Raw genomic sequence first — 55,401 nt, forward strand, 5'->3', positions numbered from 1 at the left:
CAATAAAAAGCCGGCACGAGGCCGGCTTTCAATCCTTTTTGCGGCGCTTTCAGGCGGCGCTGCGTACGCTCGAAATCGTGCCGATGAGATCGTTGACGATACGCTCGATCTGCGCCCGGTCGTCGCCTTCCGCCATGACGCGGATCAGCGGCTCGGTGCCGGAGGGACGGATGACGAGGCGGCCATTCTTGGAAAGCTCGGCTTCCGCATCGGCAATCGCCTTGACCACCTGCAGATCCTCCAGCGGCTTGCCGCCGGTAATGCGGACATTGCGCAGAAGCTGCGGCACTGGCTCGAAGCGGCGGCAGATTTCGCTGACCGTTTTGCCGGTACGCTTGACTGCCGCCAGAATCTGCAGGGCGGCAACGAGACCGTCGCCTGTTGTGCCGTAATCCGAAAGCACGATATGGCCGGACTGCTCGCCGCCGACATTGTAATTGTGCTGGCGCATATGTTCGACGACGTAACGGTCGCCGACCTTCGTGCGGGCAAGTCCGAGGCCCTTATCCTCAAGGAAGCGCTCGAGGCCGAGATTGGACATGACAGTCGCAACGATGCCGTTGCCGCGCAGCTGCTGGCTCTCTGCCCAGCTTTCGGCGATGACGGCCATCAGCTGATCGCCATCGACGATCGAGCCGTTTTCATCGACAATGATGACGCGGTCCGCATCGCCATCGAGCGCAATGCCGATATCGGCGCGCACCTCGTCGACCTTCTTCTGCAGGGCGACCGGGCTGGTAGAGCCGCAATTCAGGTTGATGTTCGTGCCGTTCGGATCGTTGCCGATCGTCACCACGTCGGCGCCGAGCTCCCACAGAACGGCAGGCGCCACCTTGTAGGCCGCACCGTTGGCGCAGTCGACCGCGACGCGCAGGCCCTGCAAGGTCACGTCGCGCGGCAAGGTGCGTTTGACGTGCTCGAGATAGCGGTAGATATCGCCATCGACGCGCTTGGCTCGGCCGATTTCCTCAGCCTTGGCAAGCTGTCCCGATAGATCCTTGTCCAGCAGGTCCTCGATTTGCGCTTCGATGTCATCGGAGAGCTTGTAACCATCAGGACCGAAAAGTTTGATACCGTTATCTTGGAACGGATTGTGCGAGGCCGAAATCATCACGCCGATATCGCATCGCAGCGAACGCGTCAGCATGGCAACCGCAGGTGTCGGAATAGGACCGAGCAGGAACACGTCCAGTCCCGCCGCGGTAAAGCCGGCCACGAGGGCATTCTCCAGCATGTATCCCGACAGGCGCGTGTCCTTGCCGATCACCACACGATGACGGTGGGCGCCGTTACGGAAGATCGTTCCTGCAGCTATGCCGACCCGCATCGCGAGATCCGGCGTCATGGGGAAGATATTGGCTTGGCCTCGGATGCCGTCCGTCCCAAAATAGCGTCTTTTCATATGCACTCCTGCGCTTTCCGCGCGCCGTAGAAGCTTAGGCATTCCTCAAGCAAGAATCCGGCTTCAAAGATTGGTGCTGCGCCCGAAACCTTGATTCAGACTTGTCTTTAGTCAGCGGAATGCCACAAAACCGCGTATCCGGCACGTAAATTACCAAGAAAACTGATTATATCCTGTTACTAATATTAAAAGGGCCGGATTCCCTGTGGAAATCCGGCCCTTTAGGCAAATTCCTGTTCAATTTCAGTGAGGCTGCGGCTCCAGCCCACCCTCCGGTTCATCACCCTTGGAAGCAGGGCGCGCACCGGCCTTCGGCACGGCCGAGCCGCGGCTCGGAGGCGAATCATCGCCAAGATCGCGCGCAGGCTTTTCGCCACGGATCAGAGCCTTGATCTCTTCGCCGGTCAGCGTCTCGTATTCGAGCAGCCCTTCGGCGAGAGCGACGAACTCGTCATGCTTTTCCGTCAGGATCGTGCGAGCCTGCGTATAGGCTTCGTCGATCAGGCGGCGCACTTCGTTGTCGATCTTCTGCGCGGTCGCTTCGGAGACGTTCTTCGACTGCGAAACAGAATGACCGAGGAAGACCTCCTGCTGGTTCTCGCCATAGGCAACCTGGCCGAGCTCGTCGGAGAAGCCCCATTGGGTGACCATCGCACGGGCAAGCTTGGTCGCCTGCTCGATGTCGGAGGAAGCACCGGAAGTGATGTTTTCCTTCCCGAAGGTCAATTCTTCGGCAACGCGGCCGCCCATCATGATGCAGAGGCGCGAAATCATCCACTTGTAGCTCATCGAGTAGCGGTCGCCCTCGGGAAGCTGCATGACCATGCCGAGCGCACGGCCACGCGGAATGATCGTTGCCTTGTGCAGCGGATCGGCGACGGCGACGTTCAGCGCCGTGATGGCGTGACCGGCCTCGTGATAGGCGGTGAGCTTCTTTTCCGCTTCGGTCATCGCCGAAGAGCGGCGCTCCGCACCCATCATGATCTTGTCCTTGGCGTCTTCGAATTCCTGCATGGTCACGACACGCTTGTTGCGGCGGGCGGCCATGAGGGCAGCTTCGTTGACGAGGTTCATCAGGTCCGCACCGGAGAAACCGGGCGTACCGCGAGCCAGAACCTTGAGATCGACATTCGGTGCCAGCGGAACGTTGCGGGCATGAACCTTCAGGATGCGTTCGCGGCCGACGATGTCAGGGTTCGGAACGACGACCTGGCGGTCGAAACGGCCCGGACGCAGCAGCGCCGGATCGAGAACGTCAGGACGGTTGGTCGCGGCGATCAGGATGATACCTTCATTGGCTTCGAAACCGTCCATCTCGACGAGGAGTTGGTTCAGCGTCTGTTCGCGTTCATCGTTACCGCCGCCGAGACCGGCGCCACGATGGCGACCGACCGCGTCGATTTCGTCGATGAAAATGATGCAGGGTGCATTCTTCTTCGCCTGCTCGAACATGTCGCGGACGCGGCTTGCACCGACACCGACGAACATTTCAACAAAGTCCGAACCGGAAATGGTGAAGAACGGCACGTTGGCTTCGCCGGCAACCGAGCGGGCGAGCAGCGTCTTACCGGTACCCGGAGGGCCGACAAGCAGCACGCCGCGCGGGATCTTGCCGCCGAGGCGCTGGAACTTCTGCGGGTCGCGCAGGAACTCGACGATCTCTTCCAGGTCCTGCTTGGCTTCGTCAACGCCGGCAACGTCATCGAAGGTCACGCGGCCATGCGCCTCGGTCAGAAGCTTGGCCTTGGACTTGCCGAAGCCCATCGCGCCGCGCGAACCGCCCTGCATCTGCCGCATGAAGAACAGCCAGACGCCGAGGATCAAGAGCATCGGCAGCAACGTTCCGAGATAGCTCAGGAAGCCGGAGGAACCATCGGTTTCCGGGCGCGCAGTGACAGCGACATTCTTGGATTGCAGGCGCTCCAGCAGATTGTCGTCGATCACAGGCGAATAGGTCTGGAAGGTATTGTTATTCTCCAGATATGTTCCGGTCAGCCTGTTACCGGTGACCACGACATCCTTCACGCGGCCCGCATCGACCTCACGCAGGAACTGCGAATAAGGAACTTCACGCGAACCCGTCTGCGCCGGAGCCGTCTGGAACATACTGAAGAGGGCGATCAGCAGAAGCGCTATGATCGCCCACAAGGCGAAATTACGTAAGTTAGGGTTCATTGAACTCCCCAGCACTGGACAGTCGCCTCATGGCGGCCGTCATATTTGGTCTCTAACATAGGGTTGCGCCAGGCCATTGCCAAGGCGATCCACTCTGTCAGATCGTTTTTCCGTCAATACTTCTTAAAGGCGGCTCCGCATAGGGCGCCCTTGAGAAAACTGCCGAAAGCCTCTCGGCAAAGGTGAAATCAAATCGTGTCAAAAAGCGGTCGAAGGCTGCAAAATGGGGCGTCAAATCGACGGATCGGGCGAATTCCGGCAATAAAAGCCCTTGCCCTGCGGATATGGCCGGCCCAGAAGCCGCAGCCCGTTTCCACGCCGCCTTGGGAAGACCCTGACTCCAATCCCCCTTGTCCTGCCTGTCATGGGAATCCGGCGAGCCTAAGTCGGGCGCGGAAGACCCTTTACGCATTGTTGCCTCATTCGCCAAGCCGGCGCGTGTCGTAATTTCTACGGTCTCTGACGACCTGTTTCTCGCTTCAAATCTTCCATCCCAAACGCCGGCTTCTCCCGACCGAAGCACCAGAGGCAGGATTCCGCGGCTCTCACGTGCCAGATAGAGCCCGTCACGCCGAAAATCGAATACCACACGGCCGACAGTCATTCGCCCCGACTTGCCACCTGTGGCGAATGCAAGAAGCCGCTCCATCTGTTTCCTTCCCGGCACAAACGACTGCCCGCCAAAAACCGCCGTCAGACGGCCAAGCGCATAATCAAGAACTCTGCGATCCTGCTTCAACCCACCGGGCATCACCTGCCCGAGTAAACCGCCATGAAGCCTGAAATGGCGATGCAGCCATTCGGCTCCATCAGAAGAAAGAGCCAGCCGCTCTTCCCAAGCACGACAGATATCCGTCTCGGCAGCGCCCTCAACGGAAAGCTGCCGGCGCGTCCGCACACGCTCGTATTTCACATCTTCGTTGCTGGGATCGTCGATCCACGCCACGCTTCGCGCGGTCAGGAAGCGACGGATATCTGCCCGGGTGGAAAAAAGGAGCGGCCGCAGGATCCAGAAATGCCGGTCGAACAGCACCGCATCCGCGATACCGGTCGAAATCTGCTCCGTCCGCATTCCACGCATGTGCAGCGTTTCGCGCTGATCGTCCAGCGTATGTCCTGTCACCATGAGATCAGCATCGAAGGCTTCCGCCGCCTCGGCAAGAAGACCGTAGCGTGCCTCGCGTGCAGCCGCCAAGATACCGGTGTTCGGCTTTTCCCCCTGCCAGACCATCGTCCGGTGCGCGATGCCCATTGATGCGCAGAGAGTTGCGACCCGGCCGGCCTCATCCGCAGATTCGCGGCGCAGCGCATGGTCGACCGTCGCAGCACAAAGGGAAATGGAAAGATGGGATGCGGCCTTCAGCGCTTCATGGAGCAGCAGGAGCAGGCCACTGGAATCGCTTCCGCCTGAGATCGCGACAAGAATGCGCACGGGTGTCTTCAGCGAAGCGAGGAAACGGTCGATTGCCGCCTCGGGAGAAATCGGATCTTCCGGAAACAAACCGGAAGACCCTAGCAGGCGAGACGCTTCTGTTCGCTCGCGACCTTGTTTATGACGGCACGGGAGGCTTTCGGATACCGCTTGCTGACCTCGCGCAGGGTGGCGCAGGCAGTATCGGTATTGTCCAGTGCGGCAAGCGACATGCCGAGCTTCAGCAGCATCTCGGGCGCCTTTTCGGATGTGCCGTATTTTTGATGGGCATTCAGGAAAGTCTTGGCCGATTCGTTGAACTTGCCCTGCGAATAAAGCGCTTCGCCAAGCCAGAAATTGGCATCTGGAGCACGCGAGCTGTTCGGATAACGGGAGATGTACTGCGTGAATTCCTGCTCTGCCGTAGCGTAGTCGCCGGAAAGCACATGGCCATAGGCCGCCTTGTACTGGTCGGACTCGCTGCCGAGCGAAGCGGTCTGCTGCGGCGCGGCCGCATCCGGCAGCGGTGCGGAACCGACCGTCGCATTCTGGTTCATGGAATTGCCGACAGGATTGCCGTTCTGGTCGAAATCCATGGAGCCCAGCTCGCGCGGCGGCTGGCCGAGGCCTTCATTGGCCGGCACGCCGGTGGAGGGAGCCGTTTCGGCTCCCCGCGGGGCTTGAATGACCTTCGCGATATCATCGCCACCGCCTGATGCCGGTGGAGCGACGTCCGCTTCACTCTTCTTCACCGGCGTCTTGGCAGCACCGCCGGCTCCTGCGCCGCCTCCGGTTTTTTCGAGCTGCTGGAAGCGGAATTCATTGTCTTCCTGCTGCTTGCGGATTGTCTCCTGCATCTGGAGAAGCTGATAGCTCATCTCCTCGATACGGCCGTTCAATTGCCGCATCTGGTCTTCCATCTGCTGGATGCGGATTTCCGCGTCGCTGCCCTGCACCTTGACAACAGGCGCTGCCGTCTGGCTTTGTTGCGCGGATTGGCCGCCGATGTGCAAGCCGAAGAACGAAGCGGAATATGCCGCTCGCTCGCTCCCGGTCACGGCCGCAAGGCACAGCATGCCTGCCACGACTAGTTTCTTCATTTGTATCGTCCTGTCCCAGTGATTCTTCGCGCCCCGATGGCACGACAGGAGATTTTTCCAATTGCTCTCAAAAAGCAACGGAGTCTGGCCAAAGTGTGGTCAAAAAGAAAGGCGGCCCGCAAGGAGCCGCCTCGTCAAATTCCGGCTTTTGCCGTGAATTACATGCCTGCGCCGCCGAGAACGGTGACGGCACGGCGGTTCTGCGACCAGCAGGAAATGTCGTCGCAGACGGCGACCGGACGTTCCTTGCCGTAGGAGATCGTCTTCATGCGCTGGGCCGGAACGCCGCGCGAAGCGAGATAATCCTTGGCGGCTGCAGCGCGGCGAGCGCCGAGAGCGAGGTTATATTCGCGCGTGCCGCGCTCGTCGGCATGGCCTTCGACCGTGATCTGGTAGTTCGGGTAGCGACCGAGCCACTGAGCCTGACGGTCGAGCGTCTGGGCAGCATCGGCGCGGATCGAAGTGGAGTCGGTATCAAAGAAGATGCGGTCGCCGACATTGACCGTGAAGTCCTGGGTGGAGCCAGGTGTTGCCGCACCTGCACCGAGGCCGAGCTCGCCGGCACTGTTCGGCACGTTCTTCTTGGCGCAGCTTGCGAGAGCAAGGCCGGCGACAAGCGCGATCATGACGGGGTTACGGGCGAAATTCTGCATGCGGCTCATTGCCGGGGTGTGAATTCGGCTCATGGCCGGGTCTCCTTGCGACTTCAATCAGGGTTTCCGGACAGTAACCGCACTCGGTTAACCGGCCATCAAAGATTATGGTTAACGATTCGTTGATTTGTCCCTGCATCGCCCATTTTCAGGACTTTGCGGCGACATGAAGGCGATATTCTTCCCCTCCACTACTCCAGAAGCGGCGACCAGGCCGGGTCCGAGCCGTAGGCAGGCGTCTTGATGGCCTGTTCATTGTAGCCAGTCAGGTCGATCGAATAGAGCTGCGGACCGCCCGCACCTGCTGCCTGGCGAAAGAACATGATGACGCGGCCATTCGGCGCCCAGGTCGGGCCTTCATTGTGGAAACCGGTCGTCAAAATGCGTTCGCCAGAACCATCCGGCTTCATGACGCCGATCGAGAATTTGCCGCCCGACTGCTTGGTGAAAGCGATCAGATCGCCACGCGGCGACCAGACCGGCGTGGAGTAACGGCCATCGCCGAAGGAAATACGGGTCTGGCCCGAACCGTCGGCATTCATGACATAGATCTGCGACTGTCCGCCGCGGTCACTTTCGAAGGCGATGCGATTGCCGTCAGGAGAATAGGAGGGTGACGTATCGATCGCAGCCGTGGATGTCAGACGGGTCGTCGTGCGCGAACGCAGGTCCATCGTGTAGATGTTCGAGTTGCCTTCCTGCTGCAGGCTCATGATGACCTTCTGGCCATCAGGAGAAAAGCGCGGCGAGAAAGTCATGCCCGGGAAGTTGCCGACAACTTCGCGCTGTCCGGTTTCGAGCTGCAGCAGATAGACGCGCGGCTGCTGGTTGGCGAAGGACATGTAGGTGACTTCCTGCCGGTTCGGCGAGAAGCGCGGCGTCAACACGAGGTCGCTGCCGTCGGTCAGCATGCGCACGTTGAAGCCGTCCTGGTCCATAATCGCCAGTTGGCGCTTGCGCTGCTGCTTGGGGCCGGATTCGGAAACGAAGACGACACGGGTGTCGAAATAGCCCTCCTCGCCGGTGATCTGCTTGTAGATCGCGTCAGCGATGATATGGGCGACGCGCCGCCAATTCTCAGGCTGCGTGTAGAACTGCTGGCCGGTCATCTGCTGGCCGGCGAAAGTATCCCAGAGACGGAATTCGGCGCGAAGGCGACCATCCGCTTCCTGGGTGACACGACCGGTGACCAGCGCTTGCGCATTGATGACTTTCCAATCTTCGAAGCGCGGCGAGGCATCGGGGTTGGAGATCTTTTCGATGAAGGCCGTCTTATTGACCGGCGCAAACAGACCGGAGCGCTGAAGATCCGCCGCGATGACCTGAGAAACCTGCGCACCCATGTTGCCCTGCAGGAAGTCCGTCACCGCAATGGGCAGCGGCTGAACGTTACCCTTGTTGATGTTGATCTCAACAAGGGCGTTGGCTGGCGTCGCAAAGGCGGCCGCAGTCATCAGACCGGCAGCGACCATGATGGCGCGGAAGAAGGAACACTTTGTCATACCAAACAGCCTTTCAGCATCTATGGAGTCGGATCGCCGGGTTCGAAGCGCAGGACGACTTCTTTCCAGGATTCGTATTTGTCTTTCGGAAGCATCGTGAAGGGCGACGCAACCACCACGGCACGAAGCGCTGCAGCAGAGAACCCCTTGCGGGCCGCCTCCGTGCCGCCGGTCGCGGCGACCGCTGGCGAACCAACGATAGCGCCGGTCCTGTCGAGGTTCATGTGAACGGTGATCAGGACTTTCCCACCCTGAAGCAGATCCGGGGGAATGTTGAAATGAGCCGCAACGGCTTCGCGAATGGCCACTGCGGGCTCATCGGAAGTTGCCGCCCTGGCCGGTTGCGCCGGCCCGGCAAGCGCAAAGCCGAGCGCCGCGGCGAGCATGGCGGCGGCTGCAAGGTGCTTGTTGCCGTGGGACAGGTTTGCCAGCATCAGATTCCAAAATCGCTCGCGTCGAAGTTGAGAACCATCTCGTTCCAACCGTTGTCCCCCTCATACTTGTCTGCGGGCAGATTCTTGAGAGGAGACGATTTCATGACAGCACGATACACGCTGCTCTTGAGAGCCTGGCGTGTTGCATCGGGGCCTCCTGTGGCAATGACCTCTGGATCGCCAACGACATTTCCGGCCTGATCAAGCTGGAAACGAACCTGAAGATGAACGTCGCCCGCGCCCGCCAACCCCGAAACAACCGACCAATTACCGGAGATTTGACCGCGTACTGCGTCGACCTCGCTCTGGCTAAGTTTGGCACCGCCATTGCTCTTCTTCGCGCCTAGCGACGCTTCCTGTGTCGAACGCTTGGCGCCGCCGGCGGAAGGATCGGTCTTGTTCAACAGAGCGGAGATCTCGTCCGCATTGAAGTCGCTCTTCATCGAGGAGGCAGATTTCGCCACTTCCTGCTTTTTGTCGGCTTTCTTCTTGTCCGTCGGCTTCTCGGCCGTCTTCGGCTGCTCCTGAGGCTTCTCAGGCGGCTTTTCGGCAGCCTTCGGTTCCGGCGGCTTTGCCTGCGGCTTGACGACCGGCGTCGGAACGTTATCCGGCAAGGCCTCGGTATCCGGCTTCGGCGGTTCGGCAGGCTTGGCCTGTTCTTCCGGCGGCTTTTCCTCGGGCTTCGGTGGCGTCACGTCCACCGGCTTGGTCTGCGGAATGGAAGCGACTTCCTTCGGCTGCTCGACGTCGGTTTCTTCCTTGTTGACTTCCTTGACGTCGTTCGGCTTCGGATCGATCTGCGGCTGCGGCTTGTCGCTGGAATTGGCAGCGGCCGCATCGGTGTTGGTCGGCTTGGCGTTCGGCAGAGGCGGCGTCTTCAGGTCGACTTTGTTGTCGCCGGCATTTTCGGCCGGCTGCGGGATCGGCGGCCGTGTCGTCGGTACAGGCGCAGACGTCTCCTTCTTCGGAGCCTTCTTGTCGCCCTGCTGCATCTGCGTGATGGATTCCACCGGCACGAGGTCGACCGGCATCGCCTCGAAATCCTCCACCTTGAAGGATTCCGGCGCGCCGAGCGACACCAGCGCCCAGGTAAGCACCAGCCCGTGCAGAACCGCAGATGTGACGACGCTGGTCTTCATCTTGAGCGTTACTGGTCCTTCTTCTGCTGCGTCACGAGGCCGATATTCTTGAAGCCTGCGCCCTGGATGCGGGCCATGACGTCAGCAATCACGCCATAAGGCGCCGTCGCATCACCGCGCACGAAGATGCGCTCGTTGTAGCCAGTAGTGGCGATCGCCTCCAGCTTTGCAGCAATTTCTTCGGCCGGGATCGGCGTTTCCTGCAGATAGACTTCGCCGCTGTTCTTGACCGAGATCGTGATCGGCTGCGTCTCAGAATTCAGTGCCTTGGCCTGCGTTTCCGGCAGATCGATCGGAACGCCGACCGTCATCATCGGGGCCGCCACCATGAAAATGATGAGAAGCACCAGCATGACGTCGACGAGCGGCGTCACGTTGATTTCGGAGATCACACCCTTGTTGCGGCTACCACGGCGGCGGCGTCCGCCGCCCCCTCCGCTATTGCCGCCTACAGCCATACCCATGATCGTCTACTCCGTTACTGCGCAGCCTGGCGCGGCTGCAGCTTCTCGTCGATCTGGCGCGAAAGGATGGCTGAGAATTCATCCGCAAAGCCTTCCATGCGACCCGAGAGCTTGCCCGCGTCGGCGGAGAACTTGTTGTAGGCGATAACCGCCGGGATAGCGGCGACGAGGCCGATGGCGGTCGCAAGAAGCGCTTCCGCGATACCGGGTGCGACGACCGCGAGGTTGGTCGACTTCGAACCGGCGATCGCCTGGAACGAGGTCATGATACCGACAACCGTACCGAAGAGGCCGATGAACGGACCGGCCGAGCCGATCGTCGCCAGCGACCCGAGGCGGGCAGAGAGAAATTCGGATTCGCGGGCGAGCGTCACGTCCATGGCGCGATCGATACGCATCTGCAGGCCGATCGGCGAACGTGCGCCGCGCTCGAAGGACTTCTTCCATTCGCGCATCGCCGCGACGAAGATCGCCGCAAGACCGGTGTTGTTGCGCTCGGAAAGCGTCCGGTAGAGTTCTTCCAGCGACTGGCCAGACCAGAAGACCTGTTCGAACTTGTCGAACTGGCGACGGGCGCGGCCATAGGCCAGATATTTGTCAATGACGATAGCCCAGGTCCACACCGAAGCGGCGATAAGGCCGAGCATGACCAGCTTGACGACGATGCCGGCCTGCATGAAAAGCGACCAGAGGCTGACGTCGGTCGTGGCTGCTGCCAATCCTACTTGTTCCATAGATCCAAAATCCCCGAATCCAAACGCCCGGCGCTTGACCGGGCGGCACGAAGTGATCACGCAAGAATGTCTGGCGGCCGCCGCCCAAAGCCCTGGTCAAGCTTCCAAGCTCTTCTTCCGCCTTCTTGCCGTCAAATTTGGTCAAAGGAAGGCGTGCGTCGCACAAACTCCGACTCCGCAAGTAAGACACCATTATGGTTAATAGATCGTTAGTGCCAGACTATGACAGCGGGAATGTCGCGGGAGATTTTGTTCCTGGATAACTTGACCGGAACATTGTCCGGTTGCTGAACACAGCGCTCATCTTGCAGCGCAGCAATTCCTTCACATAAAATTCAAGTTTTTACAAGCCCTCGATTCCAGCAGTTTGACGCAGGAAACGCAGGCATATCCCGGCTGTTTTCAGCTTTCGGGAATGAGCATTTGCCTTGCCAGTGCCTCCGGCAGCCGGCGCGGCCTACCCTTGGCATTGATCACGGCGATGATCACCTTGGCAGCGATCAGCAGCGTATCGTCGCGGCGGATTTCCTGGTTGAGCACCATCTTCGCGCCGCCGGCCTTTTCGGTGTGTGTGATCACGGTCAAAATGTCGTCCATGCGGGCCGGGCTTTTGAAGTCGATCTCCATGCGATGAACGACGAAGACGAGTCCTTCCTCGTCCGCATTCACGAGCTCTCGCTGCTCCACACCGAGACAGCGCAGGTAGTCGGTGCGGCCCCGTTCGAGGAAATGCAGATAGCGTGCGTGATAGACCAGACCGGAGAAATCCGTATCTTCATAATAGACCCGCTGGACGAGTCGATGCCCCACGTCGGTGAGCTCGCCGGAAATAGAAAAACCGTGTTCCGCCATAATTTTCTCCAAACTTTCCGGCCCTCTTTGACGCAACACTTCTCGACAGGCAAGCATTGAACAATTGTCATATTTCCTAATTATCCCGATGGAAAACAACCGATGAGGAGCCAGTGGCATGAAGATTGCGGTGATGGGTGGAGACGGTTTCATCGGTTGGCCAACCTCGCTGCATCTCTCCGATGCCGGGCATGACATCCACATCCTCGACAATCTCTCCCGCCGCTGGATCGACACCGAGCTCGGTGTCCAGTCGCTGACGCCGATGGACTCCATTCAGGAGCGCACCCGCATCTGGCATGCCGAGACCGGCCGCCGCATTCATTTCAATCTGATCGACCTCGCTCGGGACTACGAGCTCCTGAAGAAGTGGCTCGCGGAAAACCGGCCGGATGCGATCATCCATTTCGCCGAGCAGCGCGCTGCGCCCTACTCGATGAAGAGCGACCGGCACAAGAATTACACTGTTAACAACAATGTTAGCGCCACGCATAATCTCCTGAATGCTTTGGTCGAGTTGCAGCTCGATGCGCATCTGGTCCACCTCGGCACCATGGGCGTCTATGGCTATTCGACGGTCGGCGCCGCCATCCCGGAAGGTTATCTGCCTGTCGGCATCGAGACGATGGATGGCGAAACTGCCTCCCAGGAGATTCTCTATCCATCCAATCCCGGCTCGATCTACCACATGACCAAGTGCCTGGATCAGCTGCTCTTCCAGTTCTATGCCAAGAATGACAGCCTTAGGATCACTGATCTGCATCAAGGCATCGTGTGGGGCACGCATACTGAACAGACGCGCCGCCATCCACAGCTCATCAACCGCTTCGATTATGACGGCGACTACGGCACGGTGCTGAACCGGTTCCTCATTCAGGCCGCCATCGGCTATCCGCTGACCGTCCACGGCACCGGTGGCCAGACGCGCGCCTTTATCCATATCCAGGATTCCGTCCGCTGCATCGAACTGGCACTCAAGAATCCCCCCCCGCGCGGCTCACGCGTCGAGATCTTCAACCAGATGACGGAGACCCATCGCGTGCGCGATCTCGCCGAGATGATCGCCAAGATGGCTGGTTCCGAAGTCGTCTGGCTGCCCAATCCGCGCAAGGAAGCTGCCGAAAACGATCTGGTCGTCAGGAACGACAAGTTCCTCAGCCTCGGCCTCGATCCGATTACCCTGAAGGCAGGCCTGCTCGACGAAATCGTCGAAGTCGCCAAGAAATTCGCTTACCGTGTCGACCGCTCTCGCGTCCCGGCCGTCTCCGCCTGGACGAAGGATATCGCCGCGACAATTAATCACGACCCGGAAGGCAAGCGGCTGAAGTCCGTATCATGAGTGGTGCTTTCTTCTCGAAGCAACGGCCTTGCCGGAGCGAGGCCGTTCAGGAAAGTACCCCGCATCCATGACCCCTGCCCCGCACTTCGCCTACGTCACTCTCGTCACCAACGCCGATTACGCCATGGGCGCGACGGCACTGGCAAACTCGCTGCGTCGCACCGGCACGGACGCCTCCATCGTCATTCTGCATACCGGCGGAGTCGACGCGGCCACCCTCGCCCCGCTGAACGCTCTCGGCTGCCGGCTGATCGAAGTCGAGCATCTGCCGTTGTCGGATGCTTTCAACGAGCGGCATGCGCGCGGCAATCTCCACTCCGCAGCACCTTTCACCAAAGGCCGCAAGCCGACCTTTCATTCGCCGCTCGACAATTTCTGCAAGCTCCGCCTCTGGCAGCTTGTCGAATATGAGCGCTGCGTTTTCATCGATGCCGATGCGATCGTCTTGAAGAATGTCGACAAGCTCTTCGCCTACCCGGAATTCTCCGCGGCGCCGAATGTCTATGAAAGCCTTGCCGACTTCCACCGCATGAACTCCGGCGTCTTCGTTGCCCGCCCTTCGCAAGAGACCTTCCGGCAGATGCTTGCAGTTCTGGATCAGCCCGACATCTTCTGGCGGCGCACAGACCAGACCTTCCTCGAGACGTTCTTCCCCAATTGGCATGGTCTGCCGGTCTATTTCAACATGCTGCAATATGTCTGGTTCACGATGCCGGCCCTGTGGGATTGGAAGAGCATTTCTATCCTGCACTATCAGTATGAAAAACCTTGGGAAAAAGATCATCCCAAGGCAGCGAGGCTACAACCTTTGATCGATTTGTGGCATTGTTTTCATATTGGCGGCCACGTGCCGGAGATTGCATCTCTGGCCAATCCGGATGAGGCGGCATGAAAGTACTGGTATCAGGCGGAACGGGTATCGTCGGACGTTATATCGTCGAAGAGCTGCTTTCTGCCGGATATCAGGTGATTATCGGCGGACGGCGGGCGCCGCTCCCCCAGTCCTTCTCTCGTCCGGTCGATTTCGCCCCGCTTTCGCTCGATCCGGACGAGGACGATATCGGCGCCTTCGATGATGCCTATTTTTTCGTGCACGCCGCCTTCAGTCACATCGAAGGAAAATACCGCGGCGGCGAAGGCGATGATCCAAAGGCGTTTCACCGCCTGAATCTCGATGGTACAGTGAAACTCTTCGAGGAGGCAAAGCGCGCAGGCACCCGCCGTTGCATCTTCATGTCCAGCCGTGCCGCTTACGGCGAGCCTGCACCAGGCACCGAGCTTTTCGAAACCATGCCCGCCACGCCGGAAACCCTTTACGGACAGGTCAAGCTTGATGCGGAGCGGGCGCTCGCCCATCTTTCCGGCCCAGGCTTTGCAGGAGCAAGCCTGCGGGCAACAGGCGTTTACGGTGACCGGTCCCCAAACAAATGGGATCGACTGATCGACGACTATCTGAGCGGCCAGCCTGTTTCCCCACGTGCGGGAACCGAGGTGCATGGACGCGATCTCGGCCGTGTCGTGCGGCTGATGCTGGAAACGGAAAGTGCCCGAATCTCCGGCGAGGTCTTCAACGTTTCGGATATCGCCGTCGATACGAGGGATATCCTTTCGCCGATCCGCCATCACGTCGACTGTCCCTTCCCGCTGCCCGAAGCAGCGGACAAGGCAGAGCTTTGCACCATGAACACGAGTAAGATCCGCGCGCTCGGCTGGAAGCCCGGTGGCATGCCCCTTTTCGAACAAACGATGCAGCGATTGGCTGGGAAACAAGGGGTTCCGCGCCCCAGTTCCACGCAAGTCTGATCTGGCAGAGTGCGCCCCAAATGTAATCGGGGGTATATTATGCAGCTCGCAACCGTTTCGGCGTCCACCCTTCTGCGCGGCACTCAGCCGGCACAATCCGGCGTTTCGTCCACGAGCAACGAGCCCGATACCGGCGTATTGAAGATCCAGCGGCAGTCGCTGGCGCTGGAACAGGTGCGTAATTCGCTGGCAAGCTCCGCCGACGATGCGAAGAGCCGCGCCCAGCGCAAGCTCGAAGAAGCCAAGCAGGAGCTTCAGGCGCTGAAGACGGCGGGCTTCCCGCCTGAAGTGATTGCGCGTCTCGCCGCCGAACTCGCACGTAAGGTTGGCGCCGCGGCCTCCGAATTTGCCTCGGCCGTTGCAACCGGCGGCTCTTCCGATGCAAGTGCTGCGACCAGCACAGCAGCCATATCAGCTTCCACCGCCGCGACGACCGATGCCACCACCAATGCAACGGCCGACGTTGTCGCAAGCGATGCAACGGCTTCAACCGAGGCAACGCAGGGTGCCGAAACGACAACGGAAGCAGTGGAAGACGGCACGGACACGGCGGAAACAGACGGTGCGGCTCATGCCCGCAAGGCCTATCAGGAAATCGTCGAAGACGGTCCGAAGTCGTCGGCAATTTCCGCCGATGACCGCAAGACGATGGAAGAGTTCAAGTCCGTCGTCCGCGAGCTGAAGCAGATCCTCGAAAAGGCCATGCGCGATCTGCGCGAGAAGAACCGCGACGCCGCCGCCGAAGGTGCAATCGGAACAGCACAATCAGCCGTGACCGGCCTGTCGGCTGCCGTGCCGACGGCGACCATTCCCTCGAGCATCGTCGTCTAAGCCTTAGGCGCGGCCGTCTGCGGCAGAAAATGGATCGTTGCCTGGTTGACGAGCAGCACAAGGCAGGCGGCAAAGACAGTCGCAAATAGCCTATCCAGCAGCGCGGAAGCCGGCAGGGCATGATCGGCGGTTCCCGTGGCCATCATCATCAGCGGCGTCATCACCATCGAATAGGCGAGATAATTCCTGGCTCTCAGAAAGGGCCTGCTACCGCCGAGCACGGCGACAACAAGCACATCTGCCCAGGCTGGCAAGGTAAGAAACGACAGCAATCCCGCACAAAAGACACCGAAGAGAACGCCGATCACTCTTTGCGTCGTCTTGAGTGGCAAGCGTTCCGGCCGCCGCTCGATCAGCAGCACCAGCGCCAGCGCAGCCCAGTGAACATCGTGATCGGGAAAGAACAGGTGGATGAGCGAGACCGCGCCCAGGCAGGAAACCAGTCGGACTGGATATTGCCAGCCAGCTGGCTCCGTCAGGGAGCGCCACAGCCTGTTGAATTTCTGTCCGGCGCTCGGCTTGCGTTCATCCTCGACCGGCTCTGCCGCATGACGGCGGATATGTGCAACGACCACAGCCATCACCATGTGGAGAACGACAGCGAAAAGTGCGCCGCCGATGACAATGGCAAAGATGAGCAGCGGATCTGCCGTGGTGGTAGAGACGATGCCGCCGACCATGACGAGATAGAAGACAAAGCGCATGGAGGCGGCGACAACAGCGCGATCGAAACCGCCGACGATACCGGCAATGCCGGCAATCACCAACAGGCCCATCTGCCAAGCACCGCCAAGCCGCCCGAGTGCGCAGGCAAGCCCCGTCGCAAACACTAGGACCAGCAATGCGGCCCCTGCGCTCGCAGCTTGCGTCCTCAGTCTGCCATGCGCTACCGTCCCGCTCATCGCCATGCCGCCGATCAGGCCAAGCCCCGTATGATGGCCCCTCGCCGCAAGCAGCGCCGGAACGGCCATGGCAAGCGCCGATACGGCGATTTCGATCGCCGTCACTTCCTTTTCAGTCGACCAGCGAAAGGCTCCGGCTACGTGATTGAGTGTCTTTTCCATCAATCGTTTCTCAGACCCGGAATTGGGCATCCAAGAAATAATACGCACTGCGTACGATATGTCCAGTAATCACGACGCACCTGCGACACGCATCTTGCGCTCCGTCCTGCTGCTCGGCCGCCGCTTGCGGGCTGCGCGCCCCGAAGGTCCGCACAGCCTGTCGACCATTGCGATCCTCGCCACGCTTCATCGCTTGGGGCCGATGCCCGCCTGGCGGCTGGCCCTGGAAGAACATCTGCAGCCGCAATCGGTCACCCGTATCATCGCGGCCCTTGAGCGCGACGAGCTGATCAGCCGCATGCGTAGCGAGACCGACCGCCGCGAGATCGAACTGTCGATCACTCCTCACGGCCGCACGGTGTTGTCCGAGGACATAGGCGCTCGCCGCGCCTGGTTGGAAAAAACGATGGACGACCACCTGACACCGGAAGAGCGCAGGACATTGATGGAAGCGTCGGAAATCATGCTGAAACTCGCCTATGCCCATATCGAGAACGAGGCGCAATCAGGCGAGGAATAGACCCTTTTCACCTGTTGCAATCAGCCGCAAGCGGTTATGTTCGCCGGACAACGATATGGAATTGAGATGACGCCCAAGGAATTGAAGGCTCAATTGCGCGCTGAGCGTCTGGCACTCAGGGATGCGATCCCGACGGATCTGCGCGCAGCCAAAAGCCTCGACATGGCAGCCCATGCCGGCGATGCGATTGTTTTTACACCCGGCACGATCATCTCCGGTTTTCTGCCGATCCGTTCGGAAGCCGATCTGCAGCCGCTGATGGCACGGTGGCGCGGACGCGGCGCCCGCCTTTGCGTGCCCGCAATCATCGACAAGCAGACCATCGTCTTCCGCGAACTCGTCCACGGCACGGCAATGATCGGCACCGGCTTCGGAACGGTCGGCCCAGGCGAAGACGCTGCTATCCTCGACCCCGAAATCATGCTGGTGCCGCTGTCGGCCTTCGATTCCCGCGGCCACCGCATCGGCTACGGCGCCGGCCATTATGACCGTGCAATCGGCCGTCTCCGGCAAAAAGGCTTGTCGCCGAAGCTGATCGGCATTGCATTTGACTGCCAGGAAGTGGCAGAGGTACCGGCTGAGCCGCATGACATAAGCCTGGATGCCATCCTGACGGAAAGCGGCCTGCGCCATTTTACCTCACGGATTGGATAGGGAATGCGACTGCTATTTCTGGGTGACATGGTCGGCAAGACGGGACGCACGGCGGTCTGGGACCGCCTGCCCGGTCTGGTTTCCGACTTGAAGCTCGACTTCGTCATCGTCAATGGCGAAAACGCCGCCGGCGGCTTCGGCATCACCGAAGACATCTTTCTGGAAACGATCAATGCCGGCGCCGATGTGGTGACGACAGGCAATCACGTCTGGGACCAGAAGGATGCCGTCGCTTTCGCAGGCCGCCATGACCAGTTTCTGCGTCCGGCAAATTATCCGCAGGGAACGCCCGGCCGCGGCTCCGGTCTTTTCTATGCGCGCAACGGCGCGCGTGTGCTCGTCGCCAACATCATGGGCCGCGTCTTCATGCATCCCGAGCTCGACGACCCCTTCAAGGCGGCTGAGACGATCCTTGCCGCCTGCCCGCTGAAGGAGCAGGCCGATGCCATCATCTTCGATTTCCATGCGGAAGCGACGAGCGAAAAGCAGTGCTTCGGCCATTTCGTCGATGGCCGCGCCAGCTTCGTCGTCGGCACCCACACTCATGTGCCGACCGCCGATGCGCAGATCCTGAATGGCGGCACCGCCTATATGTCGGATGCCGGCATGTGCGGCGATTACGATTCCTCGCTCGGCATGGACAAGGAAGAACCGCTGAACCGCTTCATCTCCAAGATGCCGAAGGGCCGTATGGAAGCCGCTACTGGTCCCGCCACCATCTGCGGCGTCGGCGTGGAAATTTCGGATGCGACGGGTCTGGCCGAAAAGATCGCCCCGCTGCGCCTTGGCCCGCGGCTTGCCGAAACGATCCCGGAGTTCTGGCGCTAGGCCACTGCAACACGCAATTGTGAGCATGGTCCGGCTGGACCACTGCGACGGCATGCCGCATCTTCGCGGCTTCGTGAAAGCGCCGGAGGGGTGGCATGAAGCCGCATTGTCTTGTCCTCGCTATCGCATGCCTAGCGGTTTTCACCGCACCGCGCCTTGCCGCAGCCCAGGAAAACCGCAGACCTGTCAGCCAGTGCCAGGCTATCGCGCAGACTATCCCCAAGGCGACCTTCGCCAGCTTCTCCGTTACGGCGCCGATAATCCCGGCGGTGTCCGAGGACGAAGATGTTAAATTCACCTACCTTGGCCATTCTACCTTCGAGATCGACACACCCGGCGGCATTGTCATCGCCACCGATTATAACGGCTGGTACAAACCCGCGGTAACACCCGATGTCGTGACCATGAACAAGGCGCATCAGACGCATTACACGCTGACGCCAGACCCGGGCATCAAGCATGTTCTGCACGGCTGGAGCGATATTCCCGGCGACAAGGCGAAGATCAATCTTGTCGTCGGCGATGCCTATATCCGCAATGTGACGACGGATATCCGCTTCAGCTACGGGCTCGGCGGATCGCAGCAGGACGGAAATTCCATTTTCATCTTCGAGATCGCCGGCCTCTGCATCGGCCATCTCGGCCACCTGCATTATGAGCTGACCGACACACATTACACTGAAATCGGCAGGCTGGATGTGGTCATGGTGCCGGTCGATGGCGGCCTGACCATGGGTGCAGACAGTATGAGCCGTGTCATCAAGCGGCTGCGCTCGTCGCTGATCTTGCCGATGCATCGCCGCGGCCCGCCGGTTAACGCCTTCATCTCGATGTTCGGCAATGGTTTCGACGTCAACTACGCGCCCGACAACAGCATCACCGTTTCGCTGCGCACGCTGCCGAAAAAGCCTCTGATCTATGTGATGAAGGACGTGCAGTAAAAAGGCCCGGACCATGCCGGGCCTGTTTGCTCACGCAAATTGCAGATGCCGTTTAATGCCGACGTCAGGCATCTTCTCCTCATCGAAATTGGCCTTGGCAATTTCCCAGCCAAATTTCAGCTTGCTGCCGGTCGAGACCCAGATGTCGGCGTCATCGACATGCATGGAGAGCATCGTCAGCTTTGGATCCTTCTTGCCACCTTCGTACCAGGCGGCAACGACCGAGTTCCAAAACTCCTCGATTTTCGAGGGATCAGGGTGCACCTCGATAACCCCGGACAGGCAGGCATGATAATCATGGTTCTTGCCGATGACGCAGAAATGCGCGCGGCTGCCTGGTTTGATCATCTGCACGAGTTCGGCATCCGTCTTGGTATAGAACCAGATCGTATTGGTGGTCGGATCGACGTTGGGTGCCATCGGCTGCATATGCATATCGATGCCTGAAAGACCAAGCATGCCGGCATTGATATCGTTGATCTGATCCCAGAGCTGACGTGCCGGTTGTTCCCGGGCTTCAGTGAAGCTTGCCATTGCCGTTCCTTTCCTGCTGGTGTTGTCGGTTGAAAACGTCATCTCCTCGGCTTTGTTCCGCCCACCACCACGCCGCCAGGGAAGGATCGAAAAGCTGCTTTTTCCTTGAATATCGCCCTTTCCGATCTTATAAGGCGGCCCATTCCGAACAATGAGACGTGAACAGGGGTGCCATGGCTGGCCATTCACAGTTTAAAAACATCATGCACCGTAAGGGCCGTCAGGATTCCGTGCGCTCGAAAATGTTCTCCAAGCTCGCGCGCGAAATCACCGTTGCCGCCAAGGCCGGCCTGCCCGACCCGACGATGAACGCCCGCCTGCGCCTGGCGATCCAGAACGCCAAGGCCCAGTCTATGCCAAAGGACAATATCGACCGCGCCATCAAGAAGGCTTCCGGCGCCGATACGGAGAACTACGACGAGGTCCGCTACGAAGGCTACGGCCCAGGCGGCACGGCGATCATCGTCGAGGCCCTGACCGACAACCGCAACCGCACCGCCTCCAACGTCCGCTCAATCTTCACCAAGGCCGGCGGCGCACTCGGCGAAACCGGCTCGGTTTCCTTCTCCTTCGACCACGTCGGCGAAATCACCTACAAGCTGTCCGCCGGCGATCCCGACAAGGTCATGGAAGCCGCGATCGAAGCCGGCGCCGATGATGTGGAGACCGACGAGGAAGGCCACTACATCACCACCGCCTTCGAAGCCCTCGGCGAAGTCGCCAAGGCGCTCGAAGCATCCCTCGGCGAAGCCGATACCGTGAAGGCAGTCTGGCGCGCCCAGAACAACGTACCGGTCGACGAAGAGAGGGCGCAGTCGCTGCTGAAAATGATCGACTCGCTTGAAGACGATGACGACGTCCAGAACGTCTATTCGAACTTCGAAGTCTCCGAAGAAGTTCTGGCCAAGCTCTCGGCTTAAAGCCATCCAGGATATTGAATCGAAAAACCCGGCCATTCCGCCGGGTTTTTGTTTGCTGGGATGCTCTGGCGGCTAAGCCGCAGCCCGCATGAAGTTGCCAAGCCCAGCAAAGAGCTCCACCGATTTCAACCGCGCCTCGATATCATGGATCGGCATGGAGATGATGACCTCATCGGCCTGCGTCTCCTTGAGGAATTCATTGAGCTGGACTTCGGCCGTGGCCGGCGAACCGACGACGGCGTAGCGTAGCGTGTGCTCGACATTCATCTTTTCCATCGGTGACCAGAAGGCATCCCTATCCCTGACCGGCCGTGGGAAAGGCCCGCGCACATTGCGCCGCAGATTGACGAACTGCTGTTGAGCCGAGGTGAAGTGATACTGCGCCTCCTCGTCCGTCTCAGCAACCGCGCCCATGACGCCGACCATCACATAGGGCTTGTCGAGTTCCGACGAGGGCTGGAACCGGTCGCGATAGATCGCGATAGCATCAAGCAGCATGTCAGGCGCAAAATGCGAAGCAAAGGCGAAGGGGAGGCCGAGCATGGCCGCAAGCTGGGCGCTGTAGAGGCTGGAGCCGAGCAGCCAGATCGGGATGTGTGAATCGTTGCCGGGTACGGCGAGGATCGCCTGGTTTTCGATCGGTGTGCCGAGAAGCTGCTGCAGTTCCACCACATCATTGGGGAAACTATTTGCACCCGCGTCGAGGTTGCGCCGTAGCGCCTGCGCCGTGCGCATGTCCGTTCCGGGCGCGCGGCCAAGACCGAGATCGACGCGGCCGGGAAACAAGGCTTCCAGCGTGCCGAACTGTTCGGCGATGACGAGCGGCGCATGGTTCGGCAGCATGACGCCACCCGAGCCGATGCGGATGGTCTTCGTCACCGCACCGATCTGACCGAGGATGACAGACGTCGCCGCACTCGCGACGCCGGGCATGCCGTGATGCTCCGCCATCCAGAAACGCGTATAGCCGAACTCCTCCGCCTTCTGTGCCATACGCTTCGACGCCTCAAAGGATTGGCTGATGGTCGTGCCTTCGGCCACAGGGGAAAGATCGAGAATGGAAAACGGAACCATGGAAACCTGCCGCTCGAGAATGGGAGTGCGGTCTATGTAGGTTCGCCGTGGCGCTATTCCAAATCGCGGCGCCAACAAAAGCTGCCGCGGAAAATAACTGTCATTCGTCGAAAGCCGGGGAGAATTTCAAAGCGCCTGATGGGGGCGATCCCTTGAAGATGACCCTCTGGACGTATCGCGTATCGAGATCGCCATAGGTCAGCTTCCCATCGCTCTCGAAGCCAGCGCCGCGATAGACCGAGGGATTGCCGATCAGCGCGCAGCCGGTCGCATCACGCTCTCTCAGCAGATCGAGCCCTTTCAGGATCAGCTCTCTGCCGATCCCCTGCCGCTGCCGCTCCGGCTTTACCGAAATCGGCCCGAGCCCATACCATCCATCCTCGATATCACCGATTGTGATCGGCGAGAAAGCGACATGGCCGATGATCTCCTCGCCCTCTTCCGCGACGAGAGATAGTATCAAATCACCCGACGCGCGAAGATCCCTGACAATCCGCGCTTCGGTATTGTTGCTGTAAGGCATCGGCTCGAACGCCACCCGCGTCAGCTCATGAATGGCATCCGCATCCTCGGGCTTTTCGAACCGGATCAGCATGATGCGATCACGCCTGTTTGCGCAGCAGATGCATGTCGGCGCTCTGCTGCTGATATCCTTCGGCAAGGGTGAAGTTGCCGAGCTGGCGGTCCATCTCCACAGCTTCGGTTGCCAGACGGTGGATTGCAGCCGTCGTCTCCTCGACCATCGCCGCATTCTGCTGCGTCATGGAATCGAGCTCGGCGACTGAGCTGTTGATCTGCCGCAGGGTGTCTGCCTCTTCACGGGTGGATTCCATGATCTCATTGATCTGGCCGTTGATGGATTCAACATGACCACCGATGCCAGTCAGCGCAATGCCGGCCCTTTCAACGAGCGCCACGCCGCTTTCCACCTCATGCGTGGACTTCTGCAACAGGCTGGAGATTTCCTTGGCAGCGCTCGAAGACCGCTGCGCCAGTTCGCGTACTTCCATAGCGACGACCGCAAAGCCCTTGCCGCTTTCGCCGGCACGCGCTGCCTCGACACCGGCATTCAGCGCCAGCAGGTTCGTCTGGAAGGCGATATCGTCGATGACGGAAATGATGGTGTTGATCTGCCGTGAAGACGCCTGGATCGCTTCCATCGCCGCGATCGTCTCGCGCATGATCTGGCTGGAGCCGACAGTCTCCTTCTTCGCGTCGCGGGCGATGCGCGCGGCCTGCTCGGCGCGTTCGATCTGTACGCGCACTGACTGGGTGATGGCGCTGATCGCGTTGGCCGTCTCTGTGATCGAGCTTGCCTGCCGCTCGGTGCGGCCGGCCAGTTCATCGGCACCCGTCCGCATCTCCTCGGAGCCTGCACGCACGGCCATGGAGTTGCCGCCGATCGCAGTCATCGTTTCGTTGAGCGTCGCCAGCGCCTCGTTGAAGTTCACGCGCAGGCTTTCGAGCTCGTTCGGGAAGCGGGTTTCGATCTGATAGGCCAGATCGCCGCTCGCCAGATGATGAAGCCCCTCGTCGAGTGCTGTGACCACGTCCTGCAGGCTGCGGGCCTCCGCCTCGCGCTGAGCCAGATTCTGCTGGCGCTCGCTTTCTGCCCGCATGCGCGTTTGCTCGCTCGCAGCTTCGAGCTCGCGGCCTTCGATCAGCGACTGCTTGAAGCGAGCAAGCGCTTTCGCCATCGTGCCGATCTCATCCTTGCGGTTCTGGCTGCCGATCTCGATGTCGAGCTTGCCGTCTGCGACTTCGCGGGTCACGCCGGCAAGACGGGCAAGCGGCGAGAACAGGAAGTTGGTGATGAGCCCTGTGGCGACCGCCATGATGACGAGAACGCCGATGCCGATCGAGGTCAGCAATGTAGCGACCTCGATGGAGCCCGAATTCAATTCGCTGAGCAGCACGCTTTCAACGACGAGGAAACGGTCGCCGCGATAATCGATGCCACGCACATAGGCGCGTGCCGCGCCGTCGGCGCGATCGAAATCCGCAACCGTCATTGCCGAGCTCGCAAGCGCATCCTTGATGAAGGTGAACGGTGCAGCATCGAGCGTCACAAGCTGACCGGATGCATTGAGACCAATGGCCGAACCATCAGCCGAAATGATGGCCGTCTTTGCCGTGCTGCCGGACACGATACCCTTTGCCAGAATGCTGGTGACGACATCGTCGCGCACCTTGAACAGCATCAGCCCCTTCGCCTGGCCGAGCTTGACGATCGGCACGGCATAAAAGATCGCCGACTTGCCGCTGCCGGCATCGACACGCAAGCCGGAGAAGGCCGTCGGCGCGGAATCGTCCGTCGCTTTGGTGGTGTTTTCGATTGCCTTGGCATAGGCGATGCCCGCGCCGGCCGATTTCCAGGCGTCCGACTTCAGGTTTTCGGCGAAGTCGTCATTCTTCTTGTAGGAATAGAGCACGGTGCCGTCGAGATCGACGATCAAGAGGTCGTTGAAGGCGGTATCGGCGAGGTCACGCGCCACTTCGCCCTGCGTCTTCTCATGGCTCGAATAATAGAAACCGCTCGGACCCTCCGGCTTTGCGAGCTTCTCGCGCTGGTCGGCCGGGTTCGGATTGTTCGTGATGAAGACCTTCTTCAGCTCACCGCGAGCATCGCCGGAGCTCTTCTCCATCGTCTTCCAACCGCTCTTCAGGTTGGTGATCGACATCTGCAGCGCTTCGATGCGCGCAATCGAGGTTGCCTGGTTCTCAAGCTGCTCGAGTTGGTCCTGCAGCATGTCGCCGCGGAAGATCAGCACGCTCTCCTTGGCCTTCAGCGCCTGTTCGTCGGAAACGCGGCTGCTGGCGAAATAGGCGAGGATATTGATCACCGCGACCGAAAGCGTGGTCAGCAGGATGAAGGTGGCTATCACCTTGAAGGACAGGGACTGAAATCTCTGAGCCATGAAAACGAACCCTTCCGGAACGGCGACGCCGGCGAGTGGCATCCTGGAGACATCACCCACCGGTTGAACTACAAACAGAGCATCGGAAGCCTTAAGCTTTGCGAAAGCCGGCTCCTCTCACATTTGATGGATTAGAATTCAGGCATTCGGTTTAATTCGCGGTAAATGCGGTCCCGCAAAAACAAGGCATGTTTTTGTTTTGTTCACATATCGATGGCACTTATTTCACCATCGCTATAGGGTGAACCATGCAAAACACGATTCGCATCATCGGTATCGATCCCGGCCTTCGCCGCACGGGATGGGGCATCATCGATACGCTCGGCAATTCGCTGCGCTTCGTTGCCTCGGGAACCGTCACCTCGGATGGCGACATGGATCTCGCCTCGCGCCTCTGCCAGCTGCATGACGGTCTTGCTGATGTGGTCCATTCCTACAAACCGGAGGAAGCCGCCGTCGAACAGACCTTCGTCAACAAGGACGCGGTCGCCACGCTGAAGCTCGGCCAGGCCCGTGGCATCGCCATGCTCGTGCCGGCCCGTGCGGGTTTGCCGGTATCGGAATATGCGCCAAACGCCGTGAAGAAGACCGTCATCGGCGTCGGCCACGGCGAAAAGAAGCAGATCCACATGATGCTGAAGATCCTGATGCCGAAGGCGGAGTTCAAAGGCGACGACGCTGCCGACGCATTGGCGATCGCCATCTGCCATGCTCATCACCGTGGCGCAAACCGCATGCGGCAGGCAATCGCCGGCGCTCACCAAACCCACCCCTGACGGAACAAGATCATGATCGGCAAGCTGAAAGGCACAATTGATGAGATCGGCGATGATTACGTGCTCGTGGATGTGCACGGCGTCTGCTACGTCGCTTTTTGCTCTGCGCGCACGCTCTCGAAGCTAGGTTCCGTCGGAGAGGCCTGCGTGCTCTTTATCGAAACCTATGTGCGTGAGGACCAACTGAAGCTCTTCGGCTTCCAGACGCAGCTCGAACGCGAATGGTTCAACCTGCTGCAGAGCGTTCAGGGCGTCGGCGCGAAAGTGGCACTCGCCGTGCTTTCGACTCTCACTCCGCCCGAGCTTGCTAATGCCATCGCGCTGCAGGACAAAACGGCTGTTTCGCGCGCTCAGGGCGTCGGTCCCAAGGTCGCGATCCGTATCGTCACCGAGCTCAAGAACAAGGCGCCCGCCTTTGCCGGCGAGGCGATCAATATCGGCCTCAAGCAGGAGATCGGCGAAGGCGTGGCCGCAGCCCCCGTTGCCGACGCCGTTTCGGCCTTGACCAATCTCGGCTATTCGCGTGATCAGGCGGCCAATGCGGTTGCCGCCGCCATGAAGACGGCCGGCGAAGATGCGGATAGCGCCAAGCTGATCCGCCTCGGCCTGCGGGAACTCTCACGCTGATGGCCCCACAGGGTGTCAATGCAGGCCGCTTGGTGTATGGACTTGAGCAAGCTTCTAACGGAAATACCCAATGACTGATGCCCGCCTGATAACGCCGGAAAAGCGTGGCGAAGACTTCGACACCACGCTGCGCCCGCAGTCTCTGGACGAGTTCACCGGCCAGGCGGAGGCGCGCGCCAATCTCAAGATCTTCATCGAAGCGGCCAAAAACCGCGGTGAGGCGCTGGACCACGTTCTCTTCGTCGGCCCGCCCGGCCTTGGCAAAACGACATTGGCGCAGATCATGGCAAAAGAGCTCGGCGTCAATTTCCGCTCGACCTCCGGCCCCGTCATCGCAAAGGCCGGCGATCTGGCCGCTCTGCTGACCAATCTCGAAGAGCGCGACGTTCTCTTCATCGACGAAATCCATCGCCTCAACCCGGCGGTCGAGGAAATCCTCTATCCAGCCATGGAGGATTTCCAGCTTGACCTCATCATCGGTGAAGGCCCTGCCGCCCGCTCGGTGAAGATCGACCTGTCGAAATTCACGCTCGTTGCCGCCACCACCCGCCTCGGCCTGCTGACGACACCCCTGCGCGACCGTTTCGGCATTCCGGTGCGTCTCTCCTTTTATACGGTGGAGGAACTGGAGCTGATCGTCCGCCGCGGCGCCCGCCTGATGGGCCTTGGCATGACCGATGACGGCGCCCGCGAGATCGCGCGGCGCGCCCGCGGCACCCCGCGCATTGCCGGCCGCCTGCTGCGCCGCGTGCGCGACTTCGCCGAAGTCGCAAGGGCCGAAGCCGTCACTCGCGAGATCGCCGACGAGGCTCTCACGCGCCTGCTGGTCGATAATATGGGCCTCGACCAGCTCGACAAGCGCTACCTCAACATGATCGCCGTCAATTTCGGCGGCGGCCCGGTCGGCATCGAAACCATCGCCGCCGGCCTCTCCGAGCCGCGCGACGCGATCGAAGACATTATCGAGCCCTATATGATCCAGCAGGGTTTTATCCAGCGCACGCCGCGCGGCCGCGTTCTGACCGCAATCGCATGGAAACATCTCGGCATGCAGCCGCCGAAGGATATGGAGGCTGCTCAGTTCGGGTTGTTCCGGGAGGACGATTGATTGATCAGCCGGCGCAGCTTTTTCAAACTCATGGGCGGCAGCTTTGCCGGCCTCACGGCACTCGGCGGATATGCCTTCGCCTATGAACCACTCGCCCGGCCTGCGATTTCCCGTTACGCGCTGACCCCGCCAGGGTGGACGCCCGGCCTGAAGCTGCGGCTTGTCGCACTTGCTGATCTTCACGCTTGCGAACCCTGGATGTCCACAGCCCGCATCGCTTCGATCTGCGCCCACGCCAACGAACTGGGAGGTGATATCGCGCTCCTGCTTGGCGATTACGCGGCCGGCATGAACATGGTGACGCGCTATGTCCATTCCAGTGAATGGTCGAAGGCGCTGGCAACGCTCAAGGCCCCGCTCGGCGTCCATGCGATCATGGGCAACCATGATTGGTGGGAGGACAGGACCGCACAGAAGATTGGCGGAGGCGATACTTTCGGGCACAGAGCCTTGGCCGAAGCGGGCATCTCCGTTTACAGCAACCGTGCCACCCGGTTGGAAAAGGACGGGAATGGCTTTTGGCTGGCGGGTCTGGAGGACCAGCTGGCGCTCCTGCCGGGCAGGAAATGGGGCCGCAGCCGGATGCAAGGCCTCGACGATCTCGGCGGAACGCTTGCGCAGGTTTCCGACGACGCGCCCGTTATCCTCCTTGCCCACGAGCCCGATATATTTCCACGCGTGCCCGAACGAGTATCGCTGACACTGTCCGGCCATACGCATGGAGGACAGATCCGCCTTTTCGGCTATTCGCCAGTCGTGCCCTCGCGCTATGGCGACCGTTATGCCTACGGCCATATCGTCGAAAACGGCCGTAATATTATCGTCTCCGGCGGGCTCGGCTGCTCCATGGCGCCTATCCGCTTCGGCGTTCCGCCGGAAATTGTGGTCATCGATCTCGGATAACGTCATGCCCAAGCGAACCGTCGTTCGCCTCAATGCAGGCAGCCAGCGCTTCAATTACCGCATCGCCGGGCTCGGCTTTCGTGACGGGCACCTGCTTGTCCATCGCGCAGTTCACGAACCTTTCTGGACCATCCCCGGCGGTCGGGCCGAGATTGGCGAGACTTCGGAGGAAACATTGAAGCGTGAGATGATGGAGGAGCTCGGTGTCGAGGTGACCGTCGGCCGCCTGCTCTGGATCGTCGAGAATTTCTTCCACTATGAAGGCCGCGAGTGGCACGAACTCGGCTTCTACTATCTCATGGAAATACCCGAGAATTTCCCTTTCCGCACGCATGAGATCATTCATCGGGTGGAGGACGGCGACAACCATCTGGAATTCAAATGGGTGCCCGCAACATTCCAGGCCCTGACCGCGCTCGATATTCCGCCCTATTTCCTTGCCGGCGAGATTGAAAATCTGCCAGTCACACCCCGCCATCTCGTGTGGCGCGATGGTGATCTCGACGACAAGGACTAGCGCAATTCCAGCAAGAGCGTGAAATCGGTTATGCACTCAGAGTTGTGTGAAAACAAAGAGATAAAGCATTTCCGTGGTTCGGAGATAAACGGAAATGCTCCAAGGAGGAGACGCGATGCCGAGTTTCGACCCCTGCCGCATGTTCCGAAAGCTTGCCTACAACAATGCCCTGGCGAACAACCGGCTTCTTGCCGCCTGCGCAACCCTCAAGTCCGGTGAATTCGAGGCCACGCGCACAAGCTTTTTCCCATCGATCAAATCGACGCTGAACCACATCCTCACAGTCGACTGGTTCTATGTCGATGGGCTGGAAGGCGGCACGCTCGGCCTTAGCGCTTTCGACACCGAAGAACCCTTTGACGATATCCGATCGCTCTCCGCAGAACAGGCGAAGGTCGACCAGCGCCTTGTTGCAATCTGCGAAGGGCTGACACTCGAGAGGCTTGCTTCGACCGTGGAGCTTCAGCGCGATGGCCGCACCCAGCGAGAGCGTATGGAGGATGTACTAAGCCACCTTTTCCAACATCAGACGCATCACCGCGGACAGGTACATGCCATGCTGGCCGGCAGCAGCGTCGCTCCGCCGCAACTCGACGAATTCATTGTCGACGACGATGCGAGGTTTCGGGGCGGCGAGATCGCCGCCCTTGGCTGGAGTGAACAGATGCTGATGCGTTAGAGCAATTCCAGCAAAAGTGCGCAGCGGTTTTTGCATTCGGAATTGCGTGAGCCAGAAATACTCAGCCTTTGACGCGCGCCTTCAGGCCATTAATGATCGTCTTGGTCAGAAGATCGTAATTTTCGTCAAAGTGATGATCGCCCGGGAGCTCGATGACCTCGCCGCCAACATCCTTCACGGCGGGGCAAGCCACGTCGTCATCATCATCCTTGCCGTAGACGCATTGGACGAGCTTCGGATCGGCGCCCTTGAGATCCTTGATGGGATCGCCGCCTGCCCCATCCGTCTTCTGGCCGAGCCAGCCCATGACGGAAATGACGTAATCGACCTGGTGCGATAGCGACAAAAGCGAAATCTGCGCTACTGCCGCCTTTTCGGCAGGTTTCAGAAGCTGATAGGTAGCGGGCAGGATATCCGCGCCGAAGGAATAGCCGATCAGCAAGACGTGCTTAACCTTCCACTGTTTGCGGTAGAATTCGATGATACGAGAGAGATCGTCGGCCGTTTCCTGCGGCTTCCGCTCCGTCCAGAAATAGCGCAGCGAGTCGATACCGACGACGGGAATGCCTTCCTTCTGCAGCATGCCGCCTACTTCCTTGTCGATATCGCGCCAGCCGCCGTCGCCGGAATAAATCACGGCCATCGTATCGAGGTTCGGCTTGGCGTCGAGAATGGCAAGCGGCAGCCCGAGCGGATTGTCGAAGGCGCCCGAAGCCGTCACCAGATCGTCGAGCGTATCGGCAAACACAGTCTGTGCATCATCGGACGAGTCGCGGATATCGATCGCCTCATGCGCCTTTTTCAGATCCTCCACGTGAGCGCGACCGTCCTTGTCGGCAGCCGGCGTGAAGGTGGCGATAACAGGATCCGGCAGGGCGCCATCGGTCAGCCCATAAACACTGCGGTCGCCGACCACCTTCCTCGTGGCCGGAGTGCAGAGCTCCTTGCTCAACGGAATGCCGGCACGCGGATCGACGGCAAATGTCTGGCCGATCGTCGCATCAGGTGTCTGTGCGGCAATGGCAAGCGCCAGCGCGCCGCCCTCGCCGATGCCGGCAACGATCGGCAGGTGATAGGGGCTGTTGCCGGCGGCGCGCTGCACCTGCTGGCTGAGCGACTCAATATCGGACACCGTGTAGATGCAGCCGTCGTTGAGACTGACGTCATAGCGGTTCAGCGCTTCCATATAGGACGGAAAATCGACGCCGATAACGACGGAACCCTGCGAAACCAGACGGTCTGCCTCGGCCTTTTCATTGTCTCCCCAGCCGGCTGCATCCGAAATCAGAAAGACAGCGCCCTTCACCTCGCCCTGCGGCAGGAAGATATGCGGCGAAGGGATAAGGCCGGTCTCGAAGGTCTGGGTGGTTTCATCCGCAGCATAAGACGGCGCGGCCGCGAGCATGCTGACGCACGCAGCAGCAAACAGTAACTTTTTCATCATTTTCTCACTACCCCTTTCAATCCGCCGCCGATCAGAAATGTCGCATCCATCAATGCGATCATCGGATTGCCCCCTCCTGAAACCGCAAGATAGCGCGGTTGCCAGTGCGGATGAAACTTGGATTTGAAGGCGCGAAGCCCCTTGAAGTTGTAGAAGCGCTCGCCGTGTTCGAAGACGGTACCGCCGATACGGTCCCAAACGGGCGCCACCTCGCGTTTCGACATGCCGGAGAGGGGCGCCATGCCGAGGTTGAAATGCGTAAAACCCTGGATGCGCAGATATTCCATGATCTGAACGAACAGGAAGTCCATAGACCCCTTCGGCGCATCAGGCGAGAAGCGCATCAGGTCGATCGTCCCCTCCTCTTTCGCCGCGGTGACAAGGATATTGGCAAAGGCAACGATCCGGCCGTCCTTCTTGAGAACGCCGACCGGCTGCGACGCCACATAGTCCGGATCGAAGGCGCCGAGCGAGAAGCCCTTCTCCTTGGCATTGTGATGCTCGAGCCACGCGTTTGAAACGGCCGAGAGATCGTCGATGATTCCGGGGATATCGACGGGTTCGACAACGCTGAATTCCAGACCGTCGCGCTGGGCGCGGCTTGCGGTCTGGCGCAAATTCGCCCATTTGCCACCCTTCATCTCGAAGGTATGCAGATCAGCCACTGCAAGCTCGCCGAGCTTGAAGGCGCGCAGGCCCGCATCCGCACAATGTGAAAGCAGCGCCGGCGAGATCTGGTAAAAGACGGCGCGGCAGCCGGCGGCGCGCGCCGCTTCCACGAAACGCCAGACCAATTCCTGCACGGCATGATGGTCGCCGATCGGATCGAACAGCGCGATCCACGAGCGGCCCTGCCGGCCATACATGATGAAGGCATCGCCCTTTTCCGAGAACATGATGGACTTGTCACCCATGCGCACCAGATTGGCGTCCGCACTGTCCTGTTTCTCGACGATCTCGACAGCACGGCGGACCGCCTCCTCATCCGCCGGCTCCGGCTTGAAGGTCGCTGGCCGCAACAGGCTGAAAATGGCGATCGCCGAGGAAATGATGGTGATGCCGAGTACGGCACGCAGTCCGCGCGGCGCTTCCGCCGCGAATTCAAACTGCCACCAGAGTTGGTTGCTGTATTCCACGTCGCGATAGACGAAGAGCAGGATGACAACCGCGCCGACGATGATCACGGCAATCGCCATCAGCCAGGATGCCGTCATCGCCTGGTTGAGAAGCGAAGCATGGCGGGTAAAGAGCCGGCGGCTGACGAACAGGCCGAAGACCAGAAAGGCGAGGAAGGCCGCCTCGACAAGGGCAATCGCCTTCAGCAGCGAGAGCGTCAGAGCGGCAACGGCAGAAAACACCGCCACCCACCAGGCACCATCGAGCCGCTGGCCGAGGCCACGGGCGGCAACGACAAGTGCAAGGCCGAGCAGACTGGAGAGGAAATGCGCGCCTTCCACCATCGGCAGCGGCAGATAATTGGAGAGGAATTCGAGATTCTGATCGGGCGTCGGCGTCACGCTCGAAAAGATCAACATGACGCCCAGGAGCAGCGCCAGCGCCGAAAGAAGCTGCGGCATCAGCCGCCCGCCGATGCGCCGCACGCTGGAAGCAGCCGGATGATCCACGAAGCGGCGTAGCTCCGTGGCGGAGACCGCAAGGATGGCGATCAAGAGCGGCAGCACATGATAGATCAGACGGTAGAGCACCAATGAGCCGAGAACGGCGTCGATATTCACTGCGCTGCCGAGCGAAGCGATGATGACTGTTTCAAAAACGCCGAGGCCCGCCGGCACATGGCTCAGCACGCCAAGCCCGACGGCAATCGCATAAACCGCCAGGAACACCGGCCAGCCGATCGCCGTCTGCGGCAGGAGCACGTAAAGCACCGTGGCGGAGGCTGCGATATCGAAGGCGGTCACCAGGAACTGACGCGACCAAGTGCGCGAATCCGGCAAGCGAAGTGCGATCGACCCGATTTCGATCACCCGGCCCTCGCGGCCGAGCACCATGAGAGAGCCGAGAATCGCCAGGATGACAGCCGCGATGATACGAAGCCACAGGCTGCTGACACTGATCAGCGGCGCGATCTCATCGGCGATGATGAGAAGCGCGATCGCCGACACGGCAGCAAGGCCAAGGCCGAAGGACAGCGTCACGAAGGCGATGACGCGGCCGATATCTTCAGGCGAAAGCCCAAGCCGCGTATAGGCGCGGTAACGGATCGCTCCACCCGAAAGCGCGCCGAAACCAGCGGTGTTACCGACCGCATAGGCACTGAAGGCCGTGAGCGCGACATGCGGCAAAGGCAGCCGCTTGCCGATATACTCGATTGCGTTGAGATCGTAGAAGACGAGTGCCATAAAGCTCAGCGCGGTAAAGAACAAGGCGAGCAGGATCGAACTCAGCCGCGTTTCCGCCAGGGCCTCGACGACGTCGTCATAGCGCACTTCATCTGTCAGCTGCATGATCGCGTAGCCGACAAGGCAAAAAATGAGGAGCGTGGCAAGAGCCGTCAGCGGAGTGCGATAGCGCCGGAAAACTGCACCAAAGGAAAAGCCCTCATCAGTCCCTGAATTCTCTTCCAACTTGCCGTGACCCGACATCTCGTACCTGCTGCAATTGCCAATCTGGCGGGAATCTCTTTTGAGAGACGTAACATAAGCAACATGCAAGCTCTATGAACCATATTGCGGCTACCCACACCCGCGCACTTGCCGCCTCCTTCATCCTCAATTGGGGCAAATTTGCGCAGTGCACAGGCTCGATCGCATTGCAATTTCGTAAGCTTCGCCTTGCATTAGAAGATCAGGCGGCCGGCTCACCCCCGGCACGGGCTTGAGCCGCGTAACGCGCTGCGGCAACGTTCGCCTCAATCTCGCGCTCGCCCGAAACCTGCACGGTCGGAACGGCGAATTCGATGCCGTTCTCCTTGAAGGCATTGCGGATCATCGCCAGCGCATTGCGGCGGATGACGAACTGCTCGCCGGGTTTGGTCATCATAGAAAGGCGGAGCTCGATCGCGAATTCGCCGAACTGCTCCACACCCTTCATCTTCAACGTTTCGATGATATTCGGACCCCACTCGGGGTTTTCGAGAAGCTGCTGGCCGATCTGCTTGATGATCTTCTTCGTTTTCACGAGATCGGTGTCGTAGGTCACGTTCAGGCTTATCTTGTCGATCGTCCAATCGCGGTTGAGGTTCTTGACAGCCCCAAGCTCCCCGAAAGGCACCGTCGTCAGCGGCCCGCGGTGATGGCGAAGTTTAACGGAACGCAGGCTGAAGGCTTCGACCACGCCCTTGTGGCTGCCGCTTTCGATATATTCGCCGACGCGGAAGGCATCGTCCCACAAATAGAACATGCCGCTGATGACATCCTTGACGATGGTCTGCGCGCCGAAGCCAACCGCAACGCCGACGACACCGGCGCCGGCAATCAGCGGCCCGATTTCGATACCGACGCCCGAGAGCACCATAAGGGCCGCGATCAGGGCGATAACGACCGCGATGATGTTGCGGAAGATCGGCAGTAACGTCTGCAGACGAGCGCGCTTGACTTTCTCCTCGTCGCCGATTGGGCCATCGACAGGAGAATCCAGTAGCTTGCCGTCGATATAGGCCTTGACGAGATGCCAGAGCAGGTCCGCCGCAAGCAGGATGACAATGCCGCCGATGATGCCGCGCACCACCCGGTCGATCATCGTTTCGTTCGACGTCATCATCATAGCAGTTTCGACGCCGAGCATGCGCCCAAGCCAGATCGCCGCAAAGGCGATGATCAGAGCCCGCACACCGCGATCAAGCAACACGGTCGCAATACGCCGCTGGGCAAGGAAGCCCGCTTCGGCATGGTGGAAGGATTTGACGGCGAGCGTCGATACGGCAAGCACTCGCGGCAGCAGCAGGAGATAGATCAAGACCCAGAGGAGCCAATCGAAGCTCAAGACCCAGATGCCCCAGAGCAGTACGAAATAAAGGGTCAGCAGCCAGGTGACGGCATGGCTGCGCCGCGTTTCATTTCCCGGTCGTGACCAGACTGCTTCGGTCGCGATCAGGAAAAGACCGATGCCCAGCACATAGCCGACCAGATATCGCGTGGCCATCGAATAGCCCAGCGGCTCCATCGCTTGGAGAACGACCCAGCCGAAAACGAAATAGATGACGAATAGCGTGCAGCGCCGAAACCAGAATTGCGCGACGGCCGGGTCAACCGCAACGGTCTCGCCCTCGCCGCGCGGCAGGGTGACGAGATCGACGATGACACCACCGATGGAAACGGCGAAACGCTGCACAACGACAGCGATGGCGATCGCGATCGCGATATTCTGGCTGACCGGCGGCCAGTTGAAGCTGACCAACGCAAGCCCCGTTGCGAGACCGAAGACGATGGCGGGAATAACGCGCGCGGCCAGCCGCGTGCCGGTCATCTGCGCTGCTCGCTCCCGCCTTTCACGCACGGCCCTCCGCACCAGGATTTCGACGATGAATCCGGTGACGAGGATGGCAAGAAATTGCGCCGCCATGCGAAGTGGACCGGCCGCTCTCAATTCGCCAAGAAAAAGCGATGAAGCCCGCGCGATTTCTGATGGCAGCGTCATGGCCGCACCAGACACCATGGCGATGTGTCGGCGGGCGTGCTGAAGGCGGTCGGACAATATCGACATTTCCTGGTCATTGCCGTCAGAAGCTGCCGGCGCCGCCATCTGCGTCGCCATCCATTGCTTGACCTCCGGCGTCTGCATCAGCTCCATCATCTGTCGCACCTGGGCAGGCGGTGGCGCAACGTCAGCGGAAGCTGCCGGCGTCGTCTGTGCGGAAACGGCGCTGAAAAGAGAAAGCAACACCATGATGCCGCAGATGCCGATCGCAGAAATTCGCCCCATGCCCGCCTCCGGTTTTACACGTCAGGCATTTATGCAAGTGCTGCAGCCGAAAAGCCAGACGAACAAACGGTCTAGGCCGTAGTGACGACCAAAAGAAAGCCGCCGAACCTCGCGGACCGGCGGCTGACATAAAACAATGCGCTTAGATTACTTATGCGGCTTCTCGGCATGGCCGCCGAAGCCGGCACGCATGGCCGAAAGCACCTTGTTGGCGAACTCGTCCTGGTCGCGCGAGGAGAAACGACCGTGCAGTGCGGCGCTGAGCACCGGGGTCGGCACGCTTTCGTCGATGGCAGCCATGATCGTCCAGCGGCCTTCGCCGGAGTCTGAAACACGACCTGCATATTGGTTAAGGGCCGGGTCCTTGTGCAGCGCATCGGCCGTCAGGTCGAGCAGCCAGGAGGTGATGACGCTTCCTCGGCGCCAGACTTCGGAAATTTCCGGCAGGTTGAAATCGTACTGGTAATATTCCGGATGGGAGAGCGGTGCCGTCTCGGCATCGGCCTCATGCGTCAGGGCGCCGACATTGGCGTGCTTCAGGATATTGAGGCCTTCGGCATAGGCGGCCATCAGACCATATTCGATGCCGTTATGAACCATCTTCACGAAGTGGCCGGCACCATGCGGGCCACAATGCAGGAAACCCTGCTCGGCGGTGCTGAGAGCTGCAGCTTCCGGCGTGCGGTTCGGCGAGGCTTCCGCGGTGCCGTTGCCCGGCGCCAGCGTTGCGAAAATCGGCGACAGATGCTGCACGATACCCTTCTCGCCGCCGATCATCAGGCAATAGCCGCGTTCGAGGCCGAAGACGCCGCCGCTGGTGCCGACGTCGACATAGTGGATGCCCTTGGTGATGAGTTCCGCGCCACGGCGGATGTCGTCATGATAATAGGAGTTGCCGCCGTCGATGAGGATATCGCCGTCATGCAGCAGCGGAAGAAGTGAGGCGATCACCTTGTCGGTGATCGCAGCCGGCAGCATCAGCCAGACGGCGCGTGGGCGCGCGAGCTTCGAGACGAATTCTTCGAGCGAGGCGCTGCCTTCCGCACCAAGGCCAGCAAGCTCGGCGACGCTTTCCGGCTTGGCGTCATAGACCACGCATTCGTGGCCGCCCCGCATCAAGCGCTGGACCATGTAATTGCCCATACGGCCCAAACCTACCATGCCAAGCTGCATCTGAAATCTCCTGGGATTTAATCGATATGATTCCGGAAACTAACACCCGCATCGTGACAGGCAAGCGAAGTCTCTGTCACGAAAGCGAGTGCGTCTATTGCACCTTGCGCAGGGCTATGCCTTCCGCACTTAGCAATCTGCCGTCTTTAGAGCGTAATTCCAACCCTCCAACAGACATATAGCCGCCTCATCGGCGGCTATATGATCACTTCTGCCTGCTCGGCACCGGTTCAGCTCGCCGCTAATTGCGGCTGGTCTCCCGTACCAGATGTACGATGCCAGTTGGGTTGAGGATCCAGCCACCGCGAAGATTGGGTGGCAGTGGCTCGATGGGATCGCAGCGCGGAACACCGGCCTTCTCCAGGTACTCCGCTGCACGATCGAAATCCGGCGTCATGAATTCCAGCCAGAGCTCGGCCTGGCTCATGGTCTCGACACGGTCGATCCAAAGCCGGATCGGCCCAAGCTCGAAGGAGATATCGTCCCCTTCGATTTCTTTCAGTTTCACGATGTCGCGATAGAAGGAAACGGTGGCTTCGTACTGATGCGGCGGAACCTTCATCGCAACGTCGACGCCGCCATAGATCAGATCATTCATGACGCTTCCCCTCAACCTTCCTGCGCTTTGGCCTGCTCACCCCGCATCTCGCTGAGGAACATGCCTTCGCGCAGATTGATGCCGTATTCGACGAAGGCTTTCATGCAGCAGAACATCTGCGTCCAGCCTTCGAGATTCTGGTAGGTTCCGCGGCGCCCCGGCGCATCCTCACGCCAGCCATCCTCGGCGATGGTCACCATGGTGCCACCATCATCAAGCGGTTTGAAATTCATCTCTACGAGCGTTTTGTAAGGCTTCTTCTCCTCGTCTGTTGCGCCATCCCAGCGCAGCACGATCTTGCTGTCAGGCACGAGCTCGACCACTTCGACCGGCACATCTTTCCACCAGGTCACCGTCGTGCCCTGCACCAGCGGCGCGCTGGCACCGCCCACCGTGGTGAAATAGCCCGACAGTTTCTTCGGATTGACGACCGCATCGAAGACATCAGCCACCGGGCGGCCGATGCGGCCCGAGACGCGAATATTGAGGGACATGCGACTTCCTCCTCTTCTCCGTTGTATCTGGTTCAATTATGTTATAAAAAGATAACATGTCAAGCGAATCGGATGACGATCCCATTTTCAAGGCGCTGGCGCATCGCCGCCGCCGCGATATTCTCGATCTTCTTAAGGAAGAGCCGCGCACGACAGGTGCGCTCTGCGAAGCATTTCCGGAGATGGATCGCTGCACTGTCATGCAGCATTTGAAGGTGCTGGAAGAAGCCGATCTGGTGATTGCCAGGAAGGAAGGAAGGGAGCGCTGGAACCATCTGAACAGCCTGCCGATCAAGCAGATTCATGACCGCTGGATCAGCGCCTATGCCGGCCACGCCTTGTCCATTCTCGACCGGCTGAGGAGCGACCTCGACAGCCCTTCCCACTAACTTGCGGCGGCAATCGTCGCGGCTCTATGATAAAGAGGGGGGAGGAACCATGCCGATATCGGGATCTGCCATCCGTCGCATGCGCCAGCTGCGCAATATGAAGCAGGAGCACCTGGCGGAATTGCTCGCCGTCAACCAGGCGACCGTCTCCCGCTGGGAGCGCGGCATCCTGCCGGTCACCGTCGCCCAGGCAAGGCGGCTGGAAAGCATCTTCGCTTCCCCGTCATCCTCCGCCGATGCCGCATTGAAACGGCTGGTCAAACATTCCCGGAGCAAGGTTCATCTCATCTGCGACCGCACCCACAGGCTTCTTGCCGCTTCCAGTGCACGGCAGAGCGAATGGCGCCTGCCGCTCTCCGATTTTCTGGACAGGCCTCTGTTCTCCTATGCGTCGCAGGAGATCGTAAAGACGGAGGGCGTACTCGTCGGCCTCGGCTGGCATGAGGGCCAAATAAATTCGCTGACACTGGAGACAGGCGCTAACGGAAATCCGCACCTGCCTATTGCCGCCGGGCGTGTGCTCTGGGAGCGCATCTTCCTGGCCGATGGCAGCGCCGCAAGGCTGGTTACAACAATCGGCTGAGCCTGCAGAATTCCTGTATCCTGCTGCATAAATTATGCGTTGCCCCGCCGAAGCGGCCTTTGTTAGCGTCCGTCGCCAACTGTCTGGAGACGCAGAATGACGATACTGGTGACGGGAAGCGCCGGCCATCTGGGCGAAGCGCTGATGCGGACGATGAGGGATCAAGGCCGTCGGGTGCGCGGCATCGATATCAAACCCTCGCCTTTTACCGATATGACCGGATCGATCACCGATCCCGATTTCATCCGCCGCGCGATGACAGGCATCACCGCCGTTATCCACGCCGCCACGCTGCACAAGCCACATGTCGGAACACACGCCAACAAGGATTTCATCGATACCAACGCCACGGGCACGATGAACCTTCTCGAACAGGCAGTCGTCGTTGGCGTAACAAGCTTCGTCTTCACCAGCACCACCAGCGCTTTCGGAGCAGCCCTGCGCCCAGCCGCAGGCGAACCGGCCGCCTGGGTTACCGAGGATGTTCTGCCCGTTGCCCGCAATATCTACGGCGTGACGAAGATCGCTGCCGAAGGCATCTGCGAACTCTTCGCGCGCAACATGTCGCTGCCTGTCGTCATTCTAAGGACTTCACGTTTCTTCCCGGAAAATGACGACGACCCTGATATCCGCAACCACTATTCCGCCGAAAATGCCCAGGCCAACGAGTTGCTTTATCGGCGCGTCGACATCGAGGATGTGGTCGACGCCCATCTGCTGGCACTGGAAAGAGCGCCGTCCATCGGCTTCGGCCGCTACATCATCTCGGCAACGGCACCCTTCACCGAAGCCGATCTCGCCGACCTGCGCCGTGATGCACTCGCGACGGTGGAGCGTCTTTTCCCCGGCATGGCCGCACTTTACGCGGCGCGCGGCTGGACGATGTTTCCGCACTTCGACCGTGTCTATGTCAATGCGCTGGCCCGGCAGGAACTCGGCTGGCACCCGAAGTATGATTTTCGGCACGTGCTCGATTGCCTGCGCGACGGCAGGGAATGGAGAAGTCCGCTAGCTCTTGTCGTCGGCGCAAAGGGCTATCACGACTAGATTTTCGAGGATGGGCCTTACCCGCTCCAGCGCCGCTGATACGGACCGCGAGGCCGGCCGTCTGCGGTGGGGCGACCCATCGCAGATATCGCCGAACTTGCCTGAGCTATACCAAATAGGGAAACGGGCGCCGAAGCGCCCGTTCTCAAGCTGCCTTGTCCCAGGCCGGCGCCAGCCCTTCCGGGCTGACGATACGGCCATCGGGTTTCGCCAACCCATGGATCGCCGCCACATCCTCGGAAGAGAGTTCGAAATCGAAGATCGCTGCATTCTCCTGTGCGCGTTGTTCCGAGACGGTCTTTGAAAGTGCGATCAGATCCTGCTGAATGATCCAGCGGAGCACGATCTGGGCAATCGACTTGCCATGTTTCGCGGCAATCGCCTTCAACACCGCATCCTCAAGCACCTTGCCATCAGCCATGGCGTAGTAGGCCGTCACGGATATATCGAGCTGCTTTGCAGCGCGCAGCACCGGCGTTTGATCGATATAGGGATGATACTCCACCTGGTTCGTCACGATCGGCAGGCTGCTAAGCGCTACGGCCTGGCGCATCAGATCCGTGTTGAAGTTCGACACGCCGATATGGCGCACCTTGCCTGCCTTCGCGACTTCATTCAGCGCGCCGATCTGCTCGGCAAGCGGCACGGCCTCGTTTGGCCAGTGAAGCAGCAGCAGGTCCACATAATCTGTCTTCAGCTTCTTCAGGCTTTCGTCGACCGAAGCGATGAAGGCAGCACGCTTGTAGTTCTCGACCCAGACCTTGGTGGTCAGGAAGATATCGCCACGGGCGACGCCGGAGCGGCGGATACCCTCGCCGACCTCGGCCTCGTTGCCGTAGATCTGCGCGGTATCGATATGGCGATAACCGTTGGCGAGCACGTGCGAGACCATGCGTTCGGCATCCGGGCCTGGCACGCGGAACGTGCCAAAGCCGAGGGCGGGAATGGAGGCGCCGTTGGCGCTGACGAATTTCATGCTGTTTCCTTTCGGGTGAGGAGAGATCAGGCGGCGCTGCGGGCAATGGCTGCAGCCGGGCTGGAGCGGCGGTCGAGGGCACCGCTGCGGATGGTAAGGCCAAGGGCAACAGTGACGAGGCCTGCCGCAACGAAGGGCGTGGCGCCCAGTCCGAAACGAGACTCGACCACCAGACCACCGATCCAGGCGCCCATGGCAATGCCGAGATTGAAGGCGGCGATATTCAGCGCTGAGGCGACATCGACGGCATTCGGTTGCAGCTGGCGTGCAAGCTGCACGACATAGAGCTGCAGACCCGGCACATTGGCGAAGGACAGGAAGCCGAGGATCGCAAGTGTCGGGATGGTCAACCAGGGCGAGACGGCCGTGAAACCGAAGAGAACCAGCACGAGCGCTTGGGCGATGAACAGGAAGGTCAGCGCCTTGACGGGATCGCGGTTGGAGATGCGCCCGCCGACGACGTTGCCGACAGCAATCGCCACGCCATAGAGCATCAGGATCAGGCCGACGGCCGAGGAGGCAAAGCCGGTGATCTGCTCGAGGATCGGCGCAAGGAAGGTAAAGGCGACGAAGGTTCCGCCGTAGCCCAGCGCCGTCATCGCATAGACAAGCAACAGCCGGCCCGTGGCAAGCACGCGGATCTGTTCACCGATACTGGCCGGCGGCGCCTTCTTGAGATTCGAGGGCAGCAGGAAGGCGATGCCTGCGAAAGCGATCACACCGAGGCCGGCAACGGCAGCGAAGGTTGTGCGCCAGCCGAAGGTCTGGCCGATGAAGGTACCGAGCGGAACGCCGGTGACGATCGCGACCGTCAGGCCCATGAACATCATCGCGATGGCCGATGCGCGGCGGTTTTCCGGCACCAGATCGGCAGCGATCGTGGAACCTACGGAGAAGAACACCCCGTGCGCGAAGGCCGAGACGACGCGGGCAATCAGCAGCACTTCATAACCGGGGCTGAGCGCCGCGATAATATGTCCGATAATAAAGAGCGCCATCAGCCCAAGCATGAGCGGCTTGCGCTCGATCCGTCCGGTCAGCGCCGTCAGGATCGGTGCGCCGAAGGTGACACCCAGCGCATAGACGCTGACGATGAGGCCGGCGAGCGGCAGGGTGATGTGAAGGTCGCTGGCAACCGTCGGCAGCAGGCCGACGATGACGAATTCCGTGGTCCCGATCGCATAGGCCGCGATCGTCAACGCAAAGAGAGCAAGTGGCATGAGAGTGACCCGATGGTTTGGTTCTTGTTCGGGTCGGAATATGGGCGTGGCGCACCTGTTCGATAATCGCCTATAATAGCTCAACAGTTGTGAATTCAATTCAAGATCGGAAGCAGATGGATAACCGCGTCGGCGAGATGGATGTCTTTGTACAGGTGGCCGGACTGCAGAGCTTCTCCGCGGCCGGCCGCAAGCTCAGGCTTTCGCCCTCTGCCGTCAGCAAGCTCGTCACGCGGCTGGAAGATCGCCTCGGCACACGTCTTCTCGTGCGCACCACCCGCGCCCTGCAGCTGACGCCGGAGGGTGAAATCTATCTCGAACGCTCCCGCCGCATCCTCTCCGACATCGAGGAGACGGAACGCGCCGTCTCAGCCGGCGGCACGACGGTTGCGCGCGGCCGCCTGCGCGTCAGCACTTCGGTCGCCTTTGGCGTTCGCTACATCGTCCCGCTGGTGCCCGACTTCCTCAAACTCTATCCCGAGGTCGATCTCGACCTCGCACTCAGCGATGGCATCATCGATATCGTCGGCGAACGCGCCGACATCGCCATTCGCTCAGGCGCCTTACGCGATTCCTCGCTGAAGGCGCGCAAGCTGCTCGAAAGCCGCCGCGTCATCGTCGCCTCACCTGCCTATCTGAAACGGGAAGGCATGCCGGAAAACCCCGACGATCTCGACCGCCACAATTGCCTGACCTTCAGCTTCCGCTCGACCTCAGAGGAATGGCAATTCCGCGATCCCAGCAACGGCGATCGCTTTTCGAGACCCGTCTTCGGCAACCTCGAAACCAATAACGGGCCGACTGCACGCAGCCTTTGCCTCGCCGGTCTCGGCCTCGCCCGCGTCGGCCTGTTCCATGTGCAGCCGGATATCGATGCTGGAGCTTTGGTGCCTGTGCTGGAAGCCTATAACACCGAGGATATCGAGCTCATCCACGCCGTCTATCCCGGTCACGAGCATCTTGCGGCACGCATCCGCGCCTTCATTGATTTTCTGGTTAAGAACATCCGGTAGGCCGACTATAGCTGAAGACCACCGTCATCGCACTGTCACAGGGCAACGATAGCGAGCGCTCCATGCCGATAGAAATTCTTCCCCCACGACAAAGCTGGGTCGACGACTTCAAAAGCCTGAAGCAGGCTCTCCTACGCGCGGCACCATCAGGTGCAGCGATCCATCATATCGGTTCTACCGCTGTACCGGGCCTTCCGGCCAAGGACATCATCGACATTCAGGTGAGCGTCGATGCTCTTGATCTGGTCGATGATGCCTCATTCGAGAGGGAAGGTTTCAAACGTCGCGCGTTCGCGACTGACCACTGTCCGCCGGGTCTCGATTTGGCGGAAGGCGAGTTGCGAAAGCTGTTCTTCAAAAGCACGGGCCGGCTTGCGAATATCCATATCCGTGAAAAAGGCCGCTTCAACCAGCGTTATCCGCTTCTCTGCCGGGATTTCCTGCGCGCCCATCCGACGGCCGCTGCCGCCTATGGACTGATCAAGCAACGCCTCGCAGGCTATTTCCCCGACAATGTCGATGCCTATTACGACATCAAGGATCCGGTCTTCGATATCATCGTGGAAGGCGCCTACGACTGGGCGAAGCTCATCGGCTGGAGCGAACCACCAGGCGATTAAAAACTGGACTTGTCGGAAGATATCGGTGCGGCTCAGGAAGAAGCCACCGAAAAGAGAAGAGCGCGATCCACACAACCGGTGGAAACTATCGATCCTGGGCGCCTACGAAAGTAGGTGGGCGCCGTATGTCCAGACCCACGAGCCCGGACAGGGACAGCTCCCTAAGGATCGGGTATGGCCCCGAGGATTCATTGTTCCTGTCGAGAAGCACAGACCGCGTGAGCGAATATAGGGACATTTGCAGCACCGCACCAGTGGGTCGGCACTGCTCTCCCAAATTAATTAAGCTCGGCTGGCGTACGGCCGTTCAGCTTGTCGGTAATGCCTTGAATACGGCTCGTGACTTCCGAAAGCGCCACTGCAATACCTTCTTCGGTGCGAGCGGTGGCGGCAATTACCGTGTCCCGATTGCTGCGAAGCGTCTCCAGCTCGGATTCCAGCCCGGCAACACGTCGCGTCAGCTCCGAGATCTCGTCCATGACCATGATTCCGGCCATGACGGTAATCCTGAGATCACCGATCTCGCCGAACTGCCCCTTGAGATGGCCGACATAACGGTCGAAACGAACCGCGAGGTCAGTCAGATGATCTTCCTGCCCCTCTTCGCAGGCCATGCGATAGGCCTTGCCGTCGATCGTTACCGTTACCTGCGCCATGTTCTCATGTCCTCTTAGCGGTCAAGAACCGCGCGGATCGTTTCCATCGCCGTCACCAGACGCCGCGAAACCTCGCGATTGACCTCTTCCAGCCGGTTCGCACGGAATTCGGCCTGGTCCAGCTCCTGGGCAAGACGCGAGCGATCGGCATGCACGCGGCGAACCTCGCCCTCGATCTCGCCCTGCTCGCGCTGGCGCTCGATGCGCATGTCCACGGCATTCTCGAGGCCCGAGATTGCCTGTTTCAGCTCCATAAGCGCAGCTTCGATGGTTTTGCCGTTAGGCGTCATGTCTTTTCCGGTTCCCCGCACAAGACCCGCGAATCGGCCGGTTCGACCGACCCTGTATTTTCAAGAGGATATGCAGCTAGGTTGGAGCGCGTCAATAAAGCCCCTCGGCTACCCCCTGCCCTATTCTGTGGATGAGCGATTTACACAAGCCCGTCACACAAGATTTGTCTTTTGTAAAACTTGACGGTCAAATGTCAAAAATCGTCGCACCCGGCCGCCAAACGGCTTCCATTTTGTTGACTTGGCCGTTCCAACTGCTATGTCTCGACCGCTCTCATTGATGGTCTTGGCAGGCTCGAGGCCATCCTCAAACCCGGAACTAGCGGAAAAGCCATGACCTCACGCGAACAAAACGACCGGATGGCGAATGCGATCCGTTTCCTCTCCATGGACGCCGTCGAAAAGGCGAATTCCGGCCACCCGGGCATGCCGATGGGTATGGCGGATGTGGCAACGGTCCTCTTCACCAAATATCTCCGCTTCGATCCCCAGAAGCCGCACTGGCCGAACCGCGACCGCTTTGTTCTCTCTGCCGGCCACGGCTCGATGCTGCTCTACTCGCTGCTCTATTTGACCGGCTATCCGGACATGTCGGTCGAGGACCTGAAGCAGTTCCGTCAGCTCGGCTCCAAGACCGCCGGCCATCCGGAATATGGTCATGCCACCGGCATCGAAACGACCACTGGCCCGCTCGGCCAGGGCATTGCCAATGCCGTCGGCATGGCGATCGCCGAACGCAAGCTGCGCGAGGAATTCGGTCCGGACCTGCAGGACCACTATACCTACGTCATCAATGGCGATGGCTGCCTGATGGAAGGCATCAGCCATGAGGCGATCGCGCTTGCCGGCCACTTGAAGCTCAATAAGCTGATCCTCTTCTGGGACAACAACTCGATCACCATCGACGGCGCCGTATCGCTGTCGGACTCGACCGACCAGGTTGCCCGCTTCAAGGCCGTTCACTGGAACACGATCGAGATCGACGGTCACGACCAGGCCGCCATCGCCGATGCGATCGAAGCCGCTCACAAGTCCGACCGCCCGACCTTCATCGCCTGCAAGACGGTCATCGGCTTTGGCGCTCCGAACAAACAGGGCACTCACAAGGTGCACGGCAACCCGCTCGGCGCCGACGAAATCGCTGCCACCCGCAAGGCGCTGAATTGGGACTACGAGCCCTTCGTCGTTCCCTCCGACATCCTCGACGCATGGCGCGCTGCCGGCACCCGCTCCGACAATATCGTCAAGGCATGGGAAGAGACGCTTTCCAAGTCGCCGTCTAAGGCCGAGTTCACCCGTCGTTTTGCCGGCGACCTGCCGGAGGGCTTCGACAAGGCCATCGACGACTACAAGAAGAAGCTCGCCGAGACCAAGCCGACGATCGCCTCCCGCAAGGCATCCGAAGATGCGCTTGAAGTCATCAACGGCTTCGTGCCGGAAACGCTTGGCGGCTCTGCCGACCTCACTCCGTCGAACAATACCAAGACCAGCCAGATGCATTCGATCACGCCGACGGATTTTGCCGGACGCTACATGCACTGGGGCATTCGCGAGCACGGCATGGCATCTGCCATGAACGGCATCTCGTTGCACGGTGGTCTTATTCCGTACGGCGGCGGCTTCATGATCTTCTCGGATTATTGCCGCCCGCCGATCCGCCTCGCCGCTCTCATGGGCATTCGTGTCATCCACGTGCTGACGCATGACTCGATCGGCGTCGGCGAAGACGGCCCGACCCATCAGCCGGTCGAACAGATTGCCAGCCTGCGCGCCGTTCCGAACCTGATGGTCTTCCGTCCGGCTGATGCCGTCGAAACGGCTGAATGCTGGCAGATTGCCATGAAGACGAAGAATCGTCCGTCCGGTCTGGCCCTTACCCGCCAGAACCTGACGACGGTCCGCACCGAGTATAATGAGAAGAACCTCTGCGAACTCGGCGCTTATACGCTCGCCGGCAATGCCGACGCCAAGGTCACGATCTTCGCTTCGGGGTCCGAAGTGGAACTCGCCGTTGCCGCCCGCGCAACGCTGGAAGGCAAGGGTATCAGCACCCGCGTCGTATCCGTTCCCTGCACCGAACTCTTCTTCGAGCAGCCGGATGCCTACCGCAAGGAAGTCATCGGCAACTCGCCGGTCAAGATCGCCGTCGAAGCTGCCGTTCGCGAGGGCTGGGATGCCTTTATCGGTCCGGAAGGCTCGTTCATCGGCATGAAGGGCTTCGGCGCATCCGGTCCGGCCAAGAAGGTTTTCGAGCACTTCGGCATCACGGCTGACGCCGTCGTCGCCGCTGCGGAAGCCAAGCTTTAACGGCCCAAGCATTAACGGGGGGTGCCTTCGGGCACTTCCTCATCTAGTATCAGCAAGCCCCACCTCTAGGGAGTGAATGCACATGACAGTCAAGGTTGCCATCAACGGTTTCGGACGTATCGGCCGCAACGTTCTTCGCGCCATCGTCGAATCTGGCCGCACCGATATCGAAGTCGTCGCCATCAACGACCTCGGCCCGGTCGAGACCAACGCCCACCTGCTCCGTTACGACTCCATCCATGGCCGCTTCCCGGCGACCGTGACGGTCGAAGGCGACACGATCACCGTCGGCAACGGCAAGCCGATCAAGGTTACCGCCATTAAGGACCCGGCTACCCTTCCCCATGGGGAATTGGGCGTCGATATCGCGATGGAATGCACGGGCATCTTCACCGCCCGCGACAAGGCTGCCGCTCACCTGACGGCTGGCGCCAAGCGCGTCATCGTTTCGGCTCCTGCCGATGGTGCTGACCTCACGGTCGTCTTCGGCGTCAACCATGACCAGCTCACCAAGGAGCATCTGGTCATCTCCAACGCTTCCTGCACCACGAACTGCCTCGTGCCGGTCGTGAAGGTTCTCGATGACGCCGTCGGCATCGACCACGGCTTCATGACGACCATCCATTCCTACACCGGCGACCAGCCGACGCTCGACACGATGCACAAGGATCTGTATCGCGCCCGCGCTGCTGCCCTCTCGATGATCCCGACCTCAACGGGCGCTGCAAAGGCCGTTGGCCTCGTGCTGCCGCACCTCAAGGGCAAGCTCGACGGCACCTCGATCCGCGTTCCGACCCCGAACGTTTCGGTCGTCGACTTCAAGTTCGTTGCCAAGAAGGCCACCTCCGTCGGCGAAATCAACGAAGCGATCAAGGCTGCCGCAAATGGCAAGCTGAAGGGCATCCTCGGCTACACCGATGAGCCGCTCGTTTCCCGCGACTTCAACCACGACAGCCACTCCTCGATCTTCGCAACCGATCAGACGAAGGTCATGGAAGGCAACTTCGTGCGCGTCCTGTCCTGGTACGACAACGAGTGGGGCTTCTCCAGCCGCATGTCCGACACGGCTGTCGCCTTCGCCAAGCTCATCTAAGCTTGACGGCAGAGAAATCAGGAAACGGCTCGGGAAACCGGGCCGTTTTCATTTCGGGTGATCGATCGGAGGCTGGAGGAGCATGGCGCAACTGACTATTCGCGAGGCGACAGTTGATGACGCGGAGGAGCTAAGCGAACTTATCAATGAGATCATCAAAGCCGGCGGCACGACCGCCCTCGAAGATCCCTTTTCGCCCGAACTGCTGGCCGACTGGTTCATAGCAGGAGAATTCCCCCTCGCATGCCATGTGGCGCAGGCGGAAGCCAGGCTTGCCGGCTTCCAGTTCCTCAGCAGTTACGGCGACCTGCCCAAGGGTTGGGCCGATATCGGAACCTTCGCGCGCCTGAACCCGAAGATACCGGGCGTTGGCACCGCGTTGTTTGCGACAACGCTTTCTGCCGCCGAAGAGCGCAATATCGAAGTCATTCGTGCAACCATCCGCGCCGATAATACTGGCGGGTTGACCTATTACGAGAAGATGGGCTTTCGCACCTACAATATGCTGGAGAAAGTGCCGCTGAACGACGGTACTCCGGTGGATCGAATTCAGAAGCAATATCAGGTGAGCAAAGATAAAAGCGGCCTCTGGCGGTCAGCTCAATAAAAAGTCCCTCACTCGGCCTATCCGCCCTCCTCTCGCCTGAATTGCTTCTACATTCTTTATACAGACTTTTTCCCGTAGCATTCTTCACTGGTCCTCACCCCAAGGGCTGTCCAGCAGCATGATGCAGCGATGCAGTAGAGGTTAAGCCGCAAGGCCTACCCTTCTGTTGTATTTTGCCGTTTACTAAAAGATCGCACTGGGCGCGGAGGGGCAAGGGACAGGCCGGGGGCGGCTTCGGGATGGCGTGATGAGGCGAAAGGGGTAGGGCATGGAAGCGTTTTACATAGTGGTGCTCGTTGCGACAGCGCTTGTGCTTCTTGCTGCCTTTTCGAGCCTTCTCGCCTTCCGCTTCGGCGCCCCCCTCCTTCTGCTGTTCCTGATGATCGGGCTTGCCGCCGGTGTCGATGGTCTCGGCATCGAATTCAGCAATAACTATCTGGCCTATGTTCTGGGCTCGATCGCCCTTGCGATCATCCTCTTCGATTCCGGCTTCGGCACGCCGATGCAGGCCTTCCGCATCGCCGCAGTGCCGTCGCTGACGCTGGCCTCAATCGGCGTGCTTCTGACCGCAGCACTCTTCGCCTTCGCCGCCCGCTGGCTGCTCAACTTCACCTGGCTGGAAGGCATGCTGCTCGGCTCGATCGTTGCCTCCACCGATGCCGCCGCCGTCTTCTTCCTGTTGCGCATCGGCGGCATCAATATCAGAGACAAGGTGCGTTCCACGCTGGAAGTTGAATCCGGCACCAACGACCCGATGGCGATTTTCCTGACCATTGCACTGGTCGAGGTTCTCGCGAGCGGCGAACGCTACGCCGGTATCAACATCGGCATGCTTGCCATGTTCGTCCAGCAGATGGGCCTTGGTGTCATCCTCGGCCTGCTCGGCGGCATGATGATCGTGCTGATCGCTGGCCGGCTGGAAACGGATCGCGGCCTGACACCGATCTTCGTGCTGGCGCTCGCTCTGCTCGTCTTCTCCTTCACCGGTGCGGTCGGCGGTAGCGGCTTCCTTGCGGTCTATGTCGCCGGCATCTATGCCGGAAACCGCAAGATGCAGGCGATCGGTACAATCAGACGCTTTCAGGACGGCATGACCTGGCTTGCCCAGATCATCATGTTCCTCGTGCTCGGCCTGCTGGCGACGCCCTCACAGTTTCCTGTCATCATCGTGCCGGCGATCCTGCTGGCATTGTTCCTGATCTTCGTCGCCCGGCCGCTTGCCGTCTGGCTGTCTCTGCTGCCTTTCGATTATACGCAGCAGGAAATCGGCTTCGTCGCCTGGGTCGGCCTGCGCGGCGCCGTATCCATCCTGCTTGCCATCATGCCGATCCTCGGCGGGCTGCAGCATAGCCAGATCTATTTCAACACCGCCTTCATCATCGTGCTCGTCTCGCTACTCGTACAGGGCTGGACGATCAAACCGGTTGCCAAGCGCCTCGGCCTCATCATCCCGCCGCGTATCGGCGCGGTCGACAAGGTTGAGGTCGACCTGCCGGGCGCCGCCAATCACGAGCTGCTTTCCTATCGCGTCGTCAAGGACAGCCCGGTTCTTCGCGGCGAGCGCATCCCGCGCTGGGCAGCACCCTCGCTCGTGATCCGAGACGGCAAGTCGATGCGTTATCAATATGCCGGCCGCCTCAGGGAAAACGATCTCGTCTACCTTTTCATCGCACCCAGCTATTCGCGCCTGCTCGACCGGCTCTTCGCCAGCCGCGCACCTGTTGATGAGGACGACGCGGAATTCTTCGGCGCCTTCGCGCTGTCGCCGGCCCGTCCCGCCGCCGATCTCGATGCTGCCTATGGTCCAGGCCTTCTCAATGAATCCGAGAAGGGTCTGACGATCGCCGAACTGATGAAACAGCGCCTCGGCGGCAAGGCGGACTATGCCGATCGCGTCCGTCTCGGCTCACTCATCCTCATCGTCCGTGATCTCGACGACCAGGATCACATCACCTCCGTCGGCATGTCGTTGGAGGCAGTGGAGCCTGCCATTACGCTGCCGATCTTCATCAATCTGCACGAGATTATCCAGCGCACCCGCGAGCGTATGAAGGGCCGCAAAAAGCATGAGGCAACGGCTGCGGAAAGCGCTGCCGGACGTGACGAAAGCCCGCGCTAAAACGGCCGCCGACTGCCTTGCGTCTCCCCCGATCCTTGCTATGGTCGGCGCAATTTACGCCAACCACGAACGGATCCTCCCATGGCAGCTTTCAAGACCCTCGACGACCTCAACGATATCGCCGGCAAGCGCGTTCTCGTCCGCGTCGACCTCAACGTCCCGGTCAAGGATGGCAAGGTTACGGACACGACCCGCATCGAGCGCGTCGCGCCGACGATCCTTGAACTGTCGAAAAAGGGCGCCAAGGTCATCCTGCTCGCCCATTTCGGCCGCCCGAAGGATGGCCCCTCGGCAGAATTCTCGCTTTCGCTGGTTGCCCCCTCCGTCGAGCAGGTGCTTGACCATGCCGTGTTGACAGCATCCGACTGCATCGGCGAGGCAGCCGCTTCCGCCGTCGCGAAGATGAACAATGGCGATATCCTGCTCCTTGAAAACACCCGCTTCCACAAGGGCGAGGAAAAGAACGATCCTGATTTCACCAAGGCGCTCGCCGCAAACGGCGATATCTATGTGAACGACGCCTTCTCGGCCGCGCACCGCGCCCACTCCTCCACCGAAGGTCTTGCCCATCATTTACCGGCTTATGCGGGGCGCACCATGCAGGCCGAACTTGAGGCACTGGAAAAGGGCCTCGGCAACCCGGTCCGTCCGGTCGTCGCAATCGTCGGCGGTGCCAAGGTCTCCTCCAAGATCGACCTTTTGATGAATCTCGTGAAGAAGGTCGACGCGCTCGTCATCGGCGGCGGCATGGCCAACACCTTCATCGCCGCCCGCGGCACCGATGTCGGCAAGTCGCTTTGCGAGCATGATCTCGCCGATACCGCCAAGCAGATCATGATCGAAGCCGCCACTGCCGGCTGCGCCATCGTTCTGCCGGAAGACGGTGTCGTCGCCCGTGAGTTCAAGGCAGGTGCCGCCAATGAGATCGTCTCCATCGAAGCCATTCCTGATGATGCCATGGTCCTCGATGTCGGCCCGAAGTCGGTCGATGCCGTCAAGGCTTGGATCGAACGCGCCACTACACTCGTCTGGAACGGTCCGCTCGGCGCCTTTGAAATCGAGCCCTTCGACGCAGCGACCGTCGCCGCCGCGAAATATGCCGCCGAGCGCACCAAAGCCGGCAAGCTCACGTCAGTCGCAGGCGGTGGTGATACGGTCTCGGCGCTGAACCATGCCGGCGTTGCCGAAGAGTTTAGCTATGTTTCGACCGCAGGCGGCGCCTTCCTTGAATGGATGGAAGGCAAGGAGTTGCCGGGTGTGGCCGTTCTCTCCGCTAACCGATAAGCCGATTCGGCAGATATTCCAGCAGGATAGACCGCGGAGCAAACGCTTCCGCGGTCTTTTGCCCAAGAAGAGAAAAAATTCCCGAACTTTCAAACGATTGAAATCATTTCAATCGTTTCAATGACTTAGCACTCCCTTTTTTCTCCCTATAAACTTCTGTTATCCGGGTTCTATATTATCAAATTCTACCGGGTTTCATTGTGGAGAGAACGAGATGAGCGAACGACTGGAAGACATTGCAGTTAAGATGGTTGCTGGTGGCCGGGGCCTGCTTGCAGCCGATGAATCGACCGCTACCATCAAGAAGCGTTTCGACGCGATCAATCTTGAATCGACGGAAACCAGCCGGCGCGATTATCGCGAGATGCTCTTCCGCTCCGACGAAGCGATGAAGAAGTACATCTCCGGCGTCATTCTCTATGAGGAAACCCTTTTCCAGAAGGCGGCCGACGGCACGCCCTTCGTCGACATCATCAGGACCGTCGATAGCATTCCAGGCATTAAGGTCGATATCGGCGCCAAGCCGATGGCAAAATACCCGGGTGAAACCGTCACCGAAGGCCTCGACGGCCTCGCAGACCGCCTCGCCAAATATTATGAGGCCGGCGCCCGCTTCGCCAAGTGGCGTGGCGTCATCGCCATCTCCCAGACCCTGCCGAGCCGCGGGTCCGTCCGCGCCAACGCCCAGGCGCTGGCTCGCTATGCGGCGCTTTGCCAGGAAGCCAAGATCGTACCGATTGTCGAGCCGGAATGCCTAATGGACGGCAAGCCGGGCGACCACAATATCGACCGCTGCGCCGAAGTGACTGAGGCCACGCTGCGCATCGTGTTCGAGGAACTGGCCGACGCCCGTGTCAGCCTCGAGGGCATGATCCTGAAGCCGAACATGGTCATCGACGGCAAGAATGCCCGCAAGGCCTCCGTCGCCGAAGTTGCGGAGCGTACCGTCCAAGTCCTGAAGCGCACGGTCCCGTCATCGGTTCCGGGCATTGCCTTCCTCTCCGGCGGCCAGACCACGGAAGAGGCCACCGCCCATCTCTCCGCAATCAACTCCGGTTATGAGCTGCCCTGGTTTGTCACCTTCTCCTACGGCCGCGCCCTGCAGGACAGCGCGCTCAAGGCCTGGAACGGCAAGCAGGAAAACGTCGCCGCCGGCCAGCGCGAATTCTCTCATCGCGCCGAAATGAACAGTCTCGCCGCCAAGGGCAACTGGAAGGCCGAACTCGAAAAGGCTGCATGAGCCTTTTGATATTTGAGAAAATGAGACGGACGGCGAACATCTTCGCCGCCCGTTTTATTTGCGCTTGCCCGTCGCGAAGGCGATTTGTCATGGCGACAAGATAATCCTTCGCCGCAATCGCTGGCCTCGCTAATCATGGCGCCTTAACCATTGGAGCCGCCATGAACAGCCTGCCCTACATCACCGTCGACGTCTTCACCTCCACCCGCTTCGAGGGCAATCCGCTCGCGGTCATGAGCGACGCCGGGGGCATCAGCGACGCGGCAATGCAGAAGATCGCCGCCGAATTCGGCTATTCAGAAGTCACCTTCGTGCTTCCTCCGGAAAACCCTCAAAACACGGCAAGGGTGCGCATCTTCACGCCGACGATGGAGATACCCTTTGCCGGTCATCCCAATGTCGGCACTGCCTATGTACTCGGCCAGCAGAGCGAAATCTTCGGCCGCCCCATCGGCGATACGTTGCGGCTCGAGGAGAAGGCCGGCCTCGTCGAGGTCGCTCTGCAGCGCAGCGAAGGTCGTGTCACCGCAGCGACGATCCGCGCTCCACGACCGCTTGAAGTAGAAGACACGATACCCGATGCGGTCATTGCCGGCTGCATCTCCATCGACCCGGCGTCGATCCGCAAGGACACGCATGTCCCGGTTTTCGTCTCAGTCGGCCTGAAATTTGCCGTTGCCGAACTCGAAAGCCTCGAGGCTCTGGCCGCGGCAAGCCCTAATATCAACGGCTTCCAGGCTGCGGCCAGGTCTGTAACCGGCAGCCATGATTTCTCCCTGTTTCTCTACGTTCGTCCCGCCGCTACGCCATGGAAGATCCGCGCCCGCATGTTCGCGCCGCTGGACAACGTCATCGAAGATCCGGCGACCGGCAGCGCTTCGGCAGCCCTTTCCGCCTATCTCGTCTCACTCCTGCCGGAGGCGGACATCAGCCGGCACGTGACCATCGAACAGGGCGTGGAAATGGGCCGGCGCAGCATCATCGAACTTGATGTGGTCAAGAAGGCCGGCACAGTCACCGACGTGACGATCTCGGGAACCTGCGTGCCGGTCATGAAAGGCGAGATCATCCTGCGGGACTGAACCAGTCCTATTGCACCAGGAAATCGCGCACCAGCAGCGCCACCGCCCAGATAGCAAAAGCAATCAGCGCGATTCTCCAGAAATCCATCCGGCGGCGCAGCCCCGGATAGCCGAGCGGCTTGATGATCTGGATTGCCATGGCAAGGATGAGTAGCAAAGCTATCAGCTTTGTCATGGCTTTATTTTTTCCATCTATCAGAATGTCACAGGACGGACATTTTTTCACGCGAACAGAGAATATCTACTCGCCGTAAAGGCATTCCGGGACACAATCAACATTCTTATGGACTGGGCAGATACAGGTCTCGCCTTATGTCCTTTTTCAAAGCGAACACGCCGAGTCTGGGGATATGACAAGAAATCTGCTGTCCGTCGCTGCGCTG

Annotated in this window: 56 protein-coding genes and 1 other RNA gene (2 of these 57 cut by a window edge); 29 read left to right on the forward strand and 28 right to left on the reverse strand. The window is 60.1% G+C overall.

Annotated elements, in window-relative coordinates; translation table 11 throughout:
* On the forward strand, positions 1-6 hold the 3' portion of the coding sequence (locus AB4Z13_RS17230; protein WP_113323816.1) for a class I SAM-dependent methyltransferase. 609 nt of this gene lie to the left of the window's left edge; the window shows 6 of its 615 coding nt (coding positions 610-615); its start codon lies off the left edge, out of view; it ends in the stop codon at positions 4-6.
* A 43-nt stretch (positions 7-49) separates the two neighbouring features.
* Here AB4Z13_RS17230 and glmM read toward each other — a convergent pair whose 3' ends face one another.
* The 11 genes from glmM to ybgC form a co-directional block, all read right to left on the reverse strand.
* Complete coding sequence (gene glmM / locus AB4Z13_RS17235) at positions 50-1,402, reverse strand: phosphoglucosamine mutase (RefSeq protein WP_007827040.1); 1,353 nt, start codon at positions 1,400-1,402, stop codon at positions 50-52.
* A gap of 243 nt (positions 1,403-1,645) precedes the next feature.
* Positions 1,646-3,577 carry an ATP-dependent zinc metalloprotease FtsH gene (ftsH, locus tag AB4Z13_RS17240; RefSeq protein WP_310383415.1) on the reverse strand — a complete coding sequence of 644 codons (1,932 nt, stop codon included), beginning with the start codon at positions 3,575-3,577 and terminating at the stop codon, positions 1,646-1,648.
* Positions 3,578-3,674: 97 nt separating this feature from the next.
* Positions 3,675-5,078 carry a tRNA lysidine(34) synthetase TilS gene (gene tilS / locus AB4Z13_RS17245; RefSeq protein WP_113323791.1) on the reverse strand — a complete coding sequence of 468 codons (1,404 nt, stop codon included), beginning with the start codon at positions 5,076-5,078 and terminating at the stop codon, positions 3,675-3,677.
* 11 nt (positions 5,079-5,089) lie between these two features.
* Positions 5,090-6,088: a tol-pal system protein YbgF gene (ybgF, locus tag AB4Z13_RS17250; protein ID WP_113323792.1), complete on the reverse strand. Its 999-nt coding sequence runs from the start codon at positions 6,086-6,088 to the stop codon at positions 5,090-5,092.
* Positions 6,089-6,246: 158 nt separating this feature from the next.
* A complete protein-coding gene (gene pal, locus AB4Z13_RS17255) occupies positions 6,247-6,774 on the reverse strand; it encodes a peptidoglycan-associated lipoprotein Pal (protein ID WP_113323793.1) in 528 nt (175 codons plus the stop codon).
* Between the two features lie 158 nt (positions 6,775-6,932).
* Complete coding sequence (gene tolB, locus AB4Z13_RS17260; RefSeq protein ID WP_113323794.1) at positions 6,933-8,243, reverse strand: Tol-Pal system beta propeller repeat protein TolB; 1,311 nt, start codon at positions 8,241-8,243, stop codon at positions 6,933-6,935.
* Between the two features lie 20 nt (positions 8,244-8,263).
* Positions 8,264-8,677, reverse strand: coding sequence for a hypothetical protein (locus tag AB4Z13_RS17265; protein ID WP_113323795.1), 414 nt, complete (start codon positions 8,675-8,677; stop codon positions 8,264-8,266).
* Positions 8,677-9,816 (reverse strand): hypothetical protein, encoded by a 1,140-nt coding sequence (locus AB4Z13_RS17270; RefSeq protein ID WP_113323796.1) that lies wholly within the window; start codon positions 9,814-9,816, stop codon positions 8,677-8,679. Before AB4Z13_RS17270 ends, AB4Z13_RS17265 begins: the two co-directional genes overlap by 1 nt.
* An 8-nt stretch (positions 9,817-9,824) precedes the next feature.
* Positions 9,825-10,280 carry a protein TolR gene (gene tolR / locus AB4Z13_RS17275; protein ID WP_113323797.1) on the reverse strand — a complete coding sequence of 152 codons (456 nt, stop codon included), beginning with the start codon at positions 10,278-10,280 and terminating at the stop codon, positions 9,825-9,827.
* A 14-nt stretch (positions 10,281-10,294) separates the two neighbouring features.
* Entirely contained in the window at positions 10,295-11,014 is a 720-nt protein-coding gene (gene tolQ / locus AB4Z13_RS17280; protein ID WP_007827062.1) for a protein TolQ, read from the reverse strand.
* 402 nt (positions 11,015-11,416) lie between these two features.
* A complete protein-coding gene (gene ybgC / locus AB4Z13_RS17285) occupies positions 11,417-11,866 on the reverse strand; it encodes a tol-pal system-associated acyl-CoA thioesterase (RefSeq protein WP_113323798.1) in 450 nt (149 codons plus the stop codon).
* Between the two features lie 118 nt (positions 11,867-11,984).
* Here ybgC and AB4Z13_RS17290 point away from each other — a divergent pair, with 118 nt between their 5' ends.
* From AB4Z13_RS17290 to AB4Z13_RS17305, 4 genes are all read left to right on the forward strand, one after another.
* The gene (locus AB4Z13_RS17290) at positions 11,985-13,205 is read left to right on the forward strand and encodes an NAD-dependent epimerase/dehydratase family protein (RefSeq protein WP_113323799.1); all 1,221 of its coding nucleotides are present in this window, start codon (positions 11,985-11,987) and stop codon (positions 13,203-13,205) included.
* 67 nt (positions 13,206-13,272) lie between these two features.
* Positions 13,273-14,097: a glycosyltransferase gene (locus AB4Z13_RS17295; RefSeq protein ID WP_113323800.1), complete on the forward strand. Its 825-nt coding sequence runs from the start codon at positions 13,273-13,275 to the stop codon at positions 14,095-14,097.
* Positions 14,094-15,008, forward strand: coding sequence for an NAD-dependent epimerase/dehydratase family protein (locus AB4Z13_RS17300; RefSeq protein WP_113323801.1), 915 nt, complete (start codon positions 14,094-14,096; stop codon positions 15,006-15,008). The genes AB4Z13_RS17295 and AB4Z13_RS17300 overlap by 4 nt, the downstream gene beginning before the upstream one ends.
* Before the next feature lie 39 nt (positions 15,009-15,047).
* Positions 15,048-15,839: a hypothetical protein gene (locus AB4Z13_RS17305; protein ID WP_113323802.1), complete on the forward strand. Its 792-nt coding sequence runs from the start codon at positions 15,048-15,050 to the stop codon at positions 15,837-15,839.
* Here AB4Z13_RS17305 and AB4Z13_RS17310 read toward each other — a convergent pair.
* On the reverse strand, positions 15,836-16,903 hold the full coding sequence (locus tag AB4Z13_RS17310; RefSeq protein WP_113323803.1) for an FUSC family protein: 1,068 nt from the start codon (positions 16,901-16,903) through the stop codon (positions 15,836-15,838). The two genes, AB4Z13_RS17305 and AB4Z13_RS17310, sit on opposite strands and share 4 nt — an antisense overlap.
* Positions 16,904-16,961: 58 nt before the next feature.
* On the opposite strand from AB4Z13_RS17310, the gene AB4Z13_RS17315 reads away from it, so the two are divergent.
* The 4 genes from AB4Z13_RS17315 (at position 16,962) to AB4Z13_RS17330 (ending at position 19,846) form a co-directional block, all read left to right on the forward strand.
* Positions 16,962-17,423, forward strand: a complete 462-nt coding sequence (locus AB4Z13_RS17315; RefSeq protein WP_113323804.1) for a MarR family transcriptional regulator — start codon at positions 16,962-16,964, stop codon at positions 17,421-17,423.
* A gap of 66 nt (positions 17,424-17,489) precedes the next feature.
* The gene (locus tag AB4Z13_RS17320) at positions 17,490-18,077 is read left to right on the forward strand and encodes a 5-formyltetrahydrofolate cyclo-ligase (protein ID WP_113323805.1); all 588 of its coding nucleotides are present in this window, start codon (positions 17,490-17,492) and stop codon (positions 18,075-18,077) included.
* Positions 18,078-18,080: 3 nt separating this feature from the next.
* The gene (locus AB4Z13_RS17325; RefSeq protein WP_007827096.1) at positions 18,081-18,905 is read left to right on the forward strand and encodes a TIGR00282 family metallophosphoesterase; all 825 of its coding nucleotides are present in this window, start codon (positions 18,081-18,083) and stop codon (positions 18,903-18,905) included.
* A gap of 95 nt (positions 18,906-19,000) precedes the next feature.
* A complete protein-coding gene (locus AB4Z13_RS17330) occupies positions 19,001-19,846 on the forward strand; it encodes an MBL fold metallo-hydrolase (protein ID WP_113323806.1) in 846 nt (281 codons plus the stop codon).
* Between the two features lie 30 nt (positions 19,847-19,876).
* On the opposite strand, the gene AB4Z13_RS17335 is transcribed toward AB4Z13_RS17330, so the two are convergent.
* Positions 19,877-20,380, reverse strand: coding sequence for a pyridoxamine 5'-phosphate oxidase family protein (locus AB4Z13_RS17335; RefSeq protein WP_113323807.1), 504 nt, complete (start codon positions 20,378-20,380; stop codon positions 19,877-19,879).
* 173 nt (positions 20,381-20,553) lie between these two features.
* Between AB4Z13_RS17335 and AB4Z13_RS17340 the strand changes: the two genes are divergently transcribed.
* Positions 20,554-21,300 (forward strand): YebC/PmpR family DNA-binding transcriptional regulator, encoded by a 747-nt coding sequence (locus AB4Z13_RS17340; RefSeq protein WP_113323808.1) that lies wholly within the window; start codon positions 20,554-20,556, stop codon positions 21,298-21,300.
* Between the two features lie 72 nt (positions 21,301-21,372).
* Here the strand turns inward: AB4Z13_RS17340 and AB4Z13_RS17345 are convergent, their stop codons facing one another.
* From AB4Z13_RS17345 to AB4Z13_RS17355, 3 genes are all read right to left on the reverse strand, one after another.
* Entirely contained in the window at positions 21,373-22,374 is a 1,002-nt protein-coding gene (locus AB4Z13_RS17345; RefSeq protein ID WP_113323809.1) for an LLM class flavin-dependent oxidoreductase, read from the reverse strand.
* Positions 22,375-22,474: 100 nt separating this feature from the next.
* Entirely contained in the window at positions 22,475-22,969 is a 495-nt protein-coding gene (locus AB4Z13_RS17350; RefSeq protein WP_113323810.1) for a GNAT family N-acetyltransferase, read from the reverse strand.
* Positions 22,970-22,976: 7 nt separating this feature from the next.
* Entirely contained in the window at positions 22,977-25,292 is a 2,316-nt protein-coding gene (locus AB4Z13_RS17355) for a methyl-accepting chemotaxis protein (RefSeq protein WP_113323817.1), read from the reverse strand.
* A 248-nt stretch (positions 25,293-25,540) separates the two neighbouring features.
* Here AB4Z13_RS17355 and ruvC point away from each other — a divergent pair, with 248 nt between their 5' ends.
* From ruvC to AB4Z13_RS17385, 6 genes are all read left to right on the forward strand, one after another.
* A complete protein-coding gene (ruvC, locus tag AB4Z13_RS17360) occupies positions 25,541-26,068 on the forward strand; it encodes a crossover junction endodeoxyribonuclease RuvC (RefSeq protein ID WP_037103815.1) in 528 nt (175 codons plus the stop codon).
* 12 nt (positions 26,069-26,080) lie between these two features.
* Positions 26,081-26,695: a Holliday junction branch migration protein RuvA gene (gene ruvA, locus AB4Z13_RS17365; RefSeq protein WP_037103812.1), complete on the forward strand. Its 615-nt coding sequence runs from the start codon at positions 26,081-26,083 to the stop codon at positions 26,693-26,695.
* A 70-nt stretch (positions 26,696-26,765) separates the two neighbouring features.
* Positions 26,766-27,803: a Holliday junction branch migration DNA helicase RuvB gene (gene ruvB / locus AB4Z13_RS17370; RefSeq protein ID WP_183735182.1), complete on the forward strand. Its 1,038-nt coding sequence runs from the start codon at positions 26,766-26,768 to the stop codon at positions 27,801-27,803.
* Complete coding sequence (locus tag AB4Z13_RS17375) at positions 27,804-28,706, forward strand: metallophosphoesterase (protein WP_113320852.1); 903 nt, start codon at positions 27,804-27,806, stop codon at positions 28,704-28,706.
* 4 nt (positions 28,707-28,710) lie between these two features.
* Positions 28,711-29,223: an NUDIX hydrolase gene (locus AB4Z13_RS17380; protein ID WP_113320853.1), complete on the forward strand. Its 513-nt coding sequence runs from the start codon at positions 28,711-28,713 to the stop codon at positions 29,221-29,223.
* A gap of 115 nt (positions 29,224-29,338) precedes the next feature.
* Positions 29,339-29,902 (forward strand): DinB family protein, encoded by a 564-nt coding sequence (locus AB4Z13_RS17385; RefSeq protein ID WP_113320854.1) that lies wholly within the window; start codon positions 29,339-29,341, stop codon positions 29,900-29,902.
* A 61-nt stretch (positions 29,903-29,963) separates the two neighbouring features.
* Here AB4Z13_RS17385 and AB4Z13_RS17390 read toward each other — a convergent pair whose 3' ends face one another.
* The 6 genes from AB4Z13_RS17390 to AB4Z13_RS17415 form a co-directional block, all read right to left on the reverse strand.
* Complete coding sequence (locus AB4Z13_RS17390) at positions 29,964-31,346, reverse strand: virulence factor family protein (RefSeq protein WP_113320855.1); 1,383 nt, start codon at positions 31,344-31,346, stop codon at positions 29,964-29,966.
* A complete protein-coding gene (gene mprF / locus AB4Z13_RS17395; RefSeq protein WP_113320856.1) occupies positions 31,343-33,949 on the reverse strand; it encodes a bifunctional lysylphosphatidylglycerol flippase/synthetase MprF in 2,607 nt (868 codons plus the stop codon). Before mprF ends, AB4Z13_RS17390 begins: the two co-directional genes overlap by 4 nt.
* A gap of 202 nt (positions 33,950-34,151) precedes the next feature.
* A complete protein-coding gene (locus AB4Z13_RS17400) occupies positions 34,152-36,227 on the reverse strand; it encodes a mechanosensitive ion channel family protein (protein WP_442206381.1) in 2,076 nt (691 codons plus the stop codon).
* 147 nt (positions 36,228-36,374) lie between these two features.
* On the reverse strand, positions 36,375-37,400 hold the full coding sequence (gene gnd, locus AB4Z13_RS17405) for a phosphogluconate dehydrogenase (NAD(+)-dependent, decarboxylating) (RefSeq protein WP_113320857.1): 1,026 nt from the start codon (positions 37,398-37,400) through the stop codon (positions 36,375-36,377).
* Positions 37,401-37,641: 241 nt separating this feature from the next.
* Entirely contained in the window at positions 37,642-37,998 is a 357-nt protein-coding gene (locus AB4Z13_RS17410) for a hypothetical protein (RefSeq protein ID WP_113320858.1), read from the reverse strand.
* 11 nt (positions 37,999-38,009) lie between these two features.
* Complete coding sequence (locus AB4Z13_RS17415) at positions 38,010-38,492, reverse strand: SRPBCC domain-containing protein (RefSeq protein WP_113320859.1); 483 nt, start codon at positions 38,490-38,492, stop codon at positions 38,010-38,012.
* 56 nt (positions 38,493-38,548) lie between these two features.
* On the opposite strand from AB4Z13_RS17415, the gene AB4Z13_RS17420 reads away from it, so the two are divergent.
* From AB4Z13_RS17420 to AB4Z13_RS17430, 3 genes are all read left to right on the forward strand, one after another.
* Complete coding sequence (locus tag AB4Z13_RS17420) at positions 38,549-38,881, forward strand: metalloregulator ArsR/SmtB family transcription factor (protein WP_113320860.1); 333 nt, start codon at positions 38,549-38,551, stop codon at positions 38,879-38,881.
* 49 nt (positions 38,882-38,930) lie between these two features.
* The gene (locus AB4Z13_RS17425) at positions 38,931-39,464 is read left to right on the forward strand and encodes a helix-turn-helix domain-containing protein (protein ID WP_113320861.1); all 534 of its coding nucleotides are present in this window, start codon (positions 38,931-38,933) and stop codon (positions 39,462-39,464) included.
* Between the two features lie 96 nt (positions 39,465-39,560).
* Positions 39,561-40,511: an NAD-dependent epimerase/dehydratase family protein gene (locus AB4Z13_RS17430; RefSeq protein WP_442206382.1), complete on the forward strand. Its 951-nt coding sequence runs from the start codon at positions 39,561-39,563 to the stop codon at positions 40,509-40,511.
* Positions 40,512-40,656: 145 nt separating this feature from the next.
* Here AB4Z13_RS17430 and AB4Z13_RS17435 read toward each other — a convergent pair whose 3' ends face one another.
* Positions 40,657-41,487: an aldo/keto reductase gene (locus AB4Z13_RS17435; protein ID WP_113320863.1), complete on the reverse strand. Its 831-nt coding sequence runs from the start codon at positions 41,485-41,487 to the stop codon at positions 40,657-40,659.
* 26 nt (positions 41,488-41,513) lie between these two features.
* The gene (locus AB4Z13_RS17440; protein ID WP_442206383.1) at positions 41,514-42,707 is read right to left on the reverse strand and encodes an MFS transporter; all 1,194 of its coding nucleotides are present in this window, start codon (positions 42,705-42,707) and stop codon (positions 41,514-41,516) included.
* Positions 42,708-42,823: 116 nt separating this feature from the next.
* Here AB4Z13_RS17440 and AB4Z13_RS17445 point away from each other — a divergent pair, with 116 nt between their 5' ends.
* The gene (locus AB4Z13_RS17445; RefSeq protein ID WP_113320865.1) at positions 42,824-43,720 is read left to right on the forward strand and encodes a LysR family transcriptional regulator; all 897 of its coding nucleotides are present in this window, start codon (positions 42,824-42,826) and stop codon (positions 43,718-43,720) included.
* Between the two features lie 62 nt (positions 43,721-43,782).
* Positions 43,783-44,340 (forward strand): GrpB family protein, encoded by a 558-nt coding sequence (locus AB4Z13_RS17450; RefSeq protein ID WP_113320866.1) that lies wholly within the window; start codon positions 43,783-43,785, stop codon positions 44,338-44,340.
* Positions 44,341-44,400: 60 nt separating this feature from the next.
* On the opposite strand, the gene ssrS is transcribed toward AB4Z13_RS17450, so the two are convergent.
* The 3 genes from ssrS to AB4Z13_RS17465 form a co-directional block, all read right to left on the reverse strand.
* Positions 44,401-44,559, reverse strand: a non-coding RNA gene (gene ssrS, locus AB4Z13_RS17455) — 6S RNA.
* 59 nt (positions 44,560-44,618) lie between these two features.
* Positions 44,619-44,996 (reverse strand): cell division protein ZapA, encoded by a 378-nt coding sequence (locus AB4Z13_RS17460; RefSeq protein ID WP_112968838.1) that lies wholly within the window; start codon positions 44,994-44,996, stop codon positions 44,619-44,621.
* Between the two features lie 14 nt (positions 44,997-45,010).
* Entirely contained in the window at positions 45,011-45,286 is a 276-nt protein-coding gene (locus AB4Z13_RS17465) for a DUF4164 domain-containing protein (RefSeq protein ID WP_113320867.1), read from the reverse strand.
* Positions 45,287-45,619: 333 nt separating this feature from the next.
* On the opposite strand from AB4Z13_RS17465, the gene tkt reads away from it, so the two are divergent.
* The 7 genes from tkt (at position 45,620) to AB4Z13_RS17500 (ending at position 55,018) form a co-directional block, all read left to right on the forward strand.
* A complete protein-coding gene (gene tkt, locus AB4Z13_RS17470; protein ID WP_113320868.1) occupies positions 45,620-47,593 on the forward strand; it encodes a transketolase in 1,974 nt (657 codons plus the stop codon).
* 82 nt (positions 47,594-47,675) lie between these two features.
* Entirely contained in the window at positions 47,676-48,686 is a 1,011-nt protein-coding gene (gene gap, locus AB4Z13_RS17475) for a type I glyceraldehyde-3-phosphate dehydrogenase (protein WP_113320869.1), read from the forward strand.
* Positions 48,687-48,777: 91 nt separating this feature from the next.
* Complete coding sequence (locus AB4Z13_RS17480) at positions 48,778-49,293, forward strand: GNAT family N-acetyltransferase (RefSeq protein WP_442206486.1); 516 nt, start codon at positions 48,778-48,780, stop codon at positions 49,291-49,293.
* A 268-nt stretch (positions 49,294-49,561) separates the two neighbouring features.
* Positions 49,562-51,412: a potassium/proton antiporter gene (locus AB4Z13_RS17485; RefSeq protein ID WP_113320871.1), complete on the forward strand. Its 1,851-nt coding sequence runs from the start codon at positions 49,562-49,564 to the stop codon at positions 51,410-51,412.
* An 81-nt stretch (positions 51,413-51,493) separates the two neighbouring features.
* On the forward strand, positions 51,494-52,696 hold the full coding sequence (locus AB4Z13_RS17490) for a phosphoglycerate kinase (protein WP_037103765.1): 1,203 nt from the start codon (positions 51,494-51,496) through the stop codon (positions 52,694-52,696).
* A 214-nt stretch (positions 52,697-52,910) separates the two neighbouring features.
* On the forward strand, positions 52,911-53,936 hold the full coding sequence (locus AB4Z13_RS17495) for a class I fructose-bisphosphate aldolase (RefSeq protein WP_113320872.1): 1,026 nt from the start codon (positions 52,911-52,913) through the stop codon (positions 53,934-53,936).
* Between the two features lie 161 nt (positions 53,937-54,097).
* Positions 54,098-55,018 carry a PhzF family phenazine biosynthesis protein gene (locus tag AB4Z13_RS17500; RefSeq protein WP_113320873.1) on the forward strand — a complete coding sequence of 307 codons (921 nt, stop codon included), beginning with the start codon at positions 54,098-54,100 and terminating at the stop codon, positions 55,016-55,018.
* Positions 55,019-55,025: 7 nt separating this feature from the next.
* On the opposite strand, the gene AB4Z13_RS17505 is transcribed toward AB4Z13_RS17500, so the two are convergent.
* Entirely contained in the window at positions 55,026-55,193 is a 168-nt protein-coding gene (locus tag AB4Z13_RS17505; RefSeq protein WP_439016506.1) for a hypothetical protein, read from the reverse strand.
* Between the two features lie 175 nt (positions 55,194-55,368).
* On the opposite strand from AB4Z13_RS17505, the gene AB4Z13_RS17510 reads away from it, so the two are divergent.
* A protein-coding gene (locus AB4Z13_RS17510) for an MFS transporter (protein ID WP_113320874.1) crosses the window boundary here: on the forward strand, positions 55,369-55,401 show its 5' portion. The gene runs 1,248 nt beyond the window's last position; 33 of the gene's 1,281 nt are visible here — the first part of the coding sequence; it begins with the start codon at positions 55,369-55,371; its stop codon lies off the right edge, out of view.

It is taken from the genome of Rhizobium sp. YAF28 (assembly GCF_052113285.1).
GTDB lineage: Bacteria > Pseudomonadota > Alphaproteobacteria > Rhizobiales > Rhizobiaceae > Rhizobium.

Excerpts from the sequence above, each read along its gene's own strand:
- AB4Z13_RS17340 (WP_113323808.1), top strand. The coding sequence starts at position 20,554 with ATGGCTGGCCATTCACAGTTTAAAAACATCATGCACCGTAAGGGCCGT.
- AB4Z13_RS17505 (WP_439016506.1), bottom strand. The coding sequence starts at position 55,193 with ATGACAAAGCTGATAGCTTTGCTACTCATCCTTGCCATGGCAATCCAG.
- AB4Z13_RS17305 (WP_113323802.1), top strand. The coding sequence starts at position 15,048 with ATGCAGCTCGCAACCGTTTCGGCGTCCACCCTTCTGCGCGGCACTCAG.
- AB4Z13_RS17330 (WP_113323806.1), top strand. The coding sequence starts at position 19,001 with ATGAAGCCGCATTGTCTTGTCCTCGCTATCGCATGCCTAGCGGTTTTC.
- ruvC (WP_037103815.1), top strand. The coding sequence starts at position 25,541 with ATGCAAAACACGATTCGCATCATCGGTATCGATCCCGGCCTTCGCCGC.
- AB4Z13_RS17460 (WP_112968838.1), bottom strand. The coding sequence starts at position 44,996 with ATGGCGCAGGTAACGGTAACGATCGACGGCAAGGCCTATCGCATGGCC.
- AB4Z13_RS17425 (WP_113320861.1), top strand. The coding sequence starts at position 38,931 with ATGCCGATATCGGGATCTGCCATCCGTCGCATGCGCCAGCTGCGCAAT.
- AB4Z13_RS17385 (WP_113320854.1), top strand. The coding sequence starts at position 29,339 with ATGCCGAGTTTCGACCCCTGCCGCATGTTCCGAAAGCTTGCCTACAAC.
- AB4Z13_RS17420 (WP_113320860.1), top strand. The coding sequence starts at position 38,549 with ATGTCAAGCGAATCGGATGACGATCCCATTTTCAAGGCGCTGGCGCAT.
- ybgF (WP_113323792.1), bottom strand. The coding sequence starts at position 6,088 with ATGAAGAAACTAGTCGTGGCAGGCATGCTGTGCCTTGCGGCCGTGACC.
- AB4Z13_RS17430 (WP_442206382.1), top strand. The coding sequence starts at position 39,561 with ATGACGATACTGGTGACGGGAAGCGCCGGCCATCTGGGCGAAGCGCTG.
- AB4Z13_RS17300 (WP_113323801.1), top strand. The coding sequence starts at position 14,094 with ATGAAAGTACTGGTATCAGGCGGAACGGGTATCGTCGGACGTTATATC.
- AB4Z13_RS17485 (WP_113320871.1), top strand. The coding sequence starts at position 49,562 with ATGGAAGCGTTTTACATAGTGGTGCTCGTTGCGACAGCGCTTGTGCTT.
- AB4Z13_RS17290 (WP_113323799.1), top strand. The coding sequence starts at position 11,985 with ATGAAGATTGCGGTGATGGGTGGAGACGGTTTCATCGGTTGGCCAACC.
- glmM (WP_007827040.1), bottom strand. The coding sequence starts at position 1,402 with ATGAAAAGACGCTATTTTGGGACGGACGGCATCCGAGGCCAAGCCAAT.
- AB4Z13_RS17270 (WP_113323796.1), bottom strand. The coding sequence starts at position 9,816 with ATGAAGACCAGCGTCGTCACATCTGCGGTTCTGCACGGGCTGGTGCTT.
- AB4Z13_RS17410 (WP_113320858.1), bottom strand. The coding sequence starts at position 37,998 with ATGAATGATCTGATCTATGGCGGCGTCGACGTTGCGATGAAGGTTCCG.
- AB4Z13_RS17325 (WP_007827096.1), top strand. The coding sequence starts at position 18,081 with ATGCGACTGCTATTTCTGGGTGACATGGTCGGCAAGACGGGACGCACG.
- ruvA (WP_037103812.1), top strand. The coding sequence starts at position 26,081 with ATGATCGGCAAGCTGAAAGGCACAATTGATGAGATCGGCGATGATTAC.
- AB4Z13_RS17440 (WP_442206383.1), bottom strand. The coding sequence starts at position 42,707 with ATGCCACTTGCTCTCTTTGCGTTGACGATCGCGGCCTATGCGATCGGG.
- AB4Z13_RS17335 (WP_113323807.1), bottom strand. The coding sequence starts at position 20,380 with ATGGCAAGCTTCACTGAAGCCCGGGAACAACCGGCACGTCAGCTCTGG.
- AB4Z13_RS17345 (WP_113323809.1), bottom strand. The coding sequence starts at position 22,374 with ATGGTTCCGTTTTCCATTCTCGATCTTTCCCCTGTGGCCGAAGGCACG.
- tolB (WP_113323794.1), bottom strand. The coding sequence starts at position 8,243 with ATGACAAAGTGTTCCTTCTTCCGCGCCATCATGGTCGCTGCCGGTCTG.
- AB4Z13_RS17490 (WP_037103765.1), top strand. The coding sequence starts at position 51,494 with ATGGCAGCTTTCAAGACCCTCGACGACCTCAACGATATCGCCGGCAAG.
- AB4Z13_RS17445 (WP_113320865.1), top strand. The coding sequence starts at position 42,824 with ATGGATAACCGCGTCGGCGAGATGGATGTCTTTGTACAGGTGGCCGGA.
- ybgC (WP_113323798.1), bottom strand. The coding sequence starts at position 11,866 with ATGGCGGAACACGGTTTTTCTATTTCCGGCGAGCTCACCGACGTGGGG.
- tolR (WP_113323797.1), bottom strand. The coding sequence starts at position 10,280 with ATGGGTATGGCTGTAGGCGGCAATAGCGGAGGGGGCGGCGGACGCCGC.
- pal (WP_113323793.1), bottom strand. The coding sequence starts at position 6,774 with ATGAGCCGAATTCACACCCCGGCAATGAGCCGCATGCAGAATTTCGCC.
- ftsH (WP_310383415.1), bottom strand. The coding sequence starts at position 3,577 with ATGAACCCTAACTTACGTAATTTCGCCTTGTGGGCGATCATAGCGCTT.
- AB4Z13_RS17390 (WP_113320855.1), bottom strand. The coding sequence starts at position 31,346 with ATGATGAAAAAGTTACTGTTTGCTGCTGCGTGCGTCAGCATGCTCGCG.
- tkt (WP_113320868.1), top strand. The coding sequence starts at position 45,620 with ATGACCTCACGCGAACAAAACGACCGGATGGCGAATGCGATCCGTTTC.
- gnd (WP_113320857.1), bottom strand. The coding sequence starts at position 37,400 with ATGCAGCTTGGCATGGTAGGTTTGGGCCGTATGGGCAATTACATGGTC.
- AB4Z13_RS17465 (WP_113320867.1), bottom strand. The coding sequence starts at position 45,286 with ATGACGCCTAACGGCAAAACCATCGAAGCTGCGCTTATGGAGCTGAAA.
- AB4Z13_RS17310 (WP_113323803.1), bottom strand. The coding sequence starts at position 16,903 with ATGGAAAAGACACTCAATCACGTAGCCGGAGCCTTTCGCTGGTCGACT.
- AB4Z13_RS17315 (WP_113323804.1), top strand. The coding sequence starts at position 16,962 with ATGTCCAGTAATCACGACGCACCTGCGACACGCATCTTGCGCTCCGTC.
- AB4Z13_RS17415 (WP_113320859.1), bottom strand. The coding sequence starts at position 38,492 with ATGTCCCTCAATATTCGCGTCTCGGGCCGCATCGGCCGCCCGGTGGCT.
- ruvB (WP_183735182.1), top strand. The coding sequence starts at position 26,766 with ATGACTGATGCCCGCCTGATAACGCCGGAAAAGCGTGGCGAAGACTTC.
- AB4Z13_RS17400 (WP_442206381.1), bottom strand. The coding sequence starts at position 36,227 with ATGGGGCGAATTTCTGCGATCGGCATCTGCGGCATCATGGTGTTGCTT.
- AB4Z13_RS17355 (WP_113323817.1), bottom strand. The coding sequence starts at position 25,292 with ATGGCTCAGAGATTTCAGTCCCTGTCCTTCAAGGTGATAGCCACCTTC.
- AB4Z13_RS17265 (WP_113323795.1), bottom strand. The coding sequence starts at position 8,677 with ATGCTGGCAAACCTGTCCCACGGCAACAAGCACCTTGCAGCCGCCGCC.
- AB4Z13_RS17500 (WP_113320873.1), top strand. The coding sequence starts at position 54,098 with ATGAACAGCCTGCCCTACATCACCGTCGACGTCTTCACCTCCACCCGC.
- AB4Z13_RS17495 (WP_113320872.1), top strand. The coding sequence starts at position 52,911 with ATGAGCGAACGACTGGAAGACATTGCAGTTAAGATGGTTGCTGGTGGC.
- AB4Z13_RS17435 (WP_113320863.1), bottom strand. The coding sequence starts at position 41,487 with ATGAAATTCGTCAGCGCCAACGGCGCCTCCATTCCCGCCCTCGGCTTT.
- gap (WP_113320869.1), top strand. The coding sequence starts at position 47,676 with ATGACAGTCAAGGTTGCCATCAACGGTTTCGGACGTATCGGCCGCAAC.
- AB4Z13_RS17295 (WP_113323800.1), top strand. The coding sequence starts at position 13,273 with ATGACCCCTGCCCCGCACTTCGCCTACGTCACTCTCGTCACCAACGCC.
- tolQ (WP_007827062.1), bottom strand. The coding sequence starts at position 11,014 with ATGGAACAAGTAGGATTGGCAGCAGCCACGACCGACGTCAGCCTCTGG.
- mprF (WP_113320856.1), bottom strand. The coding sequence starts at position 33,949 with ATGTCGGGTCACGGCAAGTTGGAAGAGAATTCAGGGACTGATGAGGGC.
- AB4Z13_RS17380 (WP_113320853.1), top strand. The coding sequence starts at position 28,711 with ATGCCCAAGCGAACCGTCGTTCGCCTCAATGCAGGCAGCCAGCGCTTC.
- AB4Z13_RS17450 (WP_113320866.1), top strand. The coding sequence starts at position 43,783 with ATGCCGATAGAAATTCTTCCCCCACGACAAAGCTGGGTCGACGACTTC.
- AB4Z13_RS17350 (WP_113323810.1), bottom strand. The coding sequence starts at position 22,969 with ATGCTGATCCGGTTCGAAAAGCCCGAGGATGCGGATGCCATTCATGAG.
- AB4Z13_RS17320 (WP_113323805.1), top strand. The coding sequence starts at position 17,490 with ATGACGCCCAAGGAATTGAAGGCTCAATTGCGCGCTGAGCGTCTGGCA.